Consider the following 56665-nt stretch of genomic DNA (forward strand, 5'->3'; position numbering starts at 1 on the left):
TCGCGCAATGCCGCGCCGCTGCCCAACCGGGCGATGTGGTGCTGCTGTCGCCGGCCTGCGCCAGTTTCGACATGTTCAAGAATTACGAAGACCGTGGTCACCAGTTCGTCCGCGCTGTGGAGGAACTGGCATGAACCTGAGAAACATCATCAAGCCGTACCCGTCGCCGCTGATCACCGGGCGTGGCATCGACCTCGACTTCCCGATGCTCGCCGGTTGCCTGGCGCTGCTCGGTCTCGGCCTGATCATGATCGCTTCGGCGTCCACCGAAGTGGCGGCGGCTCAGTCGGGCAGTCCGCTGTATTACATGATTCGCCACCTTATCTATGTGGTGCTGGGTCTGGGCGCGTGCATTGTCACCATGATGATCCCGATCGCCACTTGGCAGCGCCTCGGCTGGATGATGCTGATCGGTGCGTTCGGCCTGTTGGTGATGGTGATCATCCCCGGCATCGGCCGCGAAGTGAACGGTTCGATGCGCTGGATCGGTTTCAGCTTCTTCAACGTGCAGCCGTCGGAAATCGCCAAGGTGTTCGTGGTGATCTACCTCGCCGGTTATCTGGTGCGCCGGCAGAAAGAAGTGCGCGAGAGCTGGATGGGCTTCTTCAAGCCGTTCATCGTCCTGCTGCCGATGGCAGGTCTGTTGCTGATGGAACCGGACTTCGGTGCCACCGTAGTCATGATGGGCGCGGCGGCGGCGATGCTGTTCCTTGGCGGGGTCGGGCTGTTCCGCTTCTCGCTGATGGTGGTGCTGGCGGTTGGCGCGGTGGTTCTGCTGATTCAGATGCAGCCGTATCGAATGGCGCGTCTGACCAACTTCGCCGACCCGTGGGCCGACCAGTTCGGTGCCGGCTATCAGTTGTCGCAGGCCTTGATCGCTTTCGGTCGCGGCGAGTGGCTGGGCGTCGGCCTGGGCAACAGCGTGCAGAAACAGTTTTATCTGCCGGAAGCGCACACCGACTTCGTGTTCTCGGTACTTGCCGAAGAACTGGGCGCCGTGGGTTCGTTGTGCACCGTCGCGCTGTTCGTGTTCGTGTGTATTCGCGGCATGTACATCGGCCTGTGGGCGGAGAAGGCCAAGCAGTTCTTCGCCGCTTACGTGGCTTACGGCTTGTCGTTCCTGTGGATTGGTCAGTTCCTGATCAACATCGGTGTGAACGTCGGCCTGCTGCCAACCAAAGGTCTGACCTTGCCGTTCCTCAGTTACGGCGGCAGCTCGCTGGTGATCTGCTGCGCCTGTCTGGGCCTGTTGCTGCGCATCGAGTGGGAGAGTCGGACCCACCTGGGCAGCGAAGAGATGGAATTCCAGGAGAGCGACTTCGCCGAGGAGCCGACTCATGGGCGCTAACGTATTGATCATGGCCGGCGGTACCGGCGGCCACGTGTTCCCGGCGCTGGCCTGTGCCCGCGAGTTTCAGGCGCGCGGCTACACCGTGCACTGGCTCGGCACTCCACGCGGCATCGAGAACGAACTGGTTCCGGCGGCTGGGCTTGAACTGCACCGGATCAACGCCAGCGGTCTGCGCGGCAAGGGCAAGCTGTCGCTGCTCAAGGCGCCGCTGATGCTGCTGAAATCGGTGTGGCAGGCGCGGGCGATCATGCGCCGCCTGAAACCGGTGTGCGTGGTTGGCTTCGGCGGTTATGTGACCGGCCCCGGCGGTCTTGCCGCAAAACTGGCCGGCGTGCCAGTGATCGTTCACGAGCAGAACGCTGTCGCCGGCACCGCCAATCGGTTGCTGGTGCCGTTCGCCGCCCGAGTGTGTGAAGCGTTCCCCGACACCTTTACTCTGTCGGACAGCCGCCGTACCACCGGTAATCCGGTGCGCAGCGAGCTGTTCCTCGACACATCGCGACCGGCGCTGGCCGGGCGCAAAGCGCGTTTGCTGATCCTTGGCGGCAGCCTGGGCGCAGAACCGTTGAACAAATTGCTGCCTGAAGCCCTGGCCCAAGTCGCTGCCGACCTGCGCCCGGAAGTGTTTCATCAGGCCGGTAAAAACCACGATGAAGTGACTGCCGAGCGTTACCGCGCCGTGGGCGTGGAGGCGCAGGTGCAGCCGTTCATCAAAGACATGGCCCAGGCCTATGGCTGGGCTGACCTGGTGGTGTGCCGCGCTGGCGCGTTGACCATCAGTGAGCTGGCGGCCGCCGGTCTGCCCTCGATGCTGGTGCCCTTGCCCCACGCGATCGACGATCACCAGACCCGCAACGCCGATTATTTGGCCCGCGAAGGCGCTGCCTTCCTGATGCCGCAAAGAACGACTGGTGCCGCGGATCTTGCCGCGCGCCTGACAGAGGTCTTGATGCAACCGCAACGACTCGAAGCAATGGCCCAAGCGGCCCGCCGACTGGCCAAACCCGATGCCACCCGTAGCGTGGTCGATACCTGTCTGGAGGTGGCCCATGGTTGAGAATCAGAAAGCCATGCCACAACCGGAAATGCGCCGCATCCGTCGCATCCACTTCGTCGGCATCGGCGGCGTGGGCATGTGCGGTATCGCTGAAGTGTTGTTGAACCTGGGCTATCAAGTCTCCGGTTCCGACCTGAAAGCCTCGCCGGTCACCGAGCGCCTGGAAACCTTCGGCGCGCAGATCTTCATCGGTCACCGTGCCGAGAACGCCGCTACCGCCGACGTGCTGGTGGTGTCGAGCGCGGTAAACACGTCCAACCCGGAAGTGGCGACTGCCCTTGAGCGCCGCATTCCAGTGGTGCCGCGCGCAGAAATGCTCGCCGAGCTGATGCGCTATCGCCACGGCATCGCCGTCGCCGGTACCCATGGCAAAACCACCACCACCAGCCTGATCGCTTCGGTGTTCGCGGCCGGTGGTCTGGACCCGACATTCGTGATTGGTGGTCGTCTGAACGCAGCGGGCACCAATGCCCAGCTTGGCACCAGCCGTTACCTGATCGCCGAAGCCGACGAAAGCGATGCGAGCTTCCTGCATCTGCAGCCGCTGGTGGCCGTGGTCACCAACATCGACGCCGACCACATGGCGACCTACGACGGTGACTTCAACAAACTGAAGAAAACCTTCGTCGAATTCCTGCACAACCTGCCGTTCTACGGTTTGGCGGTGATGTGCCTGGACGATCCGGTGGTGCGCGAAATCCTGCCGCTGGTCAAGCGTCCGACCGTGACCTACGGCTTCAGCGAAGACGCCGATGTGCGCGCGATCAATGTCCGTCAGCAGGGCATGCAGACCTTCTTCACCGTCCTGCGCCCGGATCGCGAGCCGCTGGACGTGTCGGTGAACATGCCCGGCAACCATAACGTGCTCAACTCGCTGGCGACCATCTGCATCGCCACCGATGAAGGCGTCAGCGATGAGGCCATCGTTCAGGGCCTGTCGGGCTTCCAGGGTGTCGGTCGGCGCTTCCAGGTCTACGGTGAACTGCCGGTAGATGGCGGCAATGTAATGCTGGTCGACGACTACGGTCACCACCCGACCGAGGTCGCTGCGGTGATCAAAGCCGTGCGCGGTGGCTGGCCGGAGCGTCGTCTGGTGATGGTCTACCAGCCGCATCGCTACAGCCGCACCCGTGATCTGTACGACGACTTCGTCAATGTACTGGCCGACGCCAACGTGCTGCTGCTGATGGAAGTCTATCCGGCCGGCGAAGAGCCGATCCCGGGCGCCGACAGCCGCAAGCTGTGCAACAGCATCCGCCAGCGCGGTCAGCTCGACCCGATCTACATCGAGCGGGGCGTTGACCTGGCGCCGTTGGTCAAGCCGCTGCTGCGCGCCGGCGACATTCTGCTGTGCCAGGGCGCTGGTGATATCGGCGGTCTCGCGCCGAAGCTGTTGAAAAGTGAATTGTTCGCCGGCGCCGTGGCGGCGCCGGTCGAGGGGAAGTTGAAATGACTGCTGCCTACGCCAAGCTGTTCTCCACCATCGCGCCGAAAGACTTCGGCCGCGTCGCCGTGCTCTTCGGTGGCCTGAGTGCCGAGCGTGAGGTTTCGCTGAAATCCGGCAACGCCGTGCTCGAGGCGCTGCAAAGCGCTGGCGTCGATGCGTTCGGCATCGATGTGGGCGAAGACTTCCTGCAGCGTCTGCTCAGCGAAAAGATCGACCGCGCGTTCATCATTCTCCACGGTCGCGGCGGTGAAGACGGGAGCATGCAGGGCCTGCTCGAGTGCGCCGGCATCCCTTACACCGGCAGCGGCATTCTTGCTTCCGCACTGGCGATGGACAAACTGCGCACCAAGCAGGTCTGGCACAGTCTCGGGATTCCGACGCCGCGTCACGCCGTGCTGTGCAGCGAAGCCGATTGTATTTCCGCAGCGACGGAACTGGGCCTGCCTTTGATCGTCAAACCGGCGCATGAAGGTTCAAGTATCGGGATGGCCAAAGTGAATTCTGCGTCCGAGTTGATCGACGCATGGAAAGCGGCCAGTACCTACGATTCGCAAGTGTTGGTCGAGCAATGGATTCAAGGTCCGGAGTTCACCATCGCCACCCTGCGTGACCAGGTGTTGCCTCCTATCGCCCTGGGTACACCGCACACGTTCTACGACTACGACGCCAAGTACATCGCCAACGATACCCAGTACCGCATTCCGTGCGGGCTCGACGCGGCCAAGGAACAGGAACTCATGGAACTCACGGCCAAGGCCTGTGAGGCGCTGGGTATCGCCGGTTGGGGCCGGGCGGACGTGATGCAGGACGCCGACGGGCAGTTCTGGTTCCTCGAAGTCAATACCGCACCGGGCATGACCGATCACAGCCTGGTGCCGATGGCGGCGCGGGCTGCCGGTCTGGATTTCCAGCAACTGGTTCTGGCCATTCTGGCCGCCAGCGTCGAAGACGCAGGCGCAACAGAGGCGCGAGGTTAAGACCATGCAAGGCGCTCATCTCAGACATCAGCCACCCGCACCCGGCCGCAAGCCGGTGCCGCGGGGTGCCAGCCGAATGGTGGCGAAAGAGCCGATGTCCGCGCGCCTGCCGAAAGCCAATTTCAGCTTTCTGAAAAGTCTGTTCTGGCCGGTGCTGCTGGTGGCGCTGGGCTTTGGTACGTACGAAGGCGCGCAGCGTTTGCTGCCGTACGCCGACCGGCCGATCAGCAAGATCGCGGTGCAGGGCGACCTCAGCTACATCAGCCAGCAGGCGGTGCAGCAGCGGATCGCGCCGTTCGTGGCGTCGAGCTTCTTCACCATCGACCTCGCCGGTATGCGTACCGAGCTTGAGCAGATGCCCTGGATCGCCCACGCCGAAGTGCGTCGGGTGTGGCCGGATCAGGTGGTGATCCGCCTCGAAGAGCAATTGCCGGTGGCGCGTTGGGGCGACGAGTCGTTGCTCAACAACCAGGGCCAGGCGTTCACGCCCAAGGAACTGGCGAACTACGAACACCTGCCGCAGCTGTTCGGCCCACAACGGGCTCAGCAGCAGGTGATGCAGCAGTATCAGGTGCTGAGCCAGATGTTGCGCCCGCTGGGTTTTTCGATTGCACGCCTGGAATTGCGTGAACGCGGCAGCTGGTTCCTGACCACCGGTGCCGGCAGTTCCGGCCCCGGCATAGAGTTGCTGCTGGGACGCGGCAACCTGGTGGAAAAGATGCGCCGCTTTATCGCCATCTATGACAAGACGCTGAAAGAGCAGATTACGAACATTGCGCGCATCGATCTGCGCTACGCCAACGGCCTCGCTGTTGGCTGGCGGGAACCCGTAGCGCCGACGACAGCCCAACCCGCTGTCGCAAAGAATTAAGAAGAGGCAGGACCCATGGCAAACGTGCAAAGCGGCAAAATGATCGTCGGTCTGGATATCGGCACCTCCAAAGTGGTGGCGCTGGTAGGCGAGGTCGCGGACGACGGCCAGCTGGAAATCGTCGGGATCGGTACGCATCCGTCCCGCGGCCTGAAGAAGGGCGTGGTGGTCAACATCGAATCCACCGTGCAGTCGATCCAGCGCGCGATCGAAGAAGCCCAACTGATGGCCGGCTGCCGCATTCACTCGGCGTTCGTCGGCGTTGCGGGCAATCACATCCGCAGCCTGAACTCCCACGGCATCGTCGCGATCCGTGATCGCGAAGTCAGCTCGGCTGACCTTGAGCGTGTGCTCGACGCCGCCCAGGCCGTGGCGATCCCGGCTGACCAGCGCGTGCTGCACACCCTGCCGCAGGATTACGTGATCGATAACCAGGAAGGCGTGCGCGAGCCTCTGGGCATGTCCGGCGTGCGTCTGGAAGCCAAGGTTCACGTGGTCACCTGCGCCGTCAACGCTGCACAGAACATTGAAAAATGCGTGCGCCGCTGCGGTCTGGAAATCGACGACATCATTCTCGAGCAACTGGCCTCGGCCTACTCGGTGCTGACCGACGACGAGAAAGAACTGGGCGTGTGCCTGGTCGACATTGGCGGCGGCACCACCGACATCGCGATCTTCACCGAAGGCGCGATCCGTCACACCGCCGTGATCCCGATTGCCGGTGATCAAGTGACCAACGACATCGCCATGGCGTTGCGCACTCCGACCCAGTACGCCGAAGAAATCAAGATCCGTTACGCCTGCGCCCTGGCCAAACTGGCCGGTGCCGGCGAAACCATCAAGGTGCCGAGCGTTGGCGACCGTCCACCGCGTGAGCTGTCGCGTCAGGCCCTGGCCGAAGTGGTCGAGCCGCGTTACGACGAACTGTTCACCCTGATCCAGGCCGAGCTGCGTCGCAGCGGCTACGAAGACCTGATCCCGGCGGGCATCGTGCTCACCGGCGGTACGTCGAAAATGGAAGGCGCCACTGAACTGGCCGAAGAAATCTTCCACATGCCGGTGCGCCTCGGTGTACCGCATGGCGTGAAAGGTCTGGATGACGTGGTGCGCAACCCGATTTATTCCACTGGCGTCGGCTTGTTGATGTACGGCCTGCAAAAGCAGTCCGATGGAGTTTCGTTCTCCGGCATCGGCAGCCGCGACAGCTACAGCAGCGAAGAGCCTCAGGCGCCGCTGCTGGACCGACTGAAAAAGTGGGTTCAGGGCAATTTTTAAAAAAGCAGCTTGGAGCGACAAGCTTCAAGCGGCAAGCAACTGCAGTAGATACACCGCAACAAACAGCAGTAGGCGAAAAAACTAGAGAATGTAAGGAGAGGGAAAATGTTCGAACTCGTAGACAACATCCCCGCAAGCCCGGTAATCAAAGTTATCGGTGTCGGCGGTGGCGGCGGCAACGCTGTCAATCACATGGTCAAGAGCAACATCGAAGGCGTTGAGTTCATCTGCGCCAACACCGATGCTCAAGCGCTGAAAAACATCGGCGCGCGGACCATCCTGCAACTGGGCACCGGCGTGACCAAGGGCCTGGGTGCCGGCGCCAATCCTGAAGTCGGCCGTCAAGCCGCTCTGGAAGACCGTGAGCGCATCGCTGAAGTCCTGGCTGGCACCAACATGGTGTTCATCACCACCGGCATGGGCGGCGGTACCGGTACCGGTGCAGCGCCGATCATCGCCGAAGTGGCCAAGGAAATGGGCATCCTGACCGTTGCGGTCGTGACCCGTCCGTTCCCGTTCGAAGGCCGCAAGCGTATGCAGATCGCCGACGAAGGCATTCGCATGCTTTCCGAAAGCGTCGACTCGCTGATCACCATTCCGAACGAAAAACTGCTGACCATTCTCGGCAAAGACGCAAGCCTGTTGTCGGCTTTCGCCAAGGCTGACGATGTTCTGGCCGGTGCCGTTCGCGGTATCTCCGACATCATCAAGCGTCCGGGCATGATCAACGTCGACTTCGCCGACGTACGCACCGTGATGAGCGAAATGGGCATGGCGATGATGGGCACTGGCTGCGCCAGCGGTCCGAACCGTGCACGTGAAGCTACCGAAGCGGCAATCCGCAACCCGCTGCTGGAAGACGTCAACCTGCAAGGCGCGCGCGGCATTCTGGTGAACATCACCGCCGGTCCTGACCTGTCCCTGGGTGAGTACTCCGACGTGGGTTCGATCATCGAAGCTTTTGCTTCCGAGCACGCGATGGTCAAAGTCGGTACCGTTATCGATCCGGACATGCGCGACGAGCTGCACGTGACTGTGGTTGCCACCGGTCTGGGCGCGAAAATCGAGAAGCCTGTAAAGGTCATCGACAACACCGTTCACACCTCCATGGCCTCGGCGCAGGTGCAACAACCGGCTCCGGCCCGTCAGGAGCAGCCAGCGGTGAACTACCGTGATCTGGACCGTCCGACCGTCATGCGCAACCAGGCTCAGGCCGGTGCTGCGGCTGCCGCGAAGATGAATCCGCAGGATGACCTGGATTACCTGGACATTCCGGCATTCCTGCGTCGTCAGGCCGATTGATGGAATGTATCAGGGCTATGAAGGTGATTGGTGTTCAGCAAAGGCATGGTCTGCTATCATCGCCAGCCTTTGTTGATACCAGTTCGCAATTTGCGCTGAAGCGGCCCAAGCCATGATTAAACAACGCACACTGAAAAATATTATCCGTGCCACAGGTGTAGGCCTGCATTCCGGCGAGAAGGTCTATCTGACCCTCAAGCCTGCGCCTGTCGACACTGGCATTGTGTTTTGTCGCGCTGACCTCGACCCTGTGGTGCAGATTCCTGCCCGCGCGGAAAACGTCGGTGAAACCACTATGTCGACGACGCTGATCAATGGCGACGTCAAAGTGGACACGGTAGAGCACTTGCTCTCGGCCATGGCTGGCCTGGGCATCGATAACGCCTACGTCGAGCTCTCCGCGTCCGAAGTCCCGATCATGGATGGCAGCGCTGGACCCTTCGTATTCCTGATTCAATCGGCAGGCCTGGAAGAACAGGACGCCGCCAAGAAATTCATCCGCATCCTGCGTGAAGTGACAGTGGAAGACGGCGACAAGCGCGCCACTTTCGTCCCTTTCGAAGGCTTTAAGGTGAGCTTCGAGATCGATTTCGATCACCCGGTATTCCGGGACCGCACCCAGAGTGCAAGCGTGGATTTTTCCAGCACTTCGTTCGTAAAAGAAGTCAGCCGCGCCCGTACCTTTGGTTTCATGAGTGACATCGAGTACCTGCGCAAGCACAACCTCGCACTCGGCGGCAGCGTGGAAAACGCGATCGTGGTCGACGCTGATGGCGTGTTGAACGAAGACGGTCTTCGTTATGAAGACGAATTCGTCAAACACAAGATCCTCGATGCGATTGGCGACCTGTACCTGCTGGGCAACAGCCTGATTGGTGAGTTCAAAGGCTTCAAGTCCGGTCATGCACTGAACAACCAGCTGCTGCGCAAATTGATTGAGCAGACAGATGCTTGGGAAGTGGTGACGTTCGAAGACGCCAGCACCGCACCGATCTCTTACATGCGCCCTGTTGCGGCCGTGTAAGTAAAAAACCTCTCTAGTTTTTTGAAGGCCATCCTCGGATGGCCTTTTTTTATGCCCTTTCGAAAGCAAAAGATCGCAGCCTTCGGCAGCTCCTACAGGGGAACGCATTCCAGATGTAGGAGCTGCCGAAGGCTGCGATCTTTTGACTTTAAATTGACACTACAACGCGATTGCGCCCGCCTTCCTTGGCCTGATACAGCGCCTTGTCCGCTGCAAACAGCAACTGCTCCAGGGTCATCTCGCTCGCCGATGTCCATGTCGCGATGCCGATACTCACGGTCATCGCCCGCTCAGCGCCTTCAACCCATGGCAAGTTTTCCACCGCCTGGCGAATCTGCTCGGCGATCTGCTGCGCCCCGGCGCTGTCGGTTTCGGCGAGAATCACCGAAAACTCTTCACCGCCATACCTCGCGACCAGATCCGCCGGGCGCCGCACGTTCGCGGTGATTACCTTGGCCAGTTCACGCAACACCTGATCCCCGGCCTGATGGCCATGGCGATCATTGAAGGCCTTGAAGTGGTCGGCATCGATCATCATCACCGACAGCGGCTGGCCCGAGCGTTGCGCGCGGAACCATTCGTGGCGCAGGGTCTGATCGAGCATGCGCCGGTTGGCCACGCCGGTCAGGTCATCGGTGGCAGCCAGTTGCGCCAGTTCGCGTTCGGCGCGATGGCGCAAACGCAGTTCCCGAGCGAGCAGCCAGGTCAGCCACAACAGCCCCAGGCACAACACGCCGGTGGCGCCGCTGATCAGAATCGCCGTGCGCCGCCAGGTGCCGAACACCTCCTCGCTGGACAGCGCGACCATCACCGTCAACGGCAGATTGCCGACCCGCGAGTAGGTATAGAGCCGGCGTTGTTTATCCATGCTCGAGGTACTGGTGAAACTGCCGCTGCCATCGCGATCGTTGAGAATCCGCACGACGTTGGGCCGGTTGCCGAAACTCTTGCCGACCGAATCGCTTTGCAAATAGGGCTTCTGCGCGAGCAGCACGCCATCGCTGTTGATGATGTTCAGTGTGCTGTCGGTGCCGATGTCGAGGCTTTTGAACAGGTCGTCGAAGTAGTCGAGTTTCAGCGACGCCACCGCTACGCCGAGGAATTCGCCGGTCTGCGAGGAAATGCGCCGGCTGAAGCTAATGCGCCACTGATCAGCCTCTTCGCAATCGCAGCGGGTCTTGAACGGGCGGCTGATGAACATGCCGATGTCGCGGTTGAAGGCGTGGGCGAGGAAATAATCGCGGTCGGCGAAATTGCCCGGTTTCGGTTCGATGCGCGAGGAGTCGGCGATAACCTCGCCATGCTTGTCGAGCAGGAGGATGTCGCCCTTGAAACGCGCGGTGGCAGAGCGATCGAACAGGGCCAGATGACGGATCTGCGGCGAGACGTTCTGCAGGTCGTCACGCTGGGCGGCGGCGATCAGGCCTTGCAGCGTCAGGTCGTACAGCTCGACGGTGCGCAGCACATCGGCGTCGATCAATTGCGCAATGGTCGTGGCGCGGCGCGTGGCGACTTCCTGCGCACTGGCGTACTCGCGGATCAACAGGAACGTGACGATGCACACCATCGCAATCACGGTCAGCAGGCTGCCGAGGATCAGCAGGCGCTCGGGGCGACCGGTAAGGCCTGTGATGGAAGGCGTGCGGCTGGTGATCATGATGGGGAGCCGGTTGAAGTGGTTTCATAAGCTTAGTTGGGCTGACGCCGGACGAACCTGTGGGAGCGAGCCTGCTCGCGAAAGCGGTGTGTCATTCAACACAGATGTTGACTGACAATCAGCTTTCGCGAGCAGGCTCGCTCCCACAGGGTAGATCACAGGATCTGAAAAACGCAGCGCCGATCTTAGAAGACGTTGACCGGGTAGTCGATGATCACGCGGTATTCATCTGTATCCGAATCAATCGCGCCGTAGCCGTTGCCGCCACGGTTGGTGGCCCATTGCAGGCGCACCGCGAGATCCTTGGCCTGGCCGCTTTGCACGACGTACTGCAAATCGATGTCGCGTTCCCAATGCTTGGCGTTATGGCCGTCGGCGCTGTACCAGCTGGAATAGCCTGGGCTGTTCGGGTCGGCTTTGGTCAGATCCACCGTGCCGCGTGAATAGGACAGCGCCGAGGTCAATCCGGGCATGCCGAGGCCAGTGAAGTCGTAAGCGTACTTGAGCTTCCAGGAGCGTTCGTTCGGACCGTTGAAGTCCGAATACTGCTGCGAGTTGTCTAGATAAACGCTGTCGCCCTGGCTGATGTAGTCGAACGGCGTATTACCGTTGACCCGCTGAAAGGCGGCGGTAACGCTGTGATGACCGACGCCAACGGTGAAGTGCAGGCTGTAGGTGTTGTTGTCGATATCGCCGAGCAGCGCATCACCGGTGTCTTGCGTGTGATAGAAGTGCAGGCCCGGGTTGAGGCTGACCAGATCGTTCAAGTGCCAGGTGTAATCCAGGTCGTAGTAGTACTGGTTCCAGATGTCCTTGAGCTCGGACGCGTAAAGGCTGCTCGTCAGGCCTTCAACGCCGCTCCAGGCCACTCCGGCCCAGTTCAAGTGTTGGCTGTCATCGCCATCGGCCAGCGTGCCGTAGGACGTGCCGATTCGGGTATGACCGCTCTGGTTATACGGCTTGGTGAAACTGGCCTGGCCACCTTCGATCAGCCAGCCGTCGAAGCTGCGGTTACTCAGGCTGATGCCACGAAAGGTCTGCGGCAGCATCCGCGTGTCGCCGCCGGCAATCACCGGGTTGGTGAGGAACAGGTCACCGGCCTTCAGTTCGGTATCGAATGCTCGCAGCTTCAGGGTCCCGCCGGCGGTTGAAAACGAGCCCGGCGCTTTGCCGTTGCCGTCGCTGATCGGCAGGATGCTCGAACCGTCGGTACCGCCTCCGCCATCGAGTTTCAAGCCGAGCATGGCATGAGCATCGACGCCGAAGCCGACCGTGCCTTCGGTATAACCCGATTCGAAAACCCCGAGAAAACCTTGCCCCCATTCAATGTTGTCGTCCGCTTTCTGCAAGCGGTTGCGATTCATGTAGTAATTGCGGGCATTGAGGCTGAGGCTTGAGCCTTCGACGAAACCTTGTTCAGCGGGCTCGTCGGCGTGGGCGGCGGGAGCAATCGTTGCGGCAATTGCAATGAACAGCGGGGTGAGGCAGGCAGGGTAGAACACGTGCGGTGGAGCTCCTTGGGTCAGCGGGCCGCTCCGGTTCATGAGCGGCTTGATGTTTCTTGTTTTTTCAGACGCGCCAGACGGCTTTCAGACCACAACGAAAAAAGGCCGCTGAATGGCAGCGGCCTGGAGTGACGACGGTTGAACGGGAAGAGCCAAACAACCGCGTCGAGGGAAACCTTTCGCGGTGCGACTCAGCTGTCTTTCTCGAGCGCTTGAGCCTGGGAAGTGGCGGCCTGCGGGGATTGCGTCGCGTCTTGAGCCTTGGCCATCACTTCGGCCTGATGCTGATCGAATGCCTGTGCGCGAGCGACGTTGTGCGCCACGAACGCTTGCGATTCTTCAGCCATCGCCATCGGCGACAGGATCAATGAGGACAAAACGAATGCGCTGGCAATACCCATACTGTTGGACATCTTGAAAACCTTCTCGCTTGGCGAGTGCTGTTTGGTGCGGGCAAAGATAAGGTTGCCGTGGGTTGGGAAACAGCGCGATTTTCATAAATGACTGTTACAGCAAAAGCAAAGATCGGCACGGGTAACAACCCGGTCTGTGCGTGATGGTGGCCTGTGGCGAGGGGATTTATCCCCGTTGGGCTGCGAAGCGGCGCCAAGAATTCCAGCCTCAAAGATTCTTAGAGCTTGTGCACAGGATTTGCGACTTCTGCGCAGCCGAGCGGGGATAAATCCCCTCGCCACAGGGCTTGGCTGAGCATTCAGACCGGGAGATGGATGCCAAAGGTGTTCATGCCCCGATCACTGCGCACAAACACATCCCCGCCATGCATCAGCGCAATCGCCTTGACGATCGCCAGCCCCAGCCCGTGGTTATTGCCGCTGTTGCTGCGCGAAGCATCGACCCGATAAAACCGTTCGAACAATCTCGGCAGATGCTCGCTGGCAATCGGCGTCCCGGGATTGGCCACGCCAATGCTCACCTGGTGTTCTTCAACCTCGATGCGCACCTCGATCACCTGGCCCGGATCGGTATGCTGCACCGCGTTGCTGAGCAAGTTGATCAACGCCCGGCGCAGGTGCGCGACCTCGATTTGCACTTGCGCATCGCCGCTGACCTGCACTTCAACCTGCGCGTCCTCAAGAATGAAATCCAGATAGTCCAGTGTCGTCGCCACCTCATCAGCCAGTGACGTCGAGGTCAGTTTGGTCGCCTTGTTGCCCTGATCGGCGCTGGCCAGAAACAGCATGTCGTTGATGATCGAGCGCAGTCGCTCAAGCTCTTCGAGATTGGATTGCAGCACTTCGAAATAGTGTTCGGCGGAGCGCCCGCGAGTCAGTGCGACCTGGGTCTGGCCGATCAGGTTGGTCAGCGGCGAACGCAGTTCATGAGCGACGTCGGCGTTGAACGATTCTAGCCGCGAATAGGCCAGTTCAACCCGTTCCAGAGTTGAGTTGAACGATTCGACAAACTGCTCCAGTTCCGGCGGCAGCGGCGACAGACGCAAGCGCCCGGCGCGCAGTGGTGGTGCCAGACGCTGGGCTTCCTGCGACAGTTTGATCAGCGGCTTCAGACCGATTCTTGCGACCCAATAGCCCAATGCCGAGGCCAGCAGCACCCCGACAATCGCCAGACTGATCAGGGCGATGAGCAAGTGATGCTGGGTCTGATGCAGCGTCTCGGTGTCGATGCCGATCATGAAGCTCAGCGGCGGGCGCTGGTCCTTGGCCGGGAACTGACTGACCAGCACTTTCAGCGGGTAGGGCTGATCGGGCAGTTGCAGATCATGCATGCCCAACGGGCCGTTGATGGCCGCGCGAATCTGCGGCGTAAGGTTGCCGTACTCGTAGCGCGGATCACCGCTGCTGATCCAGAAACTGATGCGCTTGTCTTCCTCACCGAGCAGTTTGAGCTTGTTGTTGATCTTCACCCAATGCTCCGGCGTGCCGTAACGGCCAACGGTGGATTCGAGCACGCTGTACCGCGCATCCAGCTCGGCTTCGGGCAACAATCCCAAGCCCTTGTCCACCTGTTGATACAGCGCGCCGCCAATCAACAGAAACACCACCAGCGCCACCAGGGTGAACATGCCGCTGAGGCGCAAGGCAATCGAGTTACTGGACACCACGGCTCTCCAGCACATAACCCATGCCGCGAATGGTGTGCAGCAGCTTTTCGTTGAACGGCCCGTCGAGCTTGGCGCGCAGGCGTTTGATCGCGACTTCGACGACGTTGGCGTCACTGTCGAAATTGATGTCCCAGACCATTTCCGCGATGGCGGTTTTCGAAAGGATTTCGCCCTGGCGACGGGCCAGCACGCTGAGCAGGGAAAACTCTTTCGCGGTCAGATCCAGGCGCGTGCCGGCGCGGGTGGCCTTGCGGCTGATCAAATCGATCCACAGGTCGGCGATGGTCACTTGCACCGGTTCGTGGCCGCCGCTGCGCCGGGTCAGCGCTTGCAGGCGGGCGACCAGTTCGAGAAAGGAAAACGGTTTGCCGAGGTAATCGTCGGCGCCGTCGCGCAGGCCCTTGATGCGATCTTCGACGCGCTCGCGGGCGGTGAGCATGATCACCGGGGTCTGCTTGCGCGCACGTAATGCGCGCAGTACGTCGAAGCCATCGAGCCCCGGCAGCATGACGTCGAGGACGATCACGGCGTAGTCGCATTCCAGTGCCAGATGCAGGCCTTCGACGCCGTCGCGGGCAAGGTCCACGGTGTAGCCCTGTTCGGTCAGGCCACGGTGCAGATAGTCCGCGGTTTTTTCTTCGTCTTCGATAATCAGAACGCGCATGACCGCCTCAGTCTGTGGTCGCCAGTGCCGTTGCGGGCGTTGGGGCTGGTGGGTGTGAGTGCCGGTGAAACAGCCGCTCGAGCCATAAGTATATGACCGGCGTGGTGAACAGCGTCAGCATCTGGCTGACCAGCAAACCGCCGACCACGGCAATGCCCAACGGCTGGCGCAATTCGGCGCCGGTGCCGTAGCCGAGCATCAGCGGCAACGCACCGAGCAGGGCGGCGAGGGTGGTCATGATGATCGGCCGGAACCGGGTGATGCACGCTTCGAAAATCGCCTCCTGCGGCGGCAGACCGCGCTGGCGCTGCGCCTCGAGCGCGAAGTCGATCATCAGGATGCCGTTCTTTTTGACGATGCCGATCAGCAGCACCAGACCGATCAACGCCATGATCGAAAAGTCCTGGCCGCAGATCCACAGCATGATCACCGCGCCGAGGCCTGCTGCCGGCAGGGTCGAAATGATCGTCAGCGGATGCACGAAGCTTTCATAAAGCACGCCGAGAATGATGTATACCGCCACCAGCGCCGCCAGAATCAGCCATGGCTGGGTGGCCAGCGAACTCTGGAACGCCTGCGCCGCACCCTGGAAATTGCCGCTGATCGCGGTGGGCATGCCGATCTCGGCCTTGGCCTGATTGAGCTGAATCACCGCATCGCCCAATGCCACGCCGGGGGCGAGGTTGAATGACATGTTGGCGGCGGGGAACATGCCGTCATGGGCAATCGACAGCGGGCCGATGGTCGGCGCGTCGAATCGGGCCAGCGCCGACAGCGGCACCATTTCCCCACTGAGCGGCGAGCGCAGATAGAAATAGTTGAGGCTTTCGGCCTTGCCGCGTTGTTTGGTATCCAGTTCCAGAATCACGTTGTACTGATTGACCTGAGTCTGGAATTCATTGATCTGCCGTTGGCCGAACGCATCGTACAGCGCCTCGTCGACATCGCTTGCCGTCAAGCCGAAACGCGCCGCTGCGCTGCGATCGATGCTGATGTGGGTGATGCTGCCGCCCAGTTGCAGATCGTTGGAAATGTCGCGAAACGCCGGGTTGCTGCGCAGTTTCTCGGTCAGGCGCTGGGTCCAGGTGGCGAGGGTCGCGCCGTCGTTGCTCTTGAGTACGTATTGGTACTGCGCACGGCTAGGGCCGGAGCTGAGGTTGATGTCCTGCCCGGCGCGCAAATAAAGGACGATGCCGGGCACTTTCATCAGTTGCGGGCGGATGCGATCGATGAACTGGCTGGCGCTGACATCGCGATCGCCACGTTTTTTCAGGGCGATCCAGAAGCGCCCGTTGGCGATGGTCTGGTTGCTGCCGGAAACCCCGACCGAGTGCGAGAACGCCTGCACCGCCGGATCGGCTGCAACGATTTCGGCCATCGCCAAGTGTTTTTTCACCATGTCGCCGTAGGAGATATCCGCAGCGGCTTCGGTGGTGCCGAGGACAAATCCGGTGTCCTGCACCGGAAAGAAACCCTTGGGAATAAAGATGTAACCGGCAACAGCCAGCGCCAAAGATAAGCCGAACACACCAATCATCAATTTCTGATGATCGAGGGCGCGGCGCAGGCCTTTTTCGTACCAGCCGAGCAAGCGCTCGCTGAAACCCGGTTTGGCGCTGGCGTGATGCACCGGTTTGCGCATGTACAGTGCAGCAAGGGTTGGCGCCAGCGTCAGCGACACCACCACCGAAATCATGATGGTCGATGTCGCAGTCAAGGCGAATTCCTTGAACAATCTTCCGACCACACCGCCCATGAACAACAGCGGAATAAACGCCGCCACCAGCGAGAAACTGATCGAAACGACGGTGAAGCCAATCTCGCCGGCTCCCTTGATCGCCGCCTCGCGTATATCGTCACCGGCCTCGAGATGGCGATGAATGTTTTCCACCACCACGATCGCATCGTCCACAACGAAGCCGACCGCGACGACGATCGCCACCAGCGTCAGGTTGTTCAGGCTGAAGCCGAGGACGTACATCAGGGCGAAACTGGCGATCAGCGAGACACCGAGCACCGCCGAGACAATCAGCGTCGCCGATAACTGCCGCAGGAACAGCGCCATGACCGCGACCACCAGCAGGATCGCGATCAGCAAAGTGATTTCCACTTCATGCAGCGAGGCGCGAATGGTCTGCGTGCGGTCGATCAGGGTTTTCACCTGCACCGAGGCCGGCAGCATCGCTTCGAGGCCGGGCAGGGCGGCTTGAATGCGGTCGACGGTTTCAACGATGTTGGCGCCGGGCTGGCGGAAAATCACCAGATTCACGCCGGGTCGATCTCCGGCCCAGGCCTGCACGTAGGCATCTTCCGCACCGTTGACGACTTTGGCGACATCGCGCAGGTGAACCGGGGCGCCATCCTTGTAGGAAACGATGAGCTGGCTGTAGTCCTCAGGGTGGAACAACTGGTCGTTGGTCGACAGCGTGGAAATGCTCGACTCGCCGTACAGCGCACCTTTGGCCAGGTTGAGGCTGGTCTGCTGAATCGCCAGCCGAATGTCGGCCAGGGTCAGGCCAATCGCCGCGAGTTTGTCCGCCGAGGCTTGCACTCGGATCGCCGGGCGTTGCTGACCGGTGATGTTGATCTGGCCGACGCCGTCGATCTGGCTGATCTGACGCGAGAGCAGGGTTTCCACCAGGTCGCTGAGTTCGGTGCCGGGCATTTGCGTCGAGCTGACGCTGAGAATCAACACCGGGCTGTCGGCCGGGTTGACCTTCTTCCATGTTGGCAGCGTCGGCATGTCTTTGGGCAACTTGCCGGCGGCGGTATTGATCGCCGCCTGCACTTCCTGGGCGGCGGTGTCGATGCTTTTGTCGAGAGTGAACTGCAAGGTCAGCAGAGTTGAGCCCAGCGCACTGCTCGAGGTCATCTGGGTCATGCCGGGGATGGCGCTGAATTGCACCTCCAGCGGCGTCGCCACCGAGGAAGCCATGGTGTCGGGGCTGGCGCCGGGCAACTGCGCCGACACTTGAATTGTAGGAAACTCCGCTTCCGGCAGTGGCGCAATCGGCAAACGCGGGAAGGCAATTACGCCGACCAGTACCAGAGCGAACGTCAGCAAAATCGTCGCTACCGGGTGATCGATGCACCAGGTCGAGATGCCTTTATGCGAGTTCATGGCTTGGGCTCCGCCTGCACCACTTGCGGCGGCTCGCTCATGATTTGCACGCTCGACCCCGGCTTGAGCCGCGACTGCCCGTCGGTCACCAGTACGTCACCGGCGTTGACGCCTTTGATGATGTCCTGGCCGCTGCCCTGATAAACCATTTGCACCGGCACTGCCTCGACCTTGTCGTCCTTCACGCGGTAAACGAAGTGTTGTTCGAGGCCACGCTGTACGACGGTGGGCGGAACGACCAGCGCATCTTTATCCACAGCCGTCTGGATTTTTACCGTCACCAGCAAACCCGGCCAGAGCTTCTGGCTGGCATTGGCGAACTCGGCCTTGGCGCGGATGGTGCCGGTGTTGGCGTTGATCTGGTTGTCGATCAGGGTCAGCTGACCTTCGCCGAGCAAATTGCCGGTTTCGCCATCGGTGTCGGCTCCGATGTACGCCTTGACCGGGGCGCGTTGCGGATCGCTGATCAGGCTCTGCAGGGTCGGCAGCATCTGCTGCGGCAGGGAGAACTCGACGGCGATCGGGTCGATCTGCGTGACGGTGAACAGGCCCTGGGTGTCGGTCATGCGCAGGAAGTTGCCTTCATCGACCGTACGAATACCGACGCGCCCAGTAACCGGAGAGCGAATCTGCGTGTAGGACAGTTGCACCTGCGCCGCATCGATCGAGGCCTGATTGCCTTGCGCAGTGGCTTTGAGCTGATTGACCAAGGCCTGTTGCTGGTCGAAGGTCTGTTTCGATACGCCGTCGTCGACGCTGAGCAGTTTGTAGCGCTTGAGATTGACCAGCGCGACCTGCAACTGCGCCTGACTCTCGCCCAACTGCGCCCGGGCCTGATCGAGGCTGGCGCGGATCGAGCGGTCGTCAATGGTGGCGAGCAGGTCGCCTGCTTTGACCAGCTGACCTTCCTTGACCAGAATCTTCGTCAGAATGCCGTCGATCTGCGGACGCACCACCACGCTGTGCAGCGAGAGCACGGAGCCGATGCCGCTGGTATAGCGCGGCACGTCTTTTGCGCTGACCGTCACCACCCGCACCGGGATGGCAGTCGGTGTAGCCAGTTTGGCCGGCGCCGGTTTCAGCGCGAACCACAGGCCGGCGGCTGCCAGCAGAATCAGGAGAGTGGCCAGCAGGATTTTGTTTTTCTGGATGGACATGCGCGGCGCCGAAGTCTGGAGTTTGGGCAGATTGACCAGTTATAAACCGCTCAGGCGGTCGGCAGGGTGACGGCTGGCTGTCAGGATTGTCAGTTTCGTTTGTATAGATGGGGAGTAGCAGTGTGCGGCGATGCTCTTGTGTTGGATTCGCCCCTCACCCCAGCCCTCTCCCCAAGGAGAGGGAGCCGATTTGTGGGCTTTTCGAACCTGAGTTCGACTCGGTATCCCATGTCGGCGAACCTCGAGTAAACACCTCGGTCTGTCCCCTACCCAGGGAGAGGGTTAGGGTGAGGGGAAACCGTTCAGCGCACGGTGCAAATCTTCAGATGCCGAGCCAGAGCGCACAGGTATACTGCGCGCCTTTGCGGCTCACTGATCGGGCCGACTTTATGTTCCCGGAGCTTTTATGACTTCCCCGACCCAACCGCCGGTTGACGACGCTGTGAGCGACGTCCCGGCTGAAGTGGCTGACGCCAGCGAAACCAAGGCCGAGATCCCGGCGTTCAAGTTCCCGTTCAAGCCGGGCGAGCTGGCTTCGGCGAAAGGCTCGAATCAGCCGTGGTACAAGAATGGCGCGAAGAATGGCCACACCAAAACCCCGGGCATGGCGCCGCCGGGGACGCGTCGGTCGATGGGTAAGCGCTGACATCGGAAAGTGATGGTGCTTGTGCTGGCCTCTTCGCGAGCAGGCTCGCTCCCACTTTGGATTTGTGTAGAACCCAACCCTGTGGGAGCGAGCCTGCTCGCGAAAGCGACATCCGCTACAGCACAAATATCAGATCAAGCCGCGCGCAATGAAATAAACGCATAAGTCTGCGCCGGCTCGGTCACTACTTGCCCACCCGCAGCCTGTACCTGTCCAGCCACGTCATCGCCAGACAAATGAAACAGCCATTCACTGGTTTGCGCCGCTAGCGGTTGCGCGCTCACTTGGTCGATCACTGCCGCAAAGGCATCCATGTTCGGCAAGTACGCGGTGAACCCGTCGCCCTTGAGCGCCGTGGTGCGAATTCCCAGGGTTGCGCAGATCGCATCCTTGAGTTTGATCTCATCCCGATCCGCCTGACGCGAACGCTGAATCAACTCCAGCAGTTCCCGATCAACCAACTCGCCCCCCACAATCAGCTCCGGTCCCTGTTCCCAGGACTCCGGTGGGCAATCCTTGGCAGCAGGATTGAGCGGGATGTGCGGATTGATTTCCGCCGGGTAAATCCGGCACACCAGCGGGCGACGCTCGTAGATCCGGCAGCGCTTTTCGTCGTCAAGATTCCGGCAGGGGCCGACGTTGTAGGCGGCAAAGGTGATCGCCACGTGAGCATCAGTAGTGCCACTGCGGACCACCGCCGAACGGCGCTCGGCATGTTCGCGCTGTTGCGCTGGCAGGCCCAGGCCATTGCCGAGAAAAGCCTCGGCCAGCACGATCACCTGACCGCCATCCGCCGCCCACATGCGGGCTTCGGCGAGCGTCAGCGGGACATGGTGATCGGTGCAGCATTTGCCGCAACCTACGCAGGAAAACGTCGTATTCATTGAGCGATCTGTCTTCAATCAGGGTGTGAAACGGTGGCGGAAAACCACCGCACAGGGCCGGGTCGAAGCAAGTTGTGCGCCATTCACTGAGGTTTGGCGGTCGGGCGAATCGAATCCCACTCGGTGACGTACGCGGTTTTCGACTGTTTGTTGTACAGGCACAGCTCGCTGCCTTGCTGGCCTTTCATGTGTTTCTGCGGGTATTGGCCTTGCAGCAGAACGGCGGTGTAACCGACGCGGTCGTCGAATTGCGCCGGTGTGCCGACCGGTTTGACGTTTTTCAGGCCACTGGCCTTGGTGCAGCTGGCGAGGACGGTCTTGTCATAGGCAGCCCAGGCGTCGGGGCTGGAGGCATGGGCCTGGGAGGCGAGGGCGATGAGGCTGAGCAGCGCCAGGGTGATGGCTTTCATGGTTGGGGCATCCTTGGTTATGGCCAAGGTTGGAGTCTGTCGGATAGCGGAAGTTGCCAGTGCTGCCCTTCGCGAGCAGGCTCGCTCCCACAGTTTGAAATGCAATCCACCTGTGGGAGCGAGCCTGCTCGCGAAAGCGGTAGATCAGTCGGGCACAGGCTCGCGCCGAACCACAACCATCCCGGCATTTTCATACAACCGCCGCGCCCGCAGGTTGTCCTCCAGAACCCGCAAATCGACAAACCCCTCGCGTCGCTGTTGAAAGTCGCTGAAGGCATGCAGCAACAACGCGCGTCCAAGCCCCCGGTCCTGCATTCGCGGGTGCACCATCAGATTCTTGATATACGCACTGGTCCAGCACTGCGCCACGCCCACCACGCCCTCGGCATCGCAGGCAATGAAACACAACGCAGGGTCGTATTCAGGGTCGCTGGCAAAGCGCCGCTGCCAATCGTCCAGTGACGGCACTCGACCGCCACCTTCCAGCTGTCCGAGCTGCATCAACTGATGCACTGCCGGCGCCAGTTCCTCGCGGTAGACGGACAGCTCAATCCCGTCCGGCCACTGAGCATCCGGCAGAGGTCCACTCAAGTCGCGGCGCAGCAGAAAGCAAAACGTCTCGGCCAAGACTCAGTGCCCGTTGGCCGCGACGTGCTTGGCGGCTTCGATCAGGCGTTGGGTCAGCTCCGGCGAGGAGAACTTGGTCAGCACCGCGTTGGCACCGGCCAGGCGAGCTTTTTCACTGTTCATCGCGCTGTCGAGCGAGGTATGCAGCAAGACGTACAAGTGAGCGAAGTCCGGGGTTTCACGCAGGGTGCGGGTAAAGGCATAGCCGTCCATTTCCGACATTTCGATGTCGGAGACGATCAGATTGATCTGCTGCGCGGTGCCTTGCAGGTCGAGCAGGCAGTCGATGGCTTCCTTGGCACTGCGCGCGGTGTGGCATTGCAGGCCGAGGTTGCGCAGGGTGTGCACCGATTGCTGCAGCGCCACCTGGCTGTCGTCGACCACCAGAATGCGCGCGTTGCCGAGCACTTCGGCGTCTTCCATGGTCAGGTCGGTCGGCGCCATTTCGATCTGCGCCGGGGCGATGCTGTGGATGACTTTTTCGATATCCAGCACCTGCACCAGCGTGCCGTCCACCGAGGTCACGCCGGTGATGTAGGCACGCGAGCCGCCGGAGCCGAAAGGTGGTGGCTTGATGTCGGTGGTCAGGCAATGGACGATCTTGCTCACCGCCTGCACATGCAGACCCTGCTTGGAACGGCTGACATCGGTGACGATCAGGCAGCCACCGTTGGGATCTTCCAGCGGCCGCTCGCCGATCGCGCGGCTGAGGTCGATCACCGACAAAGAGGCACCGCGCAGGGAGGCGATGCCTTTGACGTGCGGGTGCGACTCCGGCAGCTTGGTCAGCGGCGGGCAGGGGATGATTTCACTGACTTTCAGCAGGTTGATCGCCATCAGCTTGCCGCTGCGCAAGGTAAACAGCAGAAGCGAAAGTGAATCTGCGCGGGCTTTGGTGGAGGACATAAGAACCTTCTGTGGGGCGAGAGTGGAAATCGCCAGAAACCTTTGATGCCGTGTTATCGGCGTTAAAGGGGTGGGCTTTAGGTTAGTTGTCGGGTAGTCGGCTTGAGTTGATCGCTGTTCTCTCTATCACTGCCCCTCACCCCAGCCCTCTCCCAGAGGTAGAGGGGGCCGACGGAGGTGTCTGGCGTTTTACACCGACCTGAACGACCGAGTCGATTATGGATTCGGAAGAAATCTTTCACGTCAGTGGAATTCTTCAATATCCCCCGATCAGTCCCCTCTCCCAGAGGTAGAGGGGGCCGACGGAGGTGTCTGGCGTTTTACACCGACCTTAACGACCGAGTCGATTATGGATTCGGAAGAAATCTTTCACGTCAGTGGAGTTCTTCAGTATCCCCCAATCAGTCCCCTCTCCCAGAGGTAGAGGGGACCGACGGAGGTGTCTGGCGTTTTACACCGACCTGAACGACCGAGTCGATTATGGATTCGGAAGAAATCTTTCACGTCAGTGGAGTTCTTCAATATCCCCCAATTAGTTCCCTCTCCCTCTGGGAGAGGGCTAGGGTGAGGGTGTGCTTTTAGCTCTTCATGCCTAATCGTTTGGCCATCCGCCCAAGATTCGCCCGATCCACCCCCAACTCTCGCGCCGCGCTCGCCCAGTTATCCTGATGACGCTCCAGCGCTGTACCGATCAACCGCCGCTGAAACTCATCGGTGGCACTGCGCAAATCACCACCGATCATCGGCATCTCATTGGCCAAATCTGCATAGGCAGGCGCAACCACGTTATCCACAACCTCACGGGGCAAATCCAGATCCGCCGCGCTCAGACTCAAAATCTTCGGCCGCACTTTGCAGTTACCCAGAGCCTTCAGCGCACTGCGCCCGATCAAATGCTCCAGCTCCCGGACATTCCCCGGCCAGGTGTAGGCGAGCAGCGCTTCCTGAGCATCACTGTTCAAACGCAGACTATTGAGGCCCATGCGCGAGCGGTTCTGCTCGAGAAAGAAACCACTGAGCAACAACACATCACGCCCACGATCGCGTAGCGCCGGCACTCGCAGCGGATACACGCTCAAACGGTGATAGAAGTCGGCACGGTAGCGACCGCTGCGCACTTCCTCGGCCAGATCGCGATTGGTCGCTGCAATTAGGCGCACATCGACCTGATGCTCCTTGTCCGAACCCAGGCGCTGCAACTGACCGCTCTGCAATACGCGAAGCAACTTGGCCTGAACTGTCAGCGACAGTTCGCCGACTTCATCAAGAAACAGCGTGCCGCCATTGGCCAGTTCGAACTTGCCACGACGGTCGCTGGTGGCGCCGGTGAAGGCGCCGCGCACGTGGCCGAACAGTTCGCTTTCGACCAGCGTGTCGGGCAGGGCGGCGCAATTGAGGCTGATGATCGGTTTGTCGGCGCGCGCGGAGGCGGCGTGGATGGCTTGGGCCACGAGCTCTTTGCCGACCCCGGTTTCGCCGGTGATCAGAACAGTCAGATCACTGCCGCCGACCAGATTGATTTCTTCCACCAGACGTTTATGCGCCTTGCTCTGGCCGATCATTTCGCGGTGCTGCTGGCCGCTGGCCTGGCGGTAGACCTCGGCGCGCTGATGCTCGTCTTCGGCGCGGGTGGCCAGACGTTCGATGCGTTCGGCCGCGTTGACCGTGGCCGAGGCGAGGCTGGCGAAGGCTTGCAGTGCGTCGAGTTCGATCGGCTCGAAACGCTCCGGGTCCAGCGCGTCGAGGGTGATCAGGCCCCAGAGTTTTTCATCGACGAATAAAGGACAGCCGAGGCAGTCGTGAACTTCAAGATGATCGTCGAGGCCATCGACCAATCCGTCATAAGGATCGGGCAAGTCGCTGTCGGCGGCAAAACGCGTCGGCCCGGCGCCGGCCAGCAGAATCTCGAAACGCGGATGCTCGCTGACCTTGAAGCGGCGGCCGAGGGTATCCGTACTCAAACCATCCACCGCCAGCGGCACCAATGATTCGCCATCCAGACGCAACAACGCGGCGGCATCGCAAGGCAGCAAAGCGCGCATGGCTTCGAGCAGGCGCCGATAGCGCTCGCCCTCGGGCAGTTCGCGGGACAGGTCAGCGACCAGAGGCAGCAGGGCGGTAAGCAGGGATTTGGCGGTCATGGGTATGTAGTCAAATAGACAAGATGTAGTCGCGATGACTATACGTTCATTTGTGTCGAAATGACTATTAAGGTTTCAAGCTATTGAATTTAAAAGATTAATTAGTTGGCATGAAAGCTGATATTCCTAAGGCAATCTTTCCAGAAAGCCCAGGAGTCACCTTATGCTTAGCGTCCAGGATCGTGCCATCGTCAAATCCACCGTGCCTCTGCTGGAAAGCGGCGGCGAGGCGTTGATCACGCATTTCTACCGCATGATGCTCTCCGAATACCCGCAGGTGCGCCCGCTGTTCAACCAGGCGCATCAGGCCAGTGGCGATCAGCCGCGTGCCTTGGCCAACGGCGTGCTGATGTACGCGCGGCACATCGATCAGCTCGACCAGTTGGGCGATCTGGTAGCCAAGATCATCAACAAACACGTCGCCCTGCAGATCCTGCCGGAGCATTACCCGATCGTCGGCAGCTGCCTGCTGCGCGCCATTTCCGAAGTGCTCGGCGAAGAGATCGCCACACCTGAGGTGATGAGTGCCTGGGGCGCTGCGTACGGGCAACTGGCCGACATCCTGATCGGCGCGGAAGCCGCGATCTATGACCAGAAGGAACACGCCGTCGGCGGCTGGCGCGGTGCGCGGGAATTCATCGTTGCGGCTAAAGTGCAAGAGAGCGCCGAAATTACCTCGTTCTACTTCGAACCGGCAGACAAAGGGCCGATTCTTGCGGCCGAACCGGGTCAGTACATCGGCATGAAGCTGATGCTCGACGGCGAAGAAATCCGTCGCAACTATTCGCTGTCGGCACTGGCCAATAACGGTCAGTACCGCATCAGCGTCAAGCGTGAACCGAATGGTCGCGCGTCCAACTATCTGCATGATCAACTGCACGTCGGCTCAAGCATTCAGCTGTTCCCGCCGTCGGGCGAATTCACCCTGGCGGCCAGCGACAAGCCGCTGGTGCTGATCAGTGGCGGCGTCGGCATCACTCCGACTCTGGCGATGCTGGAAGCAGCGTTGGCAACCGAGCGTCCGGTGCACTTTATCCACTGCGCGCGCAATGGCAGTGTCCACGCGTTCCGCGACTGGGTCGATGGGCTGGCGGCGCGTCATCCGCAACTCAAGCGCTTCTATTGCTACGCCGAAGAGGATGGCGTCAGCCCGGCGGCGGACAAGGTCGGCCTGCTCAGCGAAGAACTGCTCGGCCAGTGGCTGCCGGCGCAGCGTGATGTCGATGCTTACTTCCTGGGGCCGAAAGGGTTCATGGGCGCGATCAAACGGCACCTGAAAGCGTTGGGCGTGCCGGAGAAGCAGAGCCGTTACGAGTTCTTCGGGCCGGCTGCTGCTCTGGAGTGATCCGAGACCGAGTTGTCTCGTTCGCGAGCAGGCTCGCTCCCACAGGAATTGCGTGCGACGCAGATCCATCGTGGGAGCGAGCCTGCTCGCGAATCTTCCGCGCGCCGCAAAGCCATGTTGGTTAATCATTCCTTAACCGCTCTATCGTTTATTGCCCCGGTGTAGACTTGCGACAATTTCAGCCGCCGGCCGGCTGGACCATGGACTTACAAAGGAAAGGCAATGAGCGAGGAAACGATGCGGTTGGGGCGTGAGCGGCGCTATCTGGTGTTGCTGGGGATCATCTGCCTGGCGTTGATCGGCGGCGCACTTTACATGCAGGTCGTGCTCGGCGAAGCACCTTGCCCACTGTGCATTCTGCAGCGCTATGCACTCTTGCTGATTGCAGTGTTCGCCTTCATCGGTGCGGGCATGCGTAGCCGTCGCAGCATCACCGTGTTCGAGACATTGGTAGTGATCTGTGCGATTGCCGGGGTCGGTGTGGCCGGGCATCACGTCTATACGCAGTTCTATCCGGCGGTGAGTTGTGGCGTCGATGTGCTGCAACCGATTGTCGATGATCTGCCGTTGGCGAAAATTTTCCCGCTGGGCTTCCAGGTCGACGGTTTCTGCTCGACGCCGTATCCGCCGATCCTCGGTCTGTCGCTGGCGCAATGGGCGCTGGTGGCGTTCGTGCTGGTGGTGATTCTGGTGCCTCTGCTGACTTCGCGTAATCGAAAAGCGCTGCGCTGAGTCAACTTCTCGGCAGAGCTGCCGATAAACAAAACGCCCCGATTTTCGTTGTTGAAAATCGGGGCGTTTTGCATTTCAGAGCGTTTGTGAAAACACCGTGACGAACGACAATGAAGCGTGCGGCAAATGTGCGACATGTTGTCACACAGGGGCTGTCGCAGGGACTCGGGATGCGGCGGATTGGCCGCCTGTTACATAAAAACATTGGCCAGTTTTAGTGTTTTCGGGCTTGAGCACGGACGTACCAGAGCAGGCAGTTTTAACAGGCGCCGGCAGATGGACGAAGCCCTTGGAACATCGGGCTTTGCGCCGCTCCAGCGTTTGTAGATCGGGTGCAGAGCTGTCTGATTTGAGGCGGTTACGCTGGCAGATTTTGCCGCTTTTATTGAGAAACGCTTTCGATAACTTGCGCAACTTTTGCAAAAATGGCGATGGATTGTTGCTCTGAGTGATAAAAATTATTTCGGGATAAGACATGGTGTATAGGGCGCTACCTATCTACAATCGCCCGCACTGAATTCCCGACGCTGTTCAGCCTTTATCAAGGAACTGATCAGGAGGTCGGGTGTCGAGCGAGCCGCGAGGCTTTCGAGACACCCTGGTGTCGGTGCCTTTCCAATTTTCCGCACCAAATGGAATTGGTCTGTAACAAGGCCTTTGACCACGAATTCGAATAAGAACTGAACGCTGTCCCAAGGTTTTGTCGAGCGTGAGACGCGCGACGGGCGGCCCTTATTCAATCCAAAGAAAATGCCAACCCTTGGCAGGGTGAAGTGTTGGCGATCAAAACCCAACTGCATTGCGCAAGCTGCTTTAGAGGTCGTGAGATGAGTAAAAACAGGTACCCCAGATTACTAGGCCTAGTGCCGCTGCTCGGCACGTTGCTGCTGGGAGGCTGCAACATGACCTTGCTCAATCCAACGGGCCAGGTCGGCCTGGAACAGCGCAACCTGATCATCACCGCCACGCTGCTGATGCTGTTGGTCGTCGTGCCGGTCATCGTCATGACCTTCCTGTTTGCCTGGAAGTACCGCGCTTCGAACAAGAACGCCGTCTACACGCCGAAGTGGTCGCACTCGACCAAGATCGAAGTGGCCGTCTGGACCATCCCGGTGCTGATCATCATCGCCCTGGGCTACATCACTTACATCTCGACTCACGAGCTGGACCCGTATCGTCCGATCGAGTCTGACGTCAAGCCGGTGACCATCGAAGTCGTCGCGCTGGACTGGAAGTGGCTGTTCATCTACCCGGAACAAGGCATTGCCACGGTCAACAAGATCGTGTTCCCGGCGCACACGCCAATCAACTTCAAGATCACCTCCGACGCCGTGATGAACTCGTTCTTCATCCCGGGCCTGGGCGGCCAGATCTACGCGATGGCGGGCATGCAGACCAAGCTGCACCTGATCGCTGACCGCAACGCTGAAATGGACGGTATCTCCGCCAACTACAGCGGTGCCGGTTTCACCGGTATGAAATTCAAGGCTATCTCCACCACTCAGGAAGATTTCGACGCCTGGGTAAGTGAAGTCAAGAAGTCGCCTAAACAGCTTGATCAGGCTGAATACGCGGCCCTGGCCAAACCGAGCCAGAACAACCCAGTCGAACTCTACTCGTCGGTCACGCCGAACCAGTTCCAGATCATCGTCGACAAGTACGAAGGTATGAAGCCGGGCAAGCCGCTGAAGCACGAGAAGAAAGAGAAAGAAGTGGCGGCCACGGATATTGACGCGGGTTCGCATTCAGCTGCCGGGGCAGAGGAGTAAACGATGTTTGGTAAATTAAGTTGGGAAGCAGTCCCATTCCACGAGCCGATCGTGATGGTGACCATCGCCATGATCGCCCTCGGTGGTCTGGCGCTGTTCGCTGCGATCACTTACTTCAAGAAGTGGACGTACCTGTGGACCGAGTGGCTGACTTCGGTCGACCACAAGAAAATCGGCGTGATGTACATCATCGTCGCCATGGTCATGCTGCTGCGCGGCTTTGCCGACGCGATCATGATGCGTACCCAGCTGGCCATGGCCACCGAGGGTTCGCCTGGCTACCTGCCACCTGAACACTATGACCAGATCTTCACCGCTCACGGTGTGATCATGATCATCTTCATGGCGATGCCATTCTTCACCGGCCTGATGAACCTTGCAGTGCCGCTGCAGATCGGCGCGCGTGACGTTGCGTTCCCGTTCCTGAACTCCCTGAGCTTCTGGCTGCTGGTGTCCGGCGTTGTGCTGATCAACCTGTCCCTGGGCGTCGGCGAGTTCGCCAAGACCGGTTGGGTTGCGTATCCGCCGCTGTCGGGTCTGCAATACAGTCCTGGCGTGGGTATGGATTACTACATCTGGGCGCTACAGCTATCCGGATTGGGTACTACGTTAACCGGGGTCAACTTCCTCGCGACCGTACTGAAAATGCGTACCCCTGGCATGAAACTGATGGACATGCCGATCTTCACCTGGACCTGCACCTGGGCAAACGTTCTGATCGTGGCTTCGTTCCCGATCCTGACCGCTACCCTGGCACTGCTGACCCTTGACCGTTACATGGATTTCCACATTTTCACCAATGAACTTGGTGGCAATCCAATGATGTACGTCAACCTGTTCTGGGCCTGGGGCCACCCTGAGGTTTACATCCTGATCCTGCCGGCATTCGGCATCTTCTCGGAAGTGATCTCGGCGTTCACCGGCAAGAAACTGTTCGGCCACCACTCGATGATCTACGCCTCGGGCGCGATCTCGGTACTGGGCTTCATGGTCTGGCTGCACCACTTCTTCACCATGGGTTCGGGTGCGAGCGTCAACGCCTTCTTCGGTCTGGCGACGATGCTGATTTCCATCCCGACGGGTGTGAAGCTGTTCAACTGGCTGTTCACCATCTACCAGGGCCGTCTGCGCTTCACCAGCCAGGTAATGTGGACACTGGGCTTCATGGTGACCTTCGCCATCGGCGGCATGACCGGCGTACTGCTGGCCATCCCGGGTGCTGACTTCGTGCTGCACAACAGCCTGTTCGTGATCGCGCACTTCCACAACGTGATCATCGGCGGTGCGGTATTCGGTTACATCGCTGGCTTCGCGTTCTACTTCCCGAAAGCGTTCGGCTTCAAGCTGCACGAAGGTTGGGGTAAAGCAGCGTTCTGGTTCTGGATCTCGGGCTTCTTCGTCGCGTTCATGCCGCTCTATGCACTGGGCTTCATGGGCATGACCCGTCGTCTGAACGCCACCACCAACCCTGAGTGGGTACCGTACCTGTACGTTGCCATGTTCGGTGCGGTGATGATTGCTGTGGGTATCGCCTGCCAACTGATCCAGCTGTACGTCAGTGTGCGCGACCGCAACAAGCCAGAGAACGTTTGCGATCACGGTGACCCGTGGAATGCACACACCCTGGAATGGTCGACCTCGTCGCCACCACCGTTCTACAACTTCGCTGTGCTGCCTAAGGCTGACTGCATCGACCCGTTCACCGAAGCCAAGGAAAACGGTACTGCGTACCAGCGTCCGGCCAAGTACGAGCCGATCCACATGCCGAACAACACCGCCACTGGCGTGGTGATGGGCGCGCTGTTGACCGTCTTCGGTTTCGCGATGATCTGGCACATCTGGTGGCTGGCGATCGCGAGCCTGGTGGGCACCGTCGTTTACTTCGTGATCCACGCTGCACGTGACGACCAGGGCTATATGGTTCCGGTTGAAACGATCGAGCGTATCGAAGCCGAGCAGCACAAGCGTCTGGTCGCGGCAGGGAAAATCCCGGCCAATGCCACCCGTGTTGAAACCTCGTTGGAACAGGCTTAAACCATGTCGAACTTAGTGACCAATGTTGGACACGCCCATGGTGACCATGGGCACGATGACCATCACCACGACTCGGGCGAGATGACCGTATACGGTTTCTGGCTCTACCTGATGACCGACTGCATTCTGTTTGCGTCGATCTTCGCGGTGTACGCAGTACTGGTAAACAACGTTGCCGGTGGCCCGTCGGGCCACGACATCTTCGAACTGCCTTACGTGCTGGGCGAAACCGCTCTGCTGCTGTTCAGTTCGATCACCTACGGCTTCGCCATGCTGGCGTTGTACAAGGGCAAGAAGCAGGCGGTCCTGGGCTGGTTGTTCATGACCTTCCTGCTCGGCGCGGGCTTCATCGCCATGGAGATCAACGAGTTCCACCTGCTGATCTCCGAGGGCTTCGGTCCTAGCCGTTCGGGCTTCCTGTCGGCGTTCTTCACCCTGGTCGGTACCCACGGTCTGCACGTTTCGGCCGGTCTGATCTGGATGGGCATCATGATGTATCAGGTCAACAAGCATGGCCTGACGTCGACCAACAAGACCCGTCTGAGCTGCCTGAGCCTGTTCTGGCACTTCCTGGACGTGGTCTGGATCTGCGTCTTCACCGTTGTTTACCTGATGGGGACTCTGTAATGGCTAATGCACACTCCCATGACAGCCACGATGCTGGCCACGGCAGCGTCAAGTCGTACGCCATCGGCTTCATCCTGTCGGTAATCCTGACCGTCATTCCGTTCGGTCTGGTGATGTACCCGACCCTGCCGAAGTCGACGACGCTGGCAATCGTTCTGCTGTTCGCAGTGATCCAGGTGATCGTTCACCTGTATTACTTCCTGCACCTGGACCGTTCCATTGCACAGCGTAACAACGTGATCGCGTTCGTCTTCACGGCGATTGTGATCGTGCTGCTGGTTGGCCTGTCGCTGTGGATCATGTTCAGCATCCACACGTACATGATGGCGAAGTGAGGTAGACCCGATGTCGCTCAAGCACTTTATCCAAATCACCAAACCGGGGATCATTTTCGGTAACGTGCTTTCTGTGGCAGGCGGGTTCTTCCTGGCCTCGAAAGGGCATGTCGATCTGGCGGTGTTTCTGGCCGCCATGATCGGTACTTCCCTGGTCGTGGCCTCCGGTTGCGTGTTCAACAACTGCATCGACCGCGACATCGACCTGAAGATGGAACGCACCAAGAACCGTGTGCTGGTCCAGGGCCTCATCTCCCTGAAACTGGCCCTGGTTTACGCGACCATTCTGGGTGTTCTCGGCGTTGCCTTGTTGTACAAGGTGGCCAACCCGTTGGCTGCCTTGTTCGCAGTAATCGGCTTCATCATCTACGTCGGCTTCTACAGCCTGTACCTCAAGCGCAAGTCGGTTCACGGCACGCTGGTGGGCAGTCTGTCGGGCGCCATGCCGCCAGTGATCGGTTACGTTGCCGTGACCAACAGCTTCGACATGGCCGCACTGACCCTGCTGGTGATGTTCAGCCTGTGGCAGATGCCGCATTCCTACGCCATCGCGATTTTCCGTTTCAATGATTACCTGGCCGCATCGATTCCGGTGCTGCCAGTGAAACGCGGCATCCAAGTGGCGAAGAAGCACATCCTGCTCTACATCCTGGCGTTCCTCGTGGCGACCTTGATGCTGACCTTCAGCGGCTACGCCGGCATGAGCTACCTAGCCGTCGCCGCCGCCATGGGCATGTACTGGCTGTACATGGCCTGGACCGGCTACAAGGCAGTTGATGACACCGTCTGGGCACGCAAGCTGTTCGTGTTCTCGATCTTCACCATCACTGCGTTGAGCGTCATGATGTCCCTGGACTTCAAGGTGCCGACAGAGCTGTTGCTGACGTACGCACCGTAAGGTTTGCAAGCTTCAGGAAAAACCCCGCACGTTGAGAGATGTGCGGGGTTTTTTGTTTATTCGAGCAGCGATTTGTTGATAGGCTGTCTATAGTCAAGCTGCTTATAGTTTGGCTATGCGAACAATCTTTTTTGAAACAACGATATTTACCAAAAGCGTTGGCCGCTATCTGACGGACGACGAATATCGAACATTGCAGAACTACCTTCAGAGCAATCCGCTTGCGGGCGATGTAATGCCTCGAACGGGTGGCTTCCGTAAGCTGCGCTGGGCTGATTCTCGCCGTGGCAAGGGAAGACGAGGCGGCTTGCGGGTTCTCTACTATTGGCTTATGAATGATGGTCAGTTCTGGATGTTCGCCATTTACGACAAAGATGAGCTTGAGAAGCTGACTGCCGAGCAAGAGAGGGCACTCAGGACAGCCATTGATAAAGAGTTGAAAAAACGAGGTACCCCATGAAAAAACGCGACCTGTTTGCAGAGTTAATGCAGGGCGTTGATGAGATGGCGGCTCAACGCGAGGGCAAGATCACACTGCGCAATACAGTGCTTGAGGACAAGCCTGTACCTGAAGTGGGCGCACAGGAAATTGTTGCTCTTCGAGAAAAACTGCATATGTCTCAAGCTGTTTTTGCCAGTCGAATCAGGACAAGTCCAAACACCCTTCGAAATTGGGAGCAGGAAAAGTCGAAGCCCAATGCTCAAGCAGCCTTATTGATACGACTGGTTGAAAAATTTCCAGATATGGTTGAGCGCTTGAACACTGTTTGAGCGCCGCTGAAGACCAGCTTGTGGTCCGGGGCATCCGAAAGGTTTAGGGCTTTTTGTTCCATCTACGCTGGTTGCACAACTTAGGCAAACGCCATAGATTCGGATCCAACCCCGACAGTAGTAGCTCCAAGCCATCTCCGGTGCTCGACTGTCTCAACCCCTGCATTGATCAAAAGGCTGGGCGCAATGACCGAACGGATGACCTGCGATGAGCGCTTTATCGCCCTGGCCGAAGAACTCAACTACGACATCTATGGCGAGAACACCGCCGGTGGCAATTACGCGCCGCTGATCCGTCATCACGACGAGCTCTACATCAGCGGCATGGTGCCGCGGGTCAATGGCAAGATCCTCTATCCCGGTCGCGTGGGGCTGGAATTGAACCTCAAGGATGCGCAAGCCGCCGCAAGCATCAGCGCGATGCGTTGCCTGGCGCTGATCGTCGATGCGGTGGGTTCACTGGACAAGATTCGTGCGTTGTTGCGGGTCACGGTGTATGTGAAATCGACCGCCGACTTCGTCGACCTGAGCGAAGTGGCCAACGGCGCTTCGGATGTGTTCAGCCATGTGCTGGGCGATGCCGGGCGGCATACGCGCACGACCATCGGCGTGTATCAGTTGCCGAAGAATGCGGCGATTGAAGTGGACATGATTGCGGCGTTGCATCCTTCGGCTTGAGGGGGGGGGTAGCGGTTTGCCCTCACCCTAACCCTCTCCCGGAGGGAGAGGGGACTGACTGAGGGGCTTTCAAGATATACGCCGACCTGAAATACCGAGCCGAACTCAGGTTTGAAAATCACACAAGTCGGCTCCCTCTCCCTCGGGAGAGGGGACTGACTGAGGGGCTTTCAAGATATACGCCGACCTGAAATACCGAGCCGAACTCAGGTTTGAAAATTACACAAGTCGGCTCCCTCTCCCTCGGGAGAGGGCTGGGGTGAGGGGCGACGATTTTCGCCTCCTCACGAATCACAAGCCGGACAACAAAAAGCCCCGCCTGAATCTCAGTGCGGGGCTTTTTCGTACAGCGGCTGCGCTATTACTGCGCCGCGATACTGTAACCATCAAACGCGGTCTGCTGCTGCAGGGCGGTGATGATGTTCTTGCGGTTCACCGCCTGTTCGGTACCGGCGTTATCGACGAAGGTTTCGCTTTCCAGCTCGGCTTCATCGCCTTCACCCACGAAGGTGAAACCGAGGAACTCCAGTGCCTCACGATCAACATTCAGGCGCGAACGCGGCGTGCGCATTGGCAGGGTCACGCTGGCGCCGTCCTTGCTGATGGTGAAGATTTCCACTTCTTTCTTCTTCGCAGCTTTGCTCTTGCCGCCGCTCGGATTGCTGATCGCCTGATGGGTCTGATTCAACACCTTCAGCGCCAGGCCATAAACGATTTCCTGGAATGCCGGATCGTCCTTGAAGCTGGACAGAATGCGTCCGATCGAGAACTTGCTGCTCAGGTCTTCCAGCGCGGCAATGTCGGCTGCCTCGGCGTCTTTCAGGCGCTTGAGTTCGCCCATCAGCTCGTACGCCTTGTCGTCATCAAAACTGTCATGCGCCTGACGGATCGCCGCACGCAATTCGCGGATCTGGTCGCTTTCGCGGGTCGACTGGAACGCGTCCAGGACCATCTCGCTGATGATTTTGGCTTGAGGCAGGTGTTGTGAAAGATTGATGGAGTTTTCGTATTCCGCTTTGGACGACTGGGTGACTACGGATTCAGCGGTGTTGAAATCGGACATTGAAATTTCACTACTTTTTAACTTGAGTTGAGGCGAGAAAGCACGAGGTCTTTTTCAGGCCGACTAATTTAGGGGAGCGGGGCGGCGTTGTCACGGAGCAACGGTCTGGTGGTCGGGATTTTTCCCGGCGTGCGTTATTTTCCGGGCATGGCGTCAGCGGGTTTCCCCCACGTACGCATCGCAAACTCGACAAACCGTCTCAGCTTGGGCAATCGATAGCGATCCTGCGCATACAACAGGTGCATCGGCCTGCTTGGCGGTTGGTAATCCGTCATTACCCTGACCAGTTTGCCGTCGCGCAGATCCTGCTCCACCAGTGCGTCGGGGAGCATCATGATGCCCATGCCGTTGCGCGCTGCCTGATGCAAACCGGCGGAACTGTTGATCAGCATCGGTCCGCTGACGTCGACGAGGACTTCGCCTTCCGGGCCGCTCAGACGCCAGCGTTTTTCCACCGATTGCCAGTCATCCCCAGCCGGATAGGCGAAGGACAGGCAATCGTGTTGCTGCAAATCCTGTGGCGTATGCGGCATGCCGCGCCGCGCGATGTATTGCGGGGAGGCGCAGACGGTCAGGGTGTAGTCGATCAAGGGCCGGGCGATCAGGTTGGACTGGTCGAAATTGCCTAAACGGAAGGCAACATCGAGGCCGTTTTCCAGCAGATCCGGGCGGCTGTTGGTCAGCACCACGTCGAGTTTCACTTGCGGATACAGCAAGGAATATTCGCTCAGGGCCGGGGTCAGTCGTTCGACGCCGAAGGTCAGCGGCGCGGTGATACGCAGCAAACCGCGCGGCTCGTCCGACGCTTGTTCGGCAAGGCGTTCGGAGTCGGCCACCAGGCCAAGCAATTCCAGGCAGCGTTGATAATAGACGCTGCCGAATTCGGTCAGGCGCTGGCGGCGCGTGGTGCGTTGCAGCAGTTGCACGCCGAGCCGTTGCTCCAGCGCGCGCAGATGATTGCCCACCATCGTCGTCGACATTTCGCACTTCGCAGCGGCGGCCGTCATGCTCCCGGTTTCGACCACTTTGACGTACACGCCCATCGACTGAAACAAATCCATTATCAAGCTCGGCTTTTAAATGATTGAAGTTTTTCCGGGTTTATCCAGCTCAGGTGGCTAACCATACTGCAAAAACACCGACCTGCAATGGAGTTTCACGTCATGACCGCCGCCCTGATGAACACTTACCAACCACTGGCCCTGAGTTTCACCAAGGGCCTGGGCACGCGCCTGTGGGATCAGGCGGGGCGCGAGTATCTGGATGCCGTTGCTGGTGTGGCAGTGACCAACGTCGGCCACTCGCATCCGCGTATCGTCGCGGCGATCAGCGAGCAAGCGGGGCTGCTGCTGCACACCTCAAACCTGTACAGCATCGACTGGCAGCAACAACTGGCCAAACGGCTGACGGTGTTGTCGGGCATGCAGCGCGCGTTTTTCAACAACTCCGGCGCCGAAGCGAACGAGACCGCACTGAAACTGGCGCGTCTGTACGGCTGGCGCAAAGGCATCGAGCAGCCGCTGGTGGTGGTCATGGCCAACGCGTTTCATGGCCGCACCCTTGGCACCTTGTCCGCCAGCGATGGCCCGGCGGTGCGGCTGGGCTTCAACGAACTGCCGGGGGACTTCGTCAAAGTGCCGTTCGGCGATCTCGCGGCGCTGGAGCAGATACAACGCAAACACGGCGCGCGCATCGTGGCGATTCTGGTCGAGCCGATTCAGGGCGAAAGCGGCGTACAAGTCGCACCGCCGGGTTATCTCAAGGCCCTGCGCGACCTGTGCAATCGCCACGCGTGGCTGCTGATGCTCGATGAAATCCAGACCGGCATCGGCCGCACCGGGCAGTGGTTCGCCTTTCAACACGAAGGCATCGTGCCCGACGTCATGACCCTCGCCAAAGGCTTGGGCAATGGCGTGCCGATCGGCGCCTGCCTGGCCCGTGGCCGGGCGGCCGACCTGTTCACCCCGGGCAGCCACGGCAGCACTTTCGGCGGCAATCCACTGGCCTGTCGGGTTGGCTGCACGGTGCTGGACATCATCGAAGAGCAAGGCCTGCTGGAGAATGCGCGGGTGCAGGGCGCACGGCTGCTGGAACGCTTGCGCGCCGAATTGGCAGACAATCCGAACGTGCTGGCAATCCGGGGGCAGGGCCTCATGATCGGTATCGAACTGAAACAACCGGTGCGCGACCTGACGCTGATCGCTGCGCGGGATCACGGCTTGTTGATCAACGTGACTCGTGGCAAGACCATCAGATTGCTCCCGCCGCTGACGATTGATGAGCGCGAGGTGGGGATGATTGTCAGAGGGGTTGGGCGGGCTCTGGCCGCACATTGATTGGTCTGCGCAAAACCCTGTGGGAGCGAGCCTGCTCGCGAAAGCGGTCGACTATTCACAGTAGGTGTCGACTGAAATTGCGCCTTCGCGAGCAGGCTCGCTCCCACAGATCAGCGCATGGCTTTAGTCCGGCGCATTTGCAAACTCCGGCGCCAGCATCCTCGTCTTCTCCGCCCCATTCGAGTTGTGCTGAACAATCTCGCTCGGCTGCCCCTGTTCATTGAAAAACACCTGTCCGATCCCCGCCGAATTCCACAGCCGTTCCCCGGCCTCGGCATGTTCCGGCGTGTACGGGACGATGCGCATCAGGCGGCGTTTGGTGAACCAGTTCAACGGTGAGCGTGGTGAGTAGAGCCAGCGGTTGAGGCGGTCGAACCATTCCAGCAGGGTCGGTGGGAATTCGTTCTTGATGCCGCTGCTGGTGATCTGCCAGATCCGTGGGCCGGCCTTGCGGTGGCGGATCAGGACTTCGTAGACGAAGGAATAATGCACATCGCCGGACAGCACCACGTAGTTTCCGGGTGTGCGCGAGTGTCGGAAAATGTTCAGTATCACCTGCGCCGCGCCGCGATGGGCCATCCAGTTTTCCGCGTCGACCAGCAGTGGATAACCGCACCAGCTGAACACCTTCTGCACGGTTTCAATCAGCTTCACCCCGAAGATCGGCGCCGGCGACACGATGATCGCCGAAGGGTGATCGAGCAGTTCCTGTTGCAGTTCGCTCAAGGCTTCCCAGTCGAGCAGGCCCGACGGTTGCTTGAGGGCCATCTCGCTGCGCCAGCGCCGGGTGCGCGTGTCGATCACCACCAGCGCCGGACTGCTCGGCAGCACAAAATGCCACTGCTGAAAACGCAGCAGCTGATCAATCAGATCATCCTGCACCGGCATGTCCAGATAGCCGTCATCACCGCTGGCGCTCAGTTGTGCGGTCTGCTCCAGCATTCCTTTGAAAGCGTCCGGATTGTTGCCCCAGCCCTGACACAACAGATAAGCAATCAGCGCGTTGCCGATAATGCGCTTGGAAAACGGATGGCCGTAGGCGGTTTCCTCCCACTGCGCAGAAAGATTCCAGTCATCGGTGATGTCGTGGTCATCGAAAATCATCAGGCTCGGCAGATGCGCCAGCGCCCGCGCGACGTTGCCCAGGCCCGTATTGAAGGCATCAATGCGCGTCTGCTCGAGGTGGTAGCGCTTGCGGCGTTCCGGCGTCAGCGTCGGCGCGCTCGGATTGATCAGCGACCACGGCGTCGGCGACCACACCAGCATGTACATGGCCATGACTTCGGCGAACGTCACCAGATGGTTGTCGGCACTGCTGCTGGTGAAAATCGGCTTACGCGCGCCACCGAAAAATCGCTCGCGCAAGGTCTCGTTGCTCTCTAGCGCCGGTAACAAATCCGCACGGTGGTAGTAGCTGGCCGGGTGTTGGTAGAGCTTGGCGCTGTCGCTGACCACGGCACCGTCAAGGTGCTCATCGAACAGACCCAGACGCTCGATCAAGGCATGAATCGCCCGCAGCATCGGCCCGGCAACATCGTCGGCATAGACCTGATCACCGCTCATCATCAGCAGCGCCGGGCGCCGTTGCGCATCGGTTTCGTCGGCCAGCAATTGATCGACGCAGAGCAAACCGTCGGTTGCCGGATGATGTGGCTTGCGGCAGGAACCGTGGAGCAATTGATCGATCCGCGAACGCACGACGAGGTTCGCGCAGCTGGCACCAGGGTAAAGCAGATGAGGCGCCCACTCAGCCATACCGATGGCGTCGTCGATCAGCAGGTCGTAAGCGATAAACGTGTCGCAGGGCAGGGCGCTTTCAAGTTGAACGTCTATCAGATGCACGAACGCATGACGGCCTACGGCAATGACCGTGCATTTCTCCGAGTCGAGCGGAATATCTCCTACACCTTGCAGGTGCAAGGTCAGCGACAGTTCACGCGAGCCCACCAGCCACAGCACCACGCGCGTCGGCTCCAGCCGCCGCAGCAACGGACCGGCTAGTACAGGAGGCAGCGAGATCAGGTCATCAGGTGTTGAAAACATCGAGGGCAAAGTTCAAGGCGCACAGGCTGGCGATGATAGCGCAGCCGGCGCCTTGATCCCTTAAATGAGTCTTAAGAGTCGGCTTTTTGCACTTTCAGCGCCAGCAAACGCCACTCCCCAGCCGTCGCATCAACCCGTGGCAATTCCTGCACGGAGCAATCGAAACGGTAGGTGACATCGTCGCCATTCATGTTGCGCGCAGTTACGCTGTTGCTGAAGCTGTAGACCTGATCCTTGTAGCGATGACTGACCAGCGCTTTGCTGTCAGCAAAACGCGCCGAAGCGGGATAACGCAGGGTGCTGGTGACAAACGGGCTGCACATGACATACGCGATCATCGATTTGTCGGCCTGTGCGTCGCCGCGCAATTTCTTGTTCAGCGCGGCCAGGGCCATGCGACCCTCGTAGTCGCTCTGATTCAGCACCGTTTGTACCGCCATTGATTTCGGCGCTCGGCTGACGTTATTCGGCAGCAGTGCGGAGTCCGGGGGGGAAGGCTTGTCGTCCGCCTCGATGGCAGCAAACACCGGCGCATCTTTCAGCTCGGTGACGGGCGTGACTGCCTCGGCTTCAGGCAACACAGAGGTCGACTCGACGACTGGCGTGTTTTGCACCTGCGCCTCGTGATCGAACGACGAAGGAAACAGCGAAAACGTGATCGACAACATCACCAGCCCGACAATGAACCCACCCGCCGCGCCAACGATGTTGCCGTAGAAAATATTCCAGCTGCCGCGGTTCTTCACCACCCAGCGCCACATGAAACCCCAGACAGCGACGAACGCCAGAAAACGCAGAAACTCCATTTGATCCTTTCCTTACCTTTCAACAATCCAAGCGCGACGCGAGACGATCAGCAAGCCCCGACGATGCGCGGCAAGATAGCAAAATAGACGCGCCGTCCGGCTACGGTTGCGGAAAATAATTCGCCGCCAGAAAAATCAACGTGACCATGCCGGCGGCAACGCCACAGGCGCCCGCGAGCAGTTGACGTGCAACCGGATGCGCCGGCTGTCGACGCTTGGCGATCCACAACCACACACCCGCCAGAACGCCCGCGCTGGTCATGAACACCACCAGGCTGTTATGCAGTCCCGGCGCTGCCATGGTGGTGCCGAACAGCCCGTCATAAAGCAGTGTGAAGACAATGCCCGCCACCACAGCGCTGCCCGCTCCGGCGAGGTTTGCCAACCATAGATTCCAGTGCCCGCGCTGGCGCACCACCCAGAACCACATTGCCGCCATGACCACTAAACACAACACAGCATCCATCGGATTTCTTTCCTTGCCACGAGACAGAGGCGACAACTTGTTCGCCTGTTGAGAGTGGACGGAACGATAGCAAAATAGTAGCGTCGCGCCATGCCTTCTCTGTAATGGACTACCCATGTTTTCCTCAACCCGTTTGCTGCAACTGCTCGGCGCTCTCACCCTTGCCGTCTCCATTACCCCAGCCTTCTGCTTCGCGAAAGAACACCCGCAAGCCAGCTGGGATTACTACCTCGCCAATTGCCAGTGGATGCAGGAGACAATCGCCGACGTCCAGAGCGGTCGCGTCTCCGCTGCCTATGCACTAACGTCCGGCCTGCAAGACAGCCTCGCCTCCATGAACGAGCGCCGCCTTAACCTGCTACCGCAACACCTCGACTCCAGCGAGTATGCCCACTGCGAAAACGTCGCGGCCCATGCCGAGGCAACCCTGGCCCAAGGCAAAGCCGAGTTCGCCGCGCAAATGCAACGGGGTGTGGAGGAGGGCCGTATTGCGCACCAGAACTCCCCCGCCTACCAACGCGCCCGTTCCCTCGGCTACAGCGACGTCGGTGACATCTCTTTCCTGAAACTGCACGAAGACACCGACGGCGAAGCCCGCCTGAAAACCATGCTGATTACCGTCGACGAAATCTGCGGCCAATACTTCCGCGCCACGCAATACGTGAAGCCCTATGTGATCTACACGGTGCGACCGTCGGATGGCGGCTGTGGCGAAGTGAAGCGTGTTGCGATAGTTGGCGGGGGGCAACCAGAGAAGGGCGACTACATTGATCCCAGCGGCGAATTTCAGTACATGGGCTGGAAAAAACTGGTGGGCGCTGACGGCTTCCCAACGGATATTCGAGTGCTGAAAGCACGTCGCTGACAGGAGAGATACCGGCATGGTTGTAGCGCGGCACTCAAAGAATGTCGCGCAGATACCCCTTCAGCGCGAGCAGCGGCTGACCCAGCTGCTCCACCGACCGCGCCTGAGCCAACTCCGCCGACAACTTGCGCAACTCCCGCCCCAACGGCTTCTCGACCCCACCCAAGGCATCCAGCGCCAGGTTCAGGCATTCGTTCATCTTGAACTGAATGGCCTCGACATCGCCGCGTTTCACCAGTAGCTCGAAAACATCTTTCTGATAATCGCCCATGACCATGTCATCGCGCAGGATCGGGCTCAGCCCCTCTTCTTCGTAGGCGAGTTTGAGGGAGAAAAGGGCGACGGTTTCCAGTGAGGTTTCCATGGGGATGTCTGTCAGTGAAGTGGATGGCTTGAAACCAATGCGCGAAATGCCAGAGGAGGTTTGACGTGCGGGCGTGATTATACGGGCGGGGATCGCAGTCGAGGCAACCAGCAATCGGGCATCTAAAACCTACAAGCTCGCGCAGCATTGACATCCACTTTGATACGACGCTTTGATTACAAACACTGAACATCAGCGGAGTGACCATCATGGAATACGACATGAAACTGATCGACGACGCCGTCCTTGCTCTCCTGGCTGCCTATAGCTCCGACGACGGCAATGCGTGGAAGGGCTATGACTTCGAGATCATGAACCGCTTGCACGAGCAGGGTTTGATCAGTAATCCGGTGAACCGGAACAAGTCGATATGGTTGACGAAGGAAGGGATGGAGCGGGGGCGGGAGATTGCTGAGCGGATGTTTGGGGCTAAGGAATAGGTTGGGCAAGCGCCCGATTATGGACTTGAGCTGTTGCTCGGCAAAATGACGTCAGTTTTGGCCATGGCTCGCCATAGCGATATGCATACGATTGTCGTCGGTGCGGTTACACGCAGATCTGCAGACGAAACGGTAGCGAGTTACTGGATAAGGAATCGGAGGATTTTTGCATTGGGACATCATCTGAATGAACCACAACTGACTAGGGTCAGAGATGCCTTATCGGAGCCTTTCAATCATTTCCCCACTGATTACGACTACGTCGTTCGTCAGCTCAAGGGCGTTGATCCAGCGGTGCTCTACAAGATTTTTTATTCAGAAGTAGCACCAGTGTGTTTCACAAACATTGCTGCAGTTCTGCCCACTGTATGGACTGGGTTCGACCCTGATTGGCTCAGATCCGAGATAGAGGAGAGGCTCGCGGCGCGACGGCGCAATTGGTTTCGCAGGCAGTACGACAGATTATTGGTGCGTTGGTTGGAGTACAACTATGACTACATGTGGAAAGAGATAGCGTCCAGGCTATGAGGCCGGTCACGTGTTAAGTAGGTACGTTTGGTGTCGCGTGATTGGGGGGAACAGCACCTTAGGTGTCTGCGATGCAGCGATTCCGACTGTTTCAACTGCTCCCCAGTCAGTACGAGGCTTGAATGATCAGCATTGCACCAACCACTTTTCTCCAGAGGAAAAAAAGGCCCTGCTTTCGCAAGGCCGTTTTCTCTGTGTTGGAGCCCGAGGGAGACCGTAGTAGTCCAGCACACTCGTGGTCTCCAGAGAGGTTTGAAAAGCGTCGGCAAAGGGGGATGCTATGGCGTTTAGTATGTCCGCGATCTTCACTCCGGATTTGGAGTATTGATTCGATTCCTTAGATAGAAGGATGAGCCTGCTATGATCAGTGCGCTCACGGAGATCAGCGTAGCTAAAAAATATTTATTCATCCCGACCTGTTGCCCATGTGTCATAAGCAACTTTAGTCCGGTCAGAGTCGCCAGATATAGGGTGGCGGAAATGCAGCCATATACGGCTTTGCCCAGATACTTGTCAGTAGCAATGGCTTGCGCTGCATTTATCAAAGTGCCCAGGAGAGAAGCTATAGAGCCAAGAATTATAATTGATAGGGGTATAGAGAATATTTGTTTTTCCATTGTTCTTCCGAAATCAACGGATGATACATATTTCACGTAAACACCATTCCGCTCGACCTGTTTTACTTCAGTAACCTCAGAAATCCCAGAAACCCTTGCTGTCACGTCTAGTATTTTCAGTGGGGCAATCGAAAATATCTGGAGTAAGAAACCTTCTCCGGGGTTTAAAAGTAGCTTGTCGACCCCTAGGCCTTCCTTAACCGTGCTAACGGTGACGCCAAGATTCGCCGGTGAACTGTCAAGCACCTTGTATGAGATTATTGAGGAAGCATCCGATACATGGATGATTATCGAGCTATCGAAATCAACACGTTGTATCGGAACCTTACCTGTGTTAGAGATTTCGAGTGTCAGAACTGACCCTTTGCTAACATCTTTCCCTTCGTAGGAAATAGCGATGCCTGGCCATTGTTCCGATATCTTCTCATCAGCTGAAATATCGCGTTTCAGAAGCGTTTGATAGCTAAGCTCTTTTTTGTCCGTAAAAAAAGCTCCCCACCATGGGCTGGCAGTAAACAGGATCAAAGGAAACAATACTGAGAGAAACAGCCAACTGTATTTTTTATGCATTTCCATATCACCACGAGACTTTGACTGTCTAGATTCCGTCTTCTTGCCGTCTTCTGCGAAAAGCGGGTTACGCCGCCTTTACGCCAAGCAAAAAAAAGGCCTTGCTAAGCAAGACCTTTCTTAATGTTGGTGCCCCGAGGGAGACTCGAACTCCCACTCCTTTCGAAAACGGATTTTGAATCCGCCGCGTCTACCAATTCCGCCATCAGGGCTCAATGGCGGCGAAGTATAGAGAGGTGATTACCGTTGGTCAATCACGTTTCATGGTCAATTTTCGATATTTCCGCTAGACTTTCCGGCCCTGCTAGACGAACCCCATCATGCGCGTTGCTGACTTTACTTTCGAGCTTCCTGATTCGCTGATCGCCCGCCATCCGTTGGCCGAGCGTCGCGGTAGTCGCCTGCTGACCCTTGATGGGCCGAGCGGCGCCCTGGCACACCGTCAATTCACTGATTTGCTTGAGCATTTGCGCCCGGGCGATTTGATGGTGTTCAACAATACCCGGGTGATTCCGGCGCGGCTGTTCGGGCAGAAAGCGTCCGGCGGCAAGCTGGAAATTCTCATCGAGCGCGTGCTCGATGCGCACCGCGTGCTGGCCCATGTGCGCTCCAGCAAGTCGCCGAAACCGGGTTCGAAGATCCTTATCGACGGCGGTGGCGAAGCCGAGATGCTCGCGCGTCATGATGCGCTGTTCGAGCTGGGTTTTGCCGAGGAAGTCTTGCCGCTGCTCGACCGTGTCGGGCACATGCCGTTGCCTCCTTATATAGACCGCCCGGATGAAGGCTCGGATCGCGAGCGTTATCAGACCGTGTATGCCCAGCGTCTGGGTGCGGTGGCGGCGCCGACGGCGGGGCTGCATTTCGATGAGCTGTTGATGCAGGCGATTGCTGCCAAGGGCGTCGAGACTGCGTTCGTGACGTTGCACGTCGGCGCGGGGACGTTCCAGCCGGTGCGCGTCGAGAAGATCGAAGATCACCACATGCACAGCGAGTGGCTGGAAGTCGGCCAGGATGTGGTCGATGCGGTCGCTGCGTGCCGTGCGCGTGGCGGTCGGGTGATTGCGGTCGGCACCACCAGCGTGCGTTCGCTGGAAAGCGCGGCGCGCGATGGTGTGCTCAAGCCGTTCAGTGGCGACACCGACATCTTTATCTATCCGGGCCGGCCGTTTCATGTAGTCGATGCCCTGGTGACCAATTTCCATTTGCCGGAATCCACGCTGTTGATGCTGGTTTCCGCGTTTGCCGGTTATCCCGAAACCATGGCCGCCTACAAGGCCGCCGTGGAAAACGGCTACCGCTTTTTCAGTTACGGGGATGCGATGTTCATCACCCGCAATCCCGCTCCAACTGCCCCTGAACAGACAGGCCCAGAGGAAACAGAATGAGTCGCGAATGTCGAATGTCCTTTGAGCTGCTGGCCACCGATGGTAAGGCTCGTCGTGGTCGCCTGACCTTTCCCCGTGGCACCGTCGAGACCCCGGCGTTCATGCCGGTCGGCACCTACGGCACGGTCAAGGGCATGCTGCCGCGCGACATCGTCGCCACGGGCGCGGAAATCATTCTGGGCAACACCTTTCACCTGTGGCTGCGTCCTGGCACTCAGGTGATCAAGGAGCACGGCGACCTGCACGATTTCATGCAGTGGAAAGGCCCGATCCTCACCGACTCCGGCGGCTTCCAGGTGTTCAGCCTCGGCGCGATGCGCAAGATCAAGGAGGAGGGCGTGACCTTCGCTTCTCCGGTCGACGGCGCCAAAGTGTTCATGGGCCCGGAAGAGTCGATGCAGGTGCAGCGCGATCTCGGTTCCGACATTGTGATGATCTTCGACGAATGCACGCCGTATCCGGCTGACGAAGACGTCGCGCGCGTATCGATGGAATTGTCGCTGCGCTGGGCGCAGCGTTCGAAGAATGCCCACGGCGACAACACCGCGGCGCTGTTCGGTATCGTCCAGGGCGGCATGCATGAAAACCTGCGCATGCGCTCGCTCGAAGGCCTCGACAAGATCGGCTTCGACGGCCTCGCCATCGGCGGTCTGTCGGTGGGCGAACCGAAGCACGAAATGATCAAGGTGCTGGATTATCTGCCGGGCCAGATGCCCGCTGACAAACCTCGTTACCTTATGGGCGTTGGCAAACCGGAAGATCTGGTTGAGGGTGTGCGCCGCGGGGTGGACATGTTCGATTGCGTGATGCCAACCCGTAATGCCCGCAATGGGCATCTGTTCATCGATACCGGTGTGCTGAAGATCCGTAACGCGTTCCATCGCCATGATGAATCGCCACTGGATCCGACCTGCGATTGCTACACCTGCCAGAACTTCTCGCGCGCTTATCTGCATCACCTGGACAAGTGCGGCGAAATGCTCGGCAGCATGCTCAATACCATCCATAACTTGCGCCATTATCAGGTGCTCATGGCTGGTTTGCGCGAGGCTATTCAACAGGGTACATTGGCCGCCTTTGTCGATGCCTTCTACGCCAAACGCGGACTTCCCGTCCCGCCTTTGGACTGAGTTTTCTGACCCCAAGATTCAACATTTGCAACTGGAGTGCTAAATGAGCTTTTTTATCTCTAACGCCATGGCTGACGCAGCTGCACCGGCTGCTGCAAGCCCAATGGGCGGCGGCTTCGAGTGGATTTTCCTGGTCGGCTTCCTGGTCATCTTCTACCTGATGATCTGGCGTCCACAGGCCAAGCGCGCCAAAGAGCAGAAGAACCTGCTGAGCAGCCTGCAGAAGGGCGACGAAGTCGTGACCACTGGCGGCATCGCCGGCAAGATCACCAAGGTTGCCGATGACTTCGTGGTTCTGGAAGTTTCCGACACCGTGGAAATGAAGTTCCAGAAAGGCGCCATCGCCGCCACGCTGCCAAAAGGCACGCTGAAAGCGATCTAAGAGCAACAACTTCTACTCAATCGACGGGGCGCGCAAGGCGCCCCGCGTTCATAACGGGCGGCGTGATGCTGAACAAATACCCTCTGTGGAAATACATTCTGATCCTGGCGGTGCTGGCGATCGGTCTGATTTATTCCGCTCCCAATCTTTATCCTGATGACCCGGCCATTCAGATCAGCGGCGCCAGCACGGCTCTGCAGGTCAATGACGCCGATCTGGCTCGCGTCAGCACAGCGCTGAAAGAGTCCGGCATCAACGTCAAGGCGGCTACGCTGACGGCAGGCGGCAAGGGCGGTCTGATCCGTCTGAGCAAGGCTGAAGACCAGCTGCCGGCCAAGGATGTTGTGCGCAAGGCATTGGGTGATGACTACGTCGTCGCGCTGAACCTGGCACAGACCACTCCGCAATGGCTGCGCAACCTCGGTGCGCACCCGATGAAGCTGGGTCTGGACTTGTCCGGTGGTGTGCACTTCCTGCTCGAAGTGGACATGGACAAAGCCCTCGATGCGCGCCTGAAAGTCTACGAAGGCGACGTCAAAAGCCTGCTGCGCAAAGAGAAGCTGCGCTATCGCAGCCTGCCGCAACTGGGCGGTGCCATTCAGTTGGGCTTCAGCGATGAAGATTCCCGCGAACAGGCCCGTGCGCTGATCCGCAAGAACTTCAACGATTTCGACATTGTTCCGGCCGACCTCAACGGTCAACCGGTGCTGCGTCTGGCGATGACCCCGGCCAAGCTGGCGGAAATCCGTGAATACTCCATCAAGCAGAACCTGACCACGGTACGTAACCGCGTCAACGAGCTGGGTGTTGCCGAACCGATCGTGCAGCGTCAGGGCGCCAACCGCATCGTGGTTGAGCTGCCGGGCGTGCAGGACACTGCCGAAGCCAAGCGTATTCTCGGCAAGACGGCCAACCTCGAGTTCCGTCTGGCCGCCGAGCCGGGCGCTTCGAAAGCCACTTCCGAATCGTTCGAATTCCGCGAAGGCAACCGTCCTCCTGCGCAGATCGAGCGTGGTCTGATCATCACCGGTGACCAGGTCACCGACGCCAAGGCCGGTTTCGGCGAACACGGCACGCCTGAAGTGAACATCCGTCTGGATGGCCACGGTGGCGAGCTGATGAGCCGCGCGACCCGCTCCAACGTCGGCCGCAGCATGGCGGTGATCTTCATCGAACAGCGTCCGGTCACCACTTACACCAAGCAAGTGGTTGATGGCGTCGAGAAAGACGTTGCGGTGCAGACGTTCAAGGAAGAGAAGAAGATCATCAGCCTGGCGACCATTCAGTCGCCGCTGGGTGCGCAATTCCGCATCACTGGCCTGAACGGTCAGGGCGAGTCGTCCGAACTGGCACTGCTGCTGCGTGCCGGTGGTCTGGCTGCACCGATGTACTTCGCTGAAGAGCGCACAATCGGTCCGAGCCTGGGTGCTGACAACATCACCAAAGGTATCGACGCTTCCCTGTGGGGCATGCTGTTCGTATCGTTGTTCATCATCGCCATCTACCGCTTCTTCGGCGTCATCGCCACCGTCGCGCTGGCGGTGAACATGGTGCTGCTGCTGGCATTGATGTCGCTGTTGGGCGCCACGCTGACCCTGCCGGGTATCGCCGGTATCGTCTTGACCATGGGTATGGCGGTCGACGCCAACGTACTGATCTTCTCGCGGATTCGTGAAGAGATCGCCGCCGGCATGACTGTGCAGCGGGCAATCAACGAAGGCTTCGGCCGGGCATTCACCGCGATTCTCGACGCCAACCTGACCACCTTGCTGGTCGGCGGCATTCTCTTCGCCATGGGCACCGGCCCGGTGAAGGGCTTCGCAGTGACCATGTCCCTCGGGATCTTTACCTCGATGTTCACGGCCATCATGGTGACCCGCGCAATGGTCAACCTGATCTTTGGCGGGCGTGACTTCAAGAAGTTGTGGATTTAAGGGGCTGCCATGTTACGTACAATCAACTTCATGGGCGTTCGCAACTTCGCGTTCGGCGTCACCGTGTTGCTTACCGTCATTGCCTTGTTCAGCGTCGCCACCAAGGGCATGAACTGGGGTCTGGACTTCACCGGCGGTACGCTCATCGAGCTGACCTACGAGCGTCCGGCCGATGTCACCAAGGTGCGCGAGCAACTGGCGACTTCCGGTTATCACGAAGCTGTGGTGCAGAACTTCGGTGCGACGACCGATCTTTTGGTGCGTATGCCGGGTGAGGACCCGCAGCTGGGCCATCAGGTCGCAGACGCATTGCAGAAAGTCGGCGGCGACAACCCGGCGACGGTCAAGCGTGTCGAGTTCGTCGGCCCGCAGGTTGGTGAAGAACTGCGCGACCAGGGCGGCCTCGGCATGCTGCTGGCGCTCGGCGGCATCCTGATCTACCTGGCGTTCCGCTTTCAGTGGAAGTTTGCGGTCGGCGCCATTGTCTCGCTGATCCACGACGTGATCGTGACCGTGGGTATCCTCTCGTACTTCCAGATCACCTTCGATCTGACGGTGCTGGCGGCGGTGCTGGCGATCATCGGTTACTCACTGAACGACACCATCGTGGTTTTCGACCGGGTACGTGAGAACTTCCGTGTGCTGCGCAAGGCGACGCTGATCGAGAACATCAACATCTCGACCACCCAGACCCTGCTGCGCACCATGGCGACGTCGATCTCCACGCTGCTGGCCATCGCGGCACTGTTGTTCTTCGGCGGCGACAACCTGTTCGGCTTCTCCATCGCGCTGTTCATCGGTGTACTGGCGGGTACCTACTCGTCGATCTACATCGCCAACGTGGTGCTGATCTGGCTGAACCTGACCACCGAGGATCTGATTCCTCCGGCCAACACCGACAAGGAAGTCGACGACCGTCCATAACGGCCAGCGATTTCCCGGCTGTCAGCCAACAAAAGGCGCGAGTTGAACTCGCGCCTTTTTTTGTGCTCCAAGGCTGGGAGAAGCGCGGGCGCGTCCCGCATGTGATGGTCAGGAGGTTCATGTGAACAAGTCGTTGCTGGTTGGTGCGGTATTGGGTGCTGTCGGTGTCACAGCCGGGGGTGCTGTTGCCACCTACAGCCTGGTTAAAAGCGGCCCTGAGTATGCGCAAGTATTAGCCGTTGAGCCGGTCAAGACACAGATCAAGACTCCACGTGAAGTATGCAAGGATGTAACCGTGACCCGGCAGGCGCCGGTCAAGGATCAACACCAGATTCTCGGCACGGCGATCGGTGCCGTAGCCGGTGGTTTGTTGGGTAATCAGGTGGGCGGCGGTACCGGCAAGAAGATTGCCACTGTGGCCGGTGCAGTTGGCGGCGGTTATGCCGGTAACAAGGTGCAGGAAGGTATGCAGAACCGCGACACCTACACCACCACGCAAACCCGTTGCAACACGGTCAATGACATCAGCGACAAGGTCGTCGGCTACGACGTGCGTTACTCGCTCGATGGCAAGGAAGGCAAAGTGCGGATGGATCGCGATCCGGGCAACCAGATTCCGGTCGACAAGGAAGGCAAGCTGATCCTGTCGCAGAATGAGCCGGGACAGTAAGGCTCCACAGTTGTGAAAAGAAGCACCCTGCGGGGTGCTTTTTTTGTGCTCGCGATTTCTTCAGTCAACCGATCTCCTGTTGATTCACCTGATTAGTGTAGGAGCTGCCGAAGGCTGCGATCTTTTGACTTTGTTTTTTGAAAGCAAGATCAAAAGATCGCAGCCTTCGGCAGCTCCTACAGGGAACGGTGTTGAATCGCAGGGATAAAAAAAGCACCCCGTAGGGTGCTTTTCTGGTTTCGCGGAAAGCTTAGCGCTTCAGCGAAGCCGGCAGGTGCGGCTGGATCGCCGTCAGCACTGCCTTGAAGCATTTGGTGTTGCCGGCAACGATGTGGCCTTTCTCAAGGAAGTCGTGACCACCGGTGAAGTCGCTCACCAGGCCGCCGGCTTCTTGAATCAGCAGGGCGCCTGCAGCCATGTCCCACTCGGACAGGCCCGATTCCCAGAACGCATCGAAACGACCGGCAGCTACGTAAGCCAGGTCCAGGCTCGCCGAACCGGCGCGGCGGATGCCGGCAGTCTGGCCAACCAGGGCGCGGAACATGCCCAGGTAGTTGTCGAGGTTGTCCATCTGGTCGTCACGGAACGGGAAGCCAGTGCCGAGCAAAGCGCCGTCGAGGCTGGTGCGACCGCTGACGCGCAGGCGACGACCGTTCAGTTGAGCGCCGCGACCACGGCTGGCGGTGAATTCTTCCTGGCGAACCGGGTCCAGAACCACTGCGTGCTCCAGGCGGCCACGATATTTGCAGGCAATGCTCACTGCAAAGTGCGGAATGCCACGGAGGAAGTTGGTGGTGCCGTCCAGCGGATCGATGATCCACAGGTACTCTTCGCCTTCGATGCCGGTGCCAGCGTGCAGGCCGGTTTCTTCACCCTGAATCGAGTGGTTCGGGTAAGCCTTGCGCAGGGCATCGATGATTTTCTGTTCAGCGGCGCGATCGACCTCGGATACGTAATCCTTGGCGTCTTTTTCGTCGACCTTGATGGTATCCAGGCGCTCGATGGAGCGGAAGATCAGTTCACTGGCGCTGCGGGCGGCGCGCAGCGCGATATTCAGCATGGGCTGCATGGATGTGTCACCTAAGGTTGTTAAAGAAAGCCGCGCATTCTATCAGAACTTTTCTTCAGGTGAAGGACGCTGTTCGCTTTCATAGCTTAACGGTAGGCTGTTCTGTAAGATTTGCCCCCCTTTCCTGTGTCCGAGAGCGCCTCCCTTGCTGCAGAACATTCGTGTCGTCCTGGTCAACACCAGCCACCCCGGCAACATCGGCGGGGCCGCGCGCGCCATGAAAAACATGGGTCTGTCGCGACTGGTGCTGGTCGATCCGCGGGTCTTCCCGCACCACGAGGCCGATGCCCGCGCCTCTGGTGCCGGTGACATCCTTGAAAACGCGCAAGTCGTCGCCACCTTGGAAGATGCTCTGGTCGGCTGCAATCTGGTGCTCGGCACCAGCGCCCGCGACCGGCGTATTCCCTGGCCGCTGCTGGATCCGCGCGAATGCGGCAACAAGGTGGTCGAGGAAGCCGGGCAGGGCGCCGAGATTGCTTTGGTGTTCGGCCGTGAAGATTCCGGCCTGACCAATGAAGAGCTGCAGCGATGTCATTTTCACGTACACATCCCTTCCGACCCGACGTTCAGTTCGCTGAACCTCGGGGCGGCGGTGCAGGTGTTGAGTTATGAAGTGCGCATGGCCTGGCTGGCCGCACAGGGTCAGCCGAGCAAGGTCGAGAAAGAAGAAGTGGCCTCGGTGAAAAGCGCCGAGCTGGCGACCATGGATGAGCTGGAGCGATTCTATGAGCACCTGGAGCAGACGCTGGTCGCCATCGAATTCCTCGATCCGGAAAAGCCACGGCACTTGATGGCGCGCCTGCGCCGGTTGTACGGACGCAGCTCGGTCAGCCGGGCGGAAATGAATATTTTGCGTGGCATCCTCACGGAAACCCAGAAAGCGGCCCGTGGCGAGCTTCTAAAGCGGAAGGATTGAATGATGTTTGAGCGTTTGCGTGAAGATATCCAGAGCGTATTCCATCGAGACCCGGCGGCACGTAACGCTTTTGAAGTGCTGACCTGCTACCCCGGCATGCATGCGATCTGGATTCATCGACTGGCCGGCATGCTCTGGCGCAACGAATTGAAGTGGCTGGCGCGGCTGGTGTCGAACTTCGGTCGCTGGCTGACCGGGATCGAGATTCATCCGGGCGCCAAGGTCGGTCGGCGTTTCTTCATCGACCACGGCATGGGCATCGTCATTGGTGAAACCGCCGAGATCGGCGACGACGTGACTATCTATCAGGGTGTGACCCTCGGCGGCACCAGCTGGAACAAAGGCAAGCGCCACCCGACGCTGGGTGATGGCGTGGTGGTCGGCGCTGGCGCCAAGGTGCTTGGCCCGTTCACTGTGGGTGCCGGCGCCAAAGTCGGTTCCAATGCTGTGGTCACCAAAGAAGTGCCGCCGGGCGCCACGGTGGTGGGGATTCCGGGGCGGATCATCGTCAAGACCGACGAAGAGCAGGACGCCAAGCGCAAAGCCATGGCGGAAAAGATCGGTTTCGACGCCTACGGTGTCAGCGAAGACATGCCCGACCCGGTGGCCCGCGCCATCGGCCAGTTGCTCGATCATCTGCAAGCAGTGGACGGGCGCCTGGAAGGCATGTGCGGCGCACTGAAGGATCTGGGCAGCAATTACTGTGCGAAAGATCTGCCTGAACTGCGTGAAGAAGACTTCGCTTGCGTCAAGGGCAAGGACGAATCGAAAGCCGGCTGAACCGCGGCGCTGCTTTTCGCGAGCAGGCTCGCTCCCACAAGAGCAATGCATTCCAATGTGGGAGCGAGCCTGCTCGCGAAGAACGATCACGCGGTTCCGCTGGCTGTCCGCAGCCCGTCTTTGCTATAGTGCGCGCGCTCTTTTGCGGGTAAACCCGACTAAAGCACTAGGTCTTATAGTTGACTTAAATGCTCGGGAATTGCATACTCCCGCCCATTCCGAACTCCGTGGTAACTGTCCATGCGACTGACTACAAAAGGCCGATACGCCGTGACCGCCATGCTTGACCTGGCGTTGCACGCGCAGCACGGGCCGGTGTCTCTGGCCGATATCTCCGAGCGCCAAGGCATCTCCCTGTCCTACCTCGAGCAGCTTTTTGCCAAGCTGCGCCGCAGCAACCTGGTTTCCAGCGTTCGCGGTCCGGGTGGTGGCTACCAGTTGTCCCGCGACATGCAGGGCATCCAGGTCGCCCAGGTGATCGATGCGGTGAACGAATCGGTCGATGCCACCAAGTGCCAGGGCCAGGGCGATTGCCATTCCGGTGATACCTGCCTGACCCATCATCTGTGGTGCGACTTGAGCCTGCAGATTCACGAATTTCTGAGCGGTATCAGCTTGGCCGACCTTGTCACTCGCCGTGAGGTACAAGAAGTGGCCCAGCGTCAGGACCAGCGCCGTTGCAGCAGCAAGGCGCCACGCCTGGACAAGATTGAAGCGTCCGCCGTCGAATGACAGCCGAAGAGCTACCCGCGGCACGCCAGCCCTGATTTAGGAGATAGTCCATGAAATTGCCGATTTACCTTGATTACTCTGCAACCACCCCGGTTGATCCGCGCGTTGCGCAGAAAATGAGTGAATGCCTGCTGGTCGACGGAAACTTCGGTAACCCGGCGTCCCGCTCCCACGTGTTCGGCTGGAAGGCTGAAGAGTCCGTCGAAAACGCCCGTCGTCAGGTGGCCGATCTGGTCAACGCCGACCCGCGCGAAATCGTCTGGACCTCCGGTGCCACCGAATCCGACAACCTGGCGATCAAGGGCGCGGCACATTTCTACGCCTCCAAGGGCAAGCACCTGATCACCAGCAAGATCGAGCACAAGGCAGTCCTCGACACCATGCGCCAGCTGGAGCGTGAAGGCTTCGAAGTCACCTACCTCGAGCCGACCGAAGACGGTCTGATCACCCCGGCAATGATTGACGCCGCACTGCGCGAAGACACCATTCTGGTGTCGGTGATGCACGTCAACAACGAAATCGGCACCATCAACGACATCGCTGCCATCGGCGAGATGCTGCGCGCCAAAGGCGTGCTGTTCCATGTCGACGCGGCTCAGTCCACCGGCAAGGTCGAAATCGATCTGCAGAAGCTGAAAGTCGACATGATGTCGTTCTCTGCTCACAAGACTTATGGCCCTAAAGGCATCGGCGCGCTGTACGTCAGCCGCAAGCCGCGTGTGCGCATCGAAGCGACCATGCACGGCGGCGGACACGAGCGCGGCATGCGTTCCGGCACCCTGGCGACCCACCAGATCGTCGGCATGGGCGAAGCGTTCCGCGTAGCCAAGGAAGACATGGCCGCTGAAAACGTGCGCATCAAAGCCTTGAGCGATCGCTTCTACAAGCAGGTCGAGCATCTGGAAGAGCTGTACGTCAACGGCAGCCTGACCGCCCGCGTTCCGCACAACCTGAACCTGAGCTTCAACTACGTTGAAGGCGAGTCGCTGATCATGGCGCTCAAGGATCTGGCGGTATCGTCCGGTTCGGCCTGTACCTCGGCGTCGCTGGAGCCTTCGTACGTACTGCGCGCCCTGGGCCGCAACGACGAACTGGCACACAGCTCGATCCGCTTTACCTTCGGCCGTTTCACCACCGAAGAAGAAATCGACTACGCCGCGCAGAAAGTCTGCGAGGCCGTTACCAAGCTGCGCGCTCTGTCGCCGCTGTGGGACATGTACAAAGACGGCGTCGATATCTCGAAAATCGAGTGGGCGGCACACTAACTATAGAAGCCGCCGGATACAGATCCTGTAGCGACGCGGCGGTTAACGCAGCGCAGTTGCAGGGTCTCAAGAGCGGCCCTGATGAGTGAGGATTGAGAATCATGGCTTACAGCGAAAAGGTCATCGACCACTACGAAAACCCGCGCAACGTCGGCAAGATGAACGCGGAAGATCCTGATGTCGGCACCGGCATGGTCGGCGCTCCGGCGTGCGGCGACGTGATGCGCCTGCAGATCAAGGTCAACGATCAGGGCGTTATCGAAGACGCCAAGTTCAAGACCTACGGTTGCGGTTCGGCAATCGCCTCCAGCTCCCTCGCTACCGAGTGGATGAAGGGCAAGACCCTGGATGAAGCCGAAACCATCAAGAACACTCAGCTGGCCGAAGAACTGGCCCTGCCGCCAGTGAAAATCCACTGCTCCGTGCTCGCTGAAGACGCTATCAAAGCGGCTGTTCGCGACTACAAGCAGAAGAAAGGCTTGATCTGAATTTCAAGATTCGGCGACGAGTAAGGAGTCAACGATGGCTATCAGCATGACAGAAGCGGCTGCTCGACACGTGCGGCGCTCCCTCGACGGGCGCGGCAAAGGTGAAGGGATTCGTCTGGGTGTTCGCACCACAGGCTGTTCCGGCCTTGCCTACGTGCTGGAGTTTGTCGACGAGGTAGTGGCGGAAGATCAGGTGTTCGAGAGTCACGGCGAAAAGGTGATCATCGACCCGAAAAGCCTGGCCTACCTGGACGGTACCGAGCTCGACTTCGTCAAGGAAGGGTTGAACGAAGGCTTCAAGTTCAACAACCCCAACGTGCGCGGTGAATGTGGCTGCGGCGAAAGCTTCAACATCTGAGGCTGGTCGTGGGTATTCCTTGTTATTTCGCTTTATTCGAGCTGCAACCGAGCTTCCGCCTGGATCTCGAGCAGTTGGCCACGCGTTACCGTGAGTTGGCGCGCGGCGTCCATCCTGACCGTTTTGCCGACGCCTCCGAACGCGAGCAGCGCTCGGCGCTCGAGCAATCGGCGCGGCTCAACGACGCCTACCAGACGCTCAAGAGCCCGGCCCAGCGCGCACGCTACCTGCTGAAAATCAGCG

At 59.3% G+C, this 56665-nt stretch carries 57 protein-coding genes and 1 tRNA gene (2 of these 58 only partly in view); 37 read left to right on the plus strand and 21 right to left on the minus strand.

Annotated elements, in window-relative coordinates:
- From murD to lpxC, 9 genes are all read left to right on the plus strand, one after another.
- Nucleotides 1-134 carry the 3' end of a UDP-N-acetylmuramoyl-L-alanine--D-glutamate ligase gene (gene murD, locus CKW30_RS19900; protein WP_095181683.1) on the plus strand. 1213 nt of this gene lie to the left of the window's left edge, so only the last 134 of its 1347 coding nucleotides appear in the window; its start codon lies beyond the left edge, outside the window; it ends in the stop codon at nt 132-134.
- A complete protein-coding gene (ftsW, locus tag CKW30_RS19905) occupies nt 131-1348 on the plus strand; it encodes a putative lipid II flippase FtsW (RefSeq protein WP_016773276.1) in 1218 nt (405 codons plus the stop codon). The genes murD and ftsW overlap by 4 nt, the downstream gene beginning before the upstream one ends.
- Nucleotides 1338-2408 (plus strand): undecaprenyldiphospho-muramoylpentapeptide beta-N-acetylglucosaminyltransferase, encoded by a 1071-nt coding sequence (gene murG, locus CKW30_RS19910; protein ID WP_016773277.1) that lies wholly within the window; start codon nt 1338-1340, stop codon nt 2406-2408. Before ftsW ends, murG begins: the two co-directional genes overlap by 11 nt.
- Complete coding sequence (gene murC / locus CKW30_RS19915) at nt 2401-3861, plus strand: UDP-N-acetylmuramate--L-alanine ligase (protein WP_024014243.1); 1461 nt, start codon at nt 2401-2403, stop codon at nt 3859-3861. Before murG ends, murC begins: the two co-directional genes overlap by 8 nt.
- Complete coding sequence (locus CKW30_RS19920; RefSeq protein ID WP_016773280.1) at nt 3858-4832, plus strand: D-alanine--D-alanine ligase; 975 nt, start codon at nt 3858-3860, stop codon at nt 4830-4832. The genes murC and CKW30_RS19920 overlap by 4 nt, the downstream gene beginning before the upstream one ends.
- A gap of 4 nt (nt 4833-4836) precedes the next feature.
- Nucleotides 4837-5703 carry a cell division protein FtsQ/DivIB gene (locus tag CKW30_RS19925; RefSeq protein WP_039761388.1) on the plus strand — a complete coding sequence of 289 codons (867 nt, stop codon included), beginning with the start codon at nt 4837-4839 and terminating at the stop codon, nt 5701-5703.
- Nucleotides 5704-5718: 15 nt separating this feature from the next.
- Nucleotides 5719-6978 carry a cell division protein FtsA gene (gene ftsA / locus CKW30_RS19930; RefSeq protein WP_016773282.1) on the plus strand — a complete coding sequence of 420 codons (1260 nt, stop codon included), beginning with the start codon at nt 5719-5721 and terminating at the stop codon, nt 6976-6978.
- 105 nt (nt 6979-7083) lie between these two features.
- Nucleotides 7084-8280, plus strand: coding sequence for a cell division protein FtsZ (gene ftsZ / locus CKW30_RS19935; RefSeq protein ID WP_016773283.1), 1197 nt, complete (start codon nt 7084-7086; stop codon nt 8278-8280).
- Between the two features lie 112 nt (nt 8281-8392).
- Entirely contained in the window at nt 8393-9304 is a 912-nt protein-coding gene (gene lpxC / locus CKW30_RS19940; protein WP_007916984.1) for a UDP-3-O-acyl-N-acetylglucosamine deacetylase, read from the plus strand.
- 148 nt (nt 9305-9452) lie between these two features.
- Here lpxC and CKW30_RS19945 read toward each other — a convergent pair whose 3' ends face one another.
- From CKW30_RS19945 to CKW30_RS19980, 7 genes are all read right to left on the minus strand, one after another.
- A complete protein-coding gene (locus tag CKW30_RS19945; RefSeq protein WP_095181684.1) occupies nt 9453-10961 on the minus strand; it encodes a sensor domain-containing diguanylate cyclase in 1509 nt (502 codons plus the stop codon).
- A 185-nt stretch (nt 10962-11146) separates the two neighbouring features.
- Nucleotides 11147-12463 (minus strand): OprD family porin, encoded by a 1317-nt coding sequence (locus CKW30_RS19955; RefSeq protein WP_095181685.1) that lies wholly within the window; start codon nt 12461-12463, stop codon nt 11147-11149.
- Nucleotides 12464-12657: 194 nt separating this feature from the next.
- Entirely contained in the window at nt 12658-12879 is a 222-nt protein-coding gene (locus CKW30_RS19960) for a hypothetical protein (protein WP_016773285.1), read from the minus strand.
- Between the two features lie 299 nt (nt 12880-13178).
- Nucleotides 13179-14543 carry a heavy metal sensor histidine kinase gene (locus tag CKW30_RS19965; RefSeq protein WP_095181686.1) on the minus strand — a complete coding sequence of 455 codons (1365 nt, stop codon included), beginning with the start codon at nt 14541-14543 and terminating at the stop codon, nt 13179-13181.
- Entirely contained in the window at nt 14533-15210 is a 678-nt protein-coding gene (locus CKW30_RS19970) for a heavy metal response regulator transcription factor (RefSeq protein WP_095181687.1), read from the minus strand. The genes CKW30_RS19965 and CKW30_RS19970 overlap by 11 nt, the downstream gene beginning before the upstream one ends.
- Nucleotides 15211-15217: 7 nt before the next feature.
- Nucleotides 15218-18331 (minus strand): multidrug efflux RND transporter permease subunit, encoded by a 3114-nt coding sequence (locus tag CKW30_RS19975; protein ID WP_095181688.1) that lies wholly within the window; start codon nt 18329-18331, stop codon nt 15218-15220.
- Nucleotides 18328-19488 (minus strand): efflux RND transporter periplasmic adaptor subunit, encoded by a 1161-nt coding sequence (locus tag CKW30_RS19980; RefSeq protein ID WP_095181689.1) that lies wholly within the window; start codon nt 19486-19488, stop codon nt 18328-18330. Before CKW30_RS19980 ends, CKW30_RS19975 begins: the two co-directional genes overlap by 4 nt.
- 406 nt (nt 19489-19894) lie before the next feature.
- On the opposite strand from CKW30_RS19980, the gene CKW30_RS19985 reads away from it, so the two are divergent.
- A complete protein-coding gene (locus CKW30_RS19985) occupies nt 19895-20134 on the plus strand; it encodes a hypothetical protein (RefSeq protein ID WP_016773292.1) in 240 nt (79 codons plus the stop codon).
- Nucleotides 20135-20268: 134 nt separating this feature from the next.
- On the opposite strand, the gene CKW30_RS19990 is transcribed toward CKW30_RS19985, so the two are convergent.
- The 5 genes from CKW30_RS19990 to norR all read right to left on the minus strand — a co-directional run bounded on the left by CKW30_RS19990 (nt 20269) and on the right by norR (nt 25102).
- Nucleotides 20269-21018 carry a YkgJ family cysteine cluster protein gene (locus tag CKW30_RS19990; RefSeq protein WP_095181690.1) on the minus strand — a complete coding sequence of 250 codons (750 nt, stop codon included), beginning with the start codon at nt 21016-21018 and terminating at the stop codon, nt 20269-20271.
- Between the two features lie 83 nt (nt 21019-21101).
- Entirely contained in the window at nt 21102-21428 is a 327-nt protein-coding gene (locus CKW30_RS19995) for a hypothetical protein (RefSeq protein ID WP_056790191.1), read from the minus strand.
- Nucleotides 21429-21572: 144 nt separating this feature from the next.
- Nucleotides 21573-22055: an N-acetyltransferase gene (locus CKW30_RS20000; protein WP_095181691.1), complete on the minus strand. Its 483-nt coding sequence runs from the start codon at nt 22053-22055 to the stop codon at nt 21573-21575.
- 3 nt (nt 22056-22058) lie between these two features.
- Complete coding sequence (locus CKW30_RS20005) at nt 22059-22961, minus strand: chemotaxis protein CheV (RefSeq protein WP_016773296.1); 903 nt, start codon at nt 22959-22961, stop codon at nt 22059-22061.
- 578 nt (nt 22962-23539) lie between these two features.
- Entirely contained in the window at nt 23540-25102 is a 1563-nt protein-coding gene (norR, locus tag CKW30_RS20010; protein ID WP_095181692.1) for a nitric oxide reductase transcriptional regulator NorR, read from the minus strand.
- A gap of 163 nt (nt 25103-25265) precedes the next feature.
- Between norR and hmpA the strand changes: the two genes are divergently transcribed.
- The 10 genes from hmpA to CKW30_RS20065 all read left to right on the plus strand — a co-directional run bounded on the left by hmpA (nt 25266) and on the right by CKW30_RS20065 (nt 34291).
- Nucleotides 25266-26447 (plus strand): NO-inducible flavohemoprotein, encoded by a 1182-nt coding sequence (hmpA, locus tag CKW30_RS20015; RefSeq protein ID WP_095181693.1) that lies wholly within the window; start codon nt 25266-25268, stop codon nt 26445-26447.
- A 222-nt stretch (nt 26448-26669) separates the two neighbouring features.
- Nucleotides 26670-27179 carry a disulfide bond formation protein B gene (locus tag CKW30_RS20020; RefSeq protein ID WP_095181694.1) on the plus strand — a complete coding sequence of 170 codons (510 nt, stop codon included), beginning with the start codon at nt 26670-26672 and terminating at the stop codon, nt 27177-27179.
- An 827-nt stretch (nt 27180-28006) separates the two neighbouring features.
- Nucleotides 28007-28948 (plus strand): ubiquinol oxidase subunit II, encoded by a 942-nt coding sequence (gene cyoA / locus CKW30_RS20030; protein WP_024014231.1) that lies wholly within the window; start codon nt 28007-28009, stop codon nt 28946-28948.
- A 3-nt stretch (nt 28949-28951) separates the two neighbouring features.
- Nucleotides 28952-30982, plus strand: coding sequence for a cytochrome o ubiquinol oxidase subunit I (cyoB, locus tag CKW30_RS20035; protein WP_041479948.1), 2031 nt, complete (start codon nt 28952-28954; stop codon nt 30980-30982).
- 3 nt (nt 30983-30985) lie between these two features.
- Entirely contained in the window at nt 30986-31609 is a 624-nt protein-coding gene (gene cyoC, locus CKW30_RS20040) for a cytochrome o ubiquinol oxidase subunit III (protein ID WP_016773303.1), read from the plus strand.
- A complete protein-coding gene (gene cyoD, locus CKW30_RS20045; RefSeq protein WP_011335842.1) occupies nt 31609-31944 on the plus strand; it encodes a cytochrome o ubiquinol oxidase subunit IV in 336 nt (111 codons plus the stop codon). Before cyoC ends, cyoD begins: the two co-directional genes overlap by 1 nt.
- A gap of 10 nt (nt 31945-31954) precedes the next feature.
- Nucleotides 31955-32842 (plus strand): heme o synthase, encoded by an 888-nt coding sequence (gene cyoE / locus CKW30_RS20050; RefSeq protein WP_016773305.1) that lies wholly within the window; start codon nt 31955-31957, stop codon nt 32840-32842.
- A gap of 115 nt (nt 32843-32957) precedes the next feature.
- Nucleotides 32958-33302: a hypothetical protein gene (locus CKW30_RS20055; protein ID WP_041479945.1), complete on the plus strand. Its 345-nt coding sequence runs from the start codon at nt 32958-32960 to the stop codon at nt 33300-33302.
- The gene (locus CKW30_RS20060; RefSeq protein ID WP_041479944.1) at nt 33299-33613 is read left to right on the plus strand and encodes a DNA-binding transcriptional regulator; all 315 of its coding nucleotides are present in this window, start codon (nt 33299-33301) and stop codon (nt 33611-33613) included. Before CKW30_RS20055 ends, CKW30_RS20060 begins: the two co-directional genes overlap by 4 nt.
- Before the next feature lie 186 nt (nt 33614-33799).
- Nucleotides 33800-34291, plus strand: coding sequence for a RidA family protein (locus tag CKW30_RS20065; RefSeq protein ID WP_016773306.1), 492 nt, complete (start codon nt 33800-33802; stop codon nt 34289-34291).
- 361 nt (nt 34292-34652) lie between these two features.
- Here CKW30_RS20065 and CKW30_RS20070 read toward each other — a convergent pair whose 3' ends face one another.
- Together CKW30_RS20070 and CKW30_RS20075 are read right to left on the minus strand one after the other, a co-directional pair.
- Nucleotides 34653-35354 (minus strand): hypothetical protein, encoded by a 702-nt coding sequence (locus tag CKW30_RS20070; RefSeq protein WP_016773307.1) that lies wholly within the window; start codon nt 35352-35354, stop codon nt 34653-34655.
- A 134-nt stretch (nt 35355-35488) separates the two neighbouring features.
- Nucleotides 35489-36415 (minus strand): LysR family transcriptional regulator, encoded by a 927-nt coding sequence (locus CKW30_RS20075; protein WP_095181695.1) that lies wholly within the window; start codon nt 36413-36415, stop codon nt 35489-35491.
- Nucleotides 36416-36517: 102 nt separating this feature from the next.
- On the opposite strand from CKW30_RS20075, the gene CKW30_RS20080 reads away from it, so the two are divergent.
- Entirely contained in the window at nt 36518-37690 is a 1173-nt protein-coding gene (locus tag CKW30_RS20080; RefSeq protein WP_095181696.1) for an aspartate aminotransferase family protein, read from the plus strand.
- 123 nt (nt 37691-37813) lie between these two features.
- Here CKW30_RS20080 and CKW30_RS20085 read toward each other — a convergent pair whose 3' ends face one another.
- The 3 genes from CKW30_RS20085 to CKW30_RS20095 form a co-directional block, all read right to left on the minus strand.
- Nucleotides 37814-39733, minus strand: coding sequence for an alkaline phosphatase D family protein (locus CKW30_RS20085; RefSeq protein WP_095181697.1), 1920 nt, complete (start codon nt 39731-39733; stop codon nt 37814-37816).
- Nucleotides 39734-39804: 71 nt separating this feature from the next.
- The gene (locus tag CKW30_RS20090; protein ID WP_095181698.1) at nt 39805-40539 is read right to left on the minus strand and encodes a hypothetical protein; all 735 of its coding nucleotides are present in this window, start codon (nt 40537-40539) and stop codon (nt 39805-39807) included.
- Nucleotides 40540-40639: 100 nt separating this feature from the next.
- Complete coding sequence (locus CKW30_RS20095) at nt 40640-41005, minus strand: hypothetical protein (protein WP_095181699.1); 366 nt, start codon at nt 41003-41005, stop codon at nt 40640-40642.
- A 115-nt stretch (nt 41006-41120) separates the two neighbouring features.
- Between CKW30_RS20095 and CKW30_RS20100 the strand changes: the two genes are divergently transcribed.
- Nucleotides 41121-41870 carry a hypothetical protein gene (locus tag CKW30_RS20100; RefSeq protein WP_095181700.1) on the plus strand — a complete coding sequence of 250 codons (750 nt, stop codon included), beginning with the start codon at nt 41121-41123 and terminating at the stop codon, nt 41868-41870.
- Between the two features lie 34 nt (nt 41871-41904).
- On the opposite strand, the gene CKW30_RS20105 is transcribed toward CKW30_RS20100, so the two are convergent.
- A complete protein-coding gene (locus CKW30_RS20105) occupies nt 41905-42234 on the minus strand; it encodes a hypothetical protein (RefSeq protein ID WP_016773313.1) in 330 nt (109 codons plus the stop codon).
- Nucleotides 42235-42455: 221 nt separating this feature from the next.
- Between CKW30_RS20105 and CKW30_RS20110 the strand changes: the two genes are divergently transcribed.
- Nucleotides 42456-42674 (plus strand): DUF6429 family protein, encoded by a 219-nt coding sequence (locus tag CKW30_RS20110; protein ID WP_236708192.1) that lies wholly within the window; start codon nt 42456-42458, stop codon nt 42672-42674.
- A 171-nt stretch (nt 42675-42845) separates the two neighbouring features.
- A complete protein-coding gene (locus tag CKW30_RS27680; protein ID WP_095181806.1) occupies nt 42846-43202 on the plus strand; it encodes a hypothetical protein in 357 nt (118 codons plus the stop codon).
- 305 nt (nt 43203-43507) lie between these two features.
- Here CKW30_RS27680 and CKW30_RS20120 read toward each other — a convergent pair whose 3' ends face one another.
- Nucleotides 43508-44389, minus strand: a complete 882-nt coding sequence (locus CKW30_RS20120) for a hypothetical protein (protein WP_143497996.1) — start codon at nt 44387-44389, stop codon at nt 43508-43510.
- A gap of 127 nt (nt 44390-44516) precedes the next feature.
- Nucleotides 44517-44601, minus strand: a tRNA-Leu gene (locus tag CKW30_RS20125).
- Nucleotides 44602-44709: 108 nt separating this feature from the next.
- On the opposite strand from CKW30_RS20125, the gene queA reads away from it, so the two are divergent.
- The 6 genes from queA (at nt 44710) to CKW30_RS20155 (ending at nt 50814) form a co-directional block, all read left to right on the plus strand.
- Complete coding sequence (gene queA / locus CKW30_RS20130) at nt 44710-45774, plus strand: tRNA preQ1(34) S-adenosylmethionine ribosyltransferase-isomerase QueA (RefSeq protein ID WP_095181702.1); 1065 nt, start codon at nt 44710-44712, stop codon at nt 45772-45774.
- Nucleotides 45775-45788: 14 nt separating this feature from the next.
- Complete coding sequence (gene tgt, locus CKW30_RS20135) at nt 45789-46904, plus strand: tRNA guanosine(34) transglycosylase Tgt (RefSeq protein ID WP_160768392.1); 1116 nt, start codon at nt 45789-45791, stop codon at nt 46902-46904.
- Nucleotides 46905-46947: 43 nt separating this feature from the next.
- Complete coding sequence (yajC, locus tag CKW30_RS20140) at nt 46948-47286, plus strand: preprotein translocase subunit YajC (RefSeq protein WP_016773317.1); 339 nt, start codon at nt 46948-46950, stop codon at nt 47284-47286.
- A 65-nt stretch (nt 47287-47351) separates the two neighbouring features.
- The gene (gene secD / locus CKW30_RS20145) at nt 47352-49220 is read left to right on the plus strand and encodes a protein translocase subunit SecD (RefSeq protein ID WP_016773318.1); all 1869 of its coding nucleotides are present in this window, start codon (nt 47352-47354) and stop codon (nt 49218-49220) included.
- Nucleotides 49221-49229: 9 nt separating this feature from the next.
- Nucleotides 49230-50144 carry a protein translocase subunit SecF gene (gene secF, locus CKW30_RS20150; protein WP_041479932.1) on the plus strand — a complete coding sequence of 305 codons (915 nt, stop codon included), beginning with the start codon at nt 49230-49232 and terminating at the stop codon, nt 50142-50144.
- Between the two features lie 121 nt (nt 50145-50265).
- Complete coding sequence (locus tag CKW30_RS20155) at nt 50266-50814, plus strand: glycine zipper 2TM domain-containing protein (protein ID WP_039761427.1); 549 nt, start codon at nt 50266-50268, stop codon at nt 50812-50814.
- Nucleotides 50815-51064: 250 nt separating this feature from the next.
- On the opposite strand, the gene suhB is transcribed toward CKW30_RS20155, so the two are convergent.
- Complete coding sequence (gene suhB, locus CKW30_RS20160) at nt 51065-51883, minus strand: inositol-phosphate phosphatase (RefSeq protein WP_016773320.1); 819 nt, start codon at nt 51881-51883, stop codon at nt 51065-51067.
- A 145-nt stretch (nt 51884-52028) separates the two neighbouring features.
- Between suhB and trmJ the strand changes: the two genes are divergently transcribed.
- The 7 genes from trmJ to hscB form a co-directional block, all read left to right on the plus strand.
- A complete protein-coding gene (gene trmJ / locus CKW30_RS20165) occupies nt 52029-52799 on the plus strand; it encodes a tRNA (cytosine(32)/uridine(32)-2'-O)-methyltransferase TrmJ (protein WP_041479930.1) in 771 nt (256 codons plus the stop codon).
- 3 nt (nt 52800-52802) lie between these two features.
- On the plus strand, nt 52803-53579 hold the full coding sequence (gene cysE, locus CKW30_RS20170) for a serine O-acetyltransferase (protein WP_024014221.1): 777 nt from the start codon (nt 52803-52805) through the stop codon (nt 53577-53579).
- 240 nt (nt 53580-53819) lie between these two features.
- A complete protein-coding gene (gene iscR / locus CKW30_RS20175) occupies nt 53820-54311 on the plus strand; it encodes a Fe-S cluster assembly transcriptional regulator IscR (RefSeq protein ID WP_016773323.1) in 492 nt (163 codons plus the stop codon).
- Nucleotides 54312-54361: 50 nt separating this feature from the next.
- The gene (locus tag CKW30_RS20180) at nt 54362-55576 is read left to right on the plus strand and encodes an IscS subfamily cysteine desulfurase (protein WP_016773324.1); all 1215 of its coding nucleotides are present in this window, start codon (nt 54362-54364) and stop codon (nt 55574-55576) included.
- A gap of 101 nt (nt 55577-55677) precedes the next feature.
- A complete protein-coding gene (gene iscU / locus CKW30_RS20185) occupies nt 55678-56064 on the plus strand; it encodes a Fe-S cluster assembly scaffold IscU (protein ID WP_003227907.1) in 387 nt (128 codons plus the stop codon).
- A 34-nt stretch (nt 56065-56098) separates the two neighbouring features.
- Nucleotides 56099-56422 (plus strand): iron-sulfur cluster assembly protein IscA, encoded by a 324-nt coding sequence (gene iscA, locus CKW30_RS20190; RefSeq protein ID WP_003227904.1) that lies wholly within the window; start codon nt 56099-56101, stop codon nt 56420-56422.
- A gap of 8 nt (nt 56423-56430) precedes the next feature.
- On the plus strand, nt 56431-56665 hold the beginning of the coding sequence (gene hscB, locus CKW30_RS20195) for a co-chaperone HscB (protein WP_095181703.1). It continues 287 nt past the right edge of the window; the window shows 235 of its 522 coding nt (coding positions 1-235); it begins with the start codon at nt 56431-56433; its stop codon lies off the right edge, out of view.

The organism is Pseudomonas sp. Irchel 3F6, from assembly GCF_900187595.1.
GTDB classification, from domain to species: Bacteria; Pseudomonadota; Gammaproteobacteria; order Pseudomonadales; family Pseudomonadaceae; genus Aquipseudomonas; species Aquipseudomonas siliginis.

Coding starts and splice junctions, on each gene's coding strand:
- ftsW (WP_016773276.1), top strand. CDS start 131: ATGAACCTGAGAAACATCATCAAGCCGTACCCGTCGCCGCTGATCACC.
- murG (WP_016773277.1), top strand. CDS start 1,338: ATGGGCGCTAACGTATTGATCATGGCCGGCGGTACCGGCGGCCACGTG.
- murC (WP_024014243.1), top strand. CDS start 2,401: ATGGTTGAGAATCAGAAAGCCATGCCACAACCGGAAATGCGCCGCATC.
- CKW30_RS19920 (WP_016773280.1), top strand. CDS start 3,858: ATGACTGCTGCCTACGCCAAGCTGTTCTCCACCATCGCGCCGAAAGAC.
- CKW30_RS19925 (WP_039761388.1), top strand. CDS start 4,837: ATGCAAGGCGCTCATCTCAGACATCAGCCACCCGCACCCGGCCGCAAG.
- ftsA (WP_016773282.1), top strand. CDS start 5,719: ATGGCAAACGTGCAAAGCGGCAAAATGATCGTCGGTCTGGATATCGGC.
- ftsZ (WP_016773283.1), top strand. CDS start 7,084: ATGTTCGAACTCGTAGACAACATCCCCGCAAGCCCGGTAATCAAAGTT.
- lpxC (WP_007916984.1), top strand. CDS start 8,393: ATGATTAAACAACGCACACTGAAAAATATTATCCGTGCCACAGGTGTA.
- CKW30_RS19945 (WP_095181684.1), bottom strand. CDS start 10,961: ATGATCACCAGCCGCACGCCTTCCATCACAGGCCTTACCGGTCGCCCC.
- CKW30_RS19960 (WP_016773285.1), bottom strand. CDS start 12,879: ATGTCCAACAGTATGGGTATTGCCAGCGCATTCGTTTTGTCCTCATTG.
- CKW30_RS19970 (WP_095181687.1), bottom strand. CDS start 15,210: ATGCGCGTTCTGATTATCGAAGACGAAGAAAAAACCGCGGACTATCTG.
- CKW30_RS19975 (WP_095181688.1), bottom strand. CDS start 18,331: ATGAACTCGCATAAAGGCATCTCGACCTGGTGCATCGATCACCCGGTA.
- CKW30_RS19980 (WP_095181689.1), bottom strand. CDS start 19,488: ATGTCCATCCAGAAAAACAAAATCCTGCTGGCCACTCTCCTGATTCTG.
- CKW30_RS19985 (WP_016773292.1), top strand. CDS start 19,895: ATGACTTCCCCGACCCAACCGCCGGTTGACGACGCTGTGAGCGACGTC.
- CKW30_RS19990 (WP_095181690.1), bottom strand. CDS start 21,018: ATGAATACGACGTTTTCCTGCGTAGGTTGCGGCAAATGCTGCACCGAT.
- CKW30_RS19995 (WP_056790191.1), bottom strand. CDS start 21,428: ATGAAAGCCATCACCCTGGCGCTGCTCAGCCTCATCGCCCTCGCCTCC.
- CKW30_RS20005 (WP_016773296.1), bottom strand. CDS start 22,961: ATGTCCTCCACCAAAGCCCGCGCAGATTCACTTTCGCTTCTGCTGTTT.
- norR (WP_095181692.1), bottom strand. CDS start 25,102: ATGACCGCCAAATCCCTGCTTACCGCCCTGCTGCCTCTGGTCGCTGAC.
- hmpA (WP_095181693.1), top strand. CDS start 25,266: ATGCTTAGCGTCCAGGATCGTGCCATCGTCAAATCCACCGTGCCTCTG.
- CKW30_RS20020 (WP_095181694.1), top strand. CDS start 26,670: ATGAGCGAGGAAACGATGCGGTTGGGGCGTGAGCGGCGCTATCTGGTG.
- cyoA (WP_024014231.1), top strand. CDS start 28,007: ATGAGTAAAAACAGGTACCCCAGATTACTAGGCCTAGTGCCGCTGCTC.
- cyoB (WP_041479948.1), top strand. CDS start 28,952: ATGTTTGGTAAATTAAGTTGGGAAGCAGTCCCATTCCACGAGCCGATC.
- cyoC (WP_016773303.1), top strand. CDS start 30,986: ATGTCGAACTTAGTGACCAATGTTGGACACGCCCATGGTGACCATGGG.
- cyoD (WP_011335842.1), top strand. CDS start 31,609: ATGGCTAATGCACACTCCCATGACAGCCACGATGCTGGCCACGGCAGC.
- cyoE (WP_016773305.1), top strand. CDS start 31,955: ATGTCGCTCAAGCACTTTATCCAAATCACCAAACCGGGGATCATTTTC.
- CKW30_RS20055 (WP_041479945.1), top strand. CDS start 32,958: ATGCGAACAATCTTTTTTGAAACAACGATATTTACCAAAAGCGTTGGC.
- CKW30_RS20060 (WP_041479944.1), top strand. CDS start 33,299: ATGAAAAAACGCGACCTGTTTGCAGAGTTAATGCAGGGCGTTGATGAG.
- CKW30_RS20065 (WP_016773306.1), top strand. CDS start 33,800: ATGACCGAACGGATGACCTGCGATGAGCGCTTTATCGCCCTGGCCGAA.
- CKW30_RS20070 (WP_016773307.1), bottom strand. CDS start 35,354: ATGTCCGATTTCAACACCGCTGAATCCGTAGTCACCCAGTCGTCCAAA.
- CKW30_RS20075 (WP_095181695.1), bottom strand. CDS start 36,415: ATGGATTTGTTTCAGTCGATGGGCGTGTACGTCAAAGTGGTCGAAACC.
- CKW30_RS20080 (WP_095181696.1), top strand. CDS start 36,518: ATGACCGCCGCCCTGATGAACACTTACCAACCACTGGCCCTGAGTTTC.
- CKW30_RS20085 (WP_095181697.1), bottom strand. CDS start 39,733: ATGTTTTCAACACCTGATGACCTGATCTCGCTGCCTCCTGTACTAGCC.
- CKW30_RS20090 (WP_095181698.1), bottom strand. CDS start 40,539: ATGGAGTTTCTGCGTTTTCTGGCGTTCGTCGCTGTCTGGGGTTTCATG.
- CKW30_RS20095 (WP_095181699.1), bottom strand. CDS start 41,005: ATGGATGCTGTGTTGTGTTTAGTGGTCATGGCGGCAATGTGGTTCTGG.
- CKW30_RS20100 (WP_095181700.1), top strand. CDS start 41,121: ATGTTTTCCTCAACCCGTTTGCTGCAACTGCTCGGCGCTCTCACCCTT.
- CKW30_RS20105 (WP_016773313.1), bottom strand. CDS start 42,234: ATGGAAACCTCACTGGAAACCGTCGCCCTTTTCTCCCTCAAACTCGCC.
- CKW30_RS20110 (WP_236708192.1), top strand. CDS start 42,456: ATGAAACTGATCGACGACGCCGTCCTTGCTCTCCTGGCTGCCTATAGC.
- CKW30_RS20120 (WP_143497996.1), bottom strand. CDS start 44,389: ATGCATAAAAAATACAGTTGGCTGTTTCTCTCAGTATTGTTTCCTTTG.
- queA (WP_095181702.1), top strand. CDS start 44,710: ATGCGCGTTGCTGACTTTACTTTCGAGCTTCCTGATTCGCTGATCGCC.
- tgt (WP_160768392.1), top strand. CDS start 45,789: ATGTCCTTTGAGCTGCTGGCCACCGATGGTAAGGCTCGTCGTGGTCGC.
- yajC (WP_016773317.1), top strand. CDS start 46,948: ATGAGCTTTTTTATCTCTAACGCCATGGCTGACGCAGCTGCACCGGCT.
- secD (WP_016773318.1), top strand. CDS start 47,352: ATGCTGAACAAATACCCTCTGTGGAAATACATTCTGATCCTGGCGGTG.
- secF (WP_041479932.1), top strand. CDS start 49,230: ATGTTACGTACAATCAACTTCATGGGCGTTCGCAACTTCGCGTTCGGC.
- suhB (WP_016773320.1), bottom strand. CDS start 51,883: ATGCAGCCCATGCTGAATATCGCGCTGCGCGCCGCCCGCAGCGCCAGT.
- cysE (WP_024014221.1), top strand. CDS start 52,803: ATGTTTGAGCGTTTGCGTGAAGATATCCAGAGCGTATTCCATCGAGAC.
- iscR (WP_016773323.1), top strand. CDS start 53,820: ATGCGACTGACTACAAAAGGCCGATACGCCGTGACCGCCATGCTTGAC.
- CKW30_RS20180 (WP_016773324.1), top strand. CDS start 54,362: ATGAAATTGCCGATTTACCTTGATTACTCTGCAACCACCCCGGTTGAT.
- iscU (WP_003227907.1), top strand. CDS start 55,678: ATGGCTTACAGCGAAAAGGTCATCGACCACTACGAAAACCCGCGCAAC.
- iscA (WP_003227904.1), top strand. CDS start 56,099: ATGGCTATCAGCATGACAGAAGCGGCTGCTCGACACGTGCGGCGCTCC.